We start from the raw sequence: 53734 nt of genomic DNA on the forward strand, positions 1-53734 counted from the left end.
TGCAGCGATCGGTCGTCGACGACCGCCTCGCGGGCGACGTCGCCCGTCCGGGGGGCACCCGCGGCGAGCGCGTCTCCGGCGGTGACGACGCCGACCGCCTCTCCCTCGTCGACCGCCACGACGCGGTCGACCCCCTCGGCGACGAGCCGCTCTTCGGCGGCGGCGAGCGAGTCGTCGGGGGACACCGTCGGGAGCGGCGACTTCATCACCGACCCGACCGTGAGCTCGTCGCGGTCTCCGTCGGCGTCGCCTCCTCCGTTCGTCCCCTCGGCGTCGAGCAGCGCGGCGAGCGCGTCGCGGCAGCCGAGCCGACCGACGGGCTCCCCCCCGCGGACGACGACGAGACAGTCGGTCCCCTCGTCGACCAGCAGCGCGGTCGCGTCCGACAGCCGGTCCGACTCGCTCACGCCGAGGAACTCGCGATGCATCACGTCGCGAACCGTGGTGTCTGTTCGCATGTGCCGTGGATCCGCCCCGAACGGCTAAAAGCTGCCCCCGGTACCGTTATACCGATTCCGATCCTACTTCACCGATCGGCAGAGCGGTCGGCGGTCCGACCGAGTTGGGCGACGGAACGGCACGCGGGGCCGGCGGAGGCGACCGTGGCCGATCCCGGCGCGGACGCGAGACGAAAAGGAGGCTTCAAACCCTCCGGCGTCCGAGCGAGCACATGGCCATACCCTCGTTCGTGATCGGGATCGCGGGGGGTACCGGCGCGGGGAAGACGACCGTCTCCCGGCTCGTCACCCGCGACCTCGGCGACAGCGTCACCCGCATCCCGCTCGACAACTACTACGAGGACCTCTCGCACCTCGACTTCGGAGAGCGACAGTCCGTCAACTACGACCATCCCTCGGCGTTCGAGTGGTCGCTCCTCCGCGAGCACCTCGAAACGCTGTTGGGGAGTCGGTCCGTCCAGATGCCCCAGTACGACTTCGAGATCCACAACCGGAAGGACGAGCGCGTCACGGTCCACCCCACCGACGTCATCGTGTTGGAGGGTATCCTCGCGCTGTACGACGAAGAGATAAACGACATGATGGACCTCCGGCTGTTCGTCGAGACCGACGCCGACGTGCGCATCTTGCGCCGGATCCGCCGGGACGTCATCGAGCGCGGCCGCGACCTGGAGGGCGTCATCGACCAGTACCTCTCCACGGTGAAGCCGATGCACGAGCAGTTCATCGAGCCCTCGAAGAAACACGCCGACGTGATCATCCCCGAGGGCGCCAACAGCGTCGCCGTGAACCTCTTAGAGGAGAAGCTCCGCGCCGAGGTCGAGGGCGACGCCGTTCGGAGCTGGGAGCGCGGGAGCTTGGAGGAGGAGCTCGGCGAGCAGCGCTCGCTCGACCTCGACGACGACTGAACCGGTTCGATGTTGATGGCGGATCGGTGGGGTACGCCTTCAACGCACCAGTCGTTCGGCTGTACATGTTTGTTTATAAACCGCTCACTGACACGAACACCGCCAAAGCCCCAGCCACGAGGCGATACGTGACCGACCGATCCACGGTGACAGCCTCCAAAGCCCCAGCCACGAGACGGGCGCACGTTCGCTGCGGTCCTCGGTCACTCGCTCCGCTCGTTCCCTGCGGTCCTTGGGTCACCTGCGCCCGTTTCGTGACTGCCCCTTTGAGTCCCACCCCGAACCGCCCCGCACCTCACGCCTCCCCAACCTCGTCACCGGACTACGTCCGGTTGCACGCGAGAGCTTCGCTCTCGCCCTGTCGCTGGCGGCGCTCGCCGCCAGCGACTCCCTCGCGCGGTGCTGCTCGGTCGCAAAGCGGCCTCGCAGGCACGCGCCACCACCCGTCTACTTATAAATAATCCGCCGTCATTTACCGTTATTTAAATACGGTGCCTCGATCGTCCCCGCTTACCGCCGCCGGCTCGCCACCCGCTCTTCGGCCGTCTCCGCGCTGACGACCTCGTAGAGGGTCGCCCGGCCGCCGTCCTCCTTGGGACGCAGCACCCGCCCGAGCCGCTGGGTGAACTCCCGCTCGCTCCCGGAGCCGGAGAGCACGACCGCCACGTTCGCGTCCGGCACGTCGACGCCCTCGTCGAGGACGTTCGCGGCGACGACCCGGCCGTAGGTCCCGTCGCGGAAGCGCGCTAAGATCTCGCGGCGCTCTTTTGCCCCCGTCTCGGCGGTGATCGCGGGCAACAGGAACCGCTCCGAGAGCCGGTAGACGAGGTCCGTGTGGGCGGTGAACACGATCACGCGGTCCCCGCGGTGGCGGTCGAGGATCGACTCCAGCCGGTCGACCTTCCGCCGCGCGTTCATCATGATCTCGCGGGCCGCCTGTTTCGCTAAGAGGGCCTCGCGGGCGGCCGGGTCGTTCCCGGAGCGCTTCACGAGCTCCCGGTAGTCGCTCCCGCTGGAGAACGTGATCCCCGCGTCCCGGACGTACTCGACGAAGGTCCCCTGCTTCTCGTCGTAGCGCTCGCGCTCCTCGGGGGTCAGCTCGACCTCGATCCGGCGGATGTCGTAGGGGGCGAGGTGGTCGCCCGCGAGGTCGTCCACGTCGAGCGCGTAGGCGCGCTCGCCGATCAGCTCCGCGACCGTCTCGTGGGCGCCGTCGGGACGCTCGAACGTCGCCGTCAGCCCGAGCCGCGCGGGCGCCGCGAGCAGCCGCGCGACGTCGCGGTACCCCTCGCCGCCGAGGTGGTGGACCTCGTCGAAGACGACGAGCTCGAAGGCGTCGCCGACGCCGTCGGCCTTCAGGTACGCCGAGTCGTACGTGGACACCGTGACCGCCTCGCGGCGCTGCTCGCCGCCGCCGAACCGCCCGATCGGGACGTCGAACTCCCGCTCCAGCTCCCGCTCCCACTGGTCGAGCAGGTCGACCGTGGGGACGACGACGAGCGTCGGGACGCCGAGCTCGACCATCGCGCGGATCGCGATCACGGTCTTGCCGGCCCCGGTCGGGAGCTCCAGCACGCCGCGGTCGCCCGCGTCGCGCCACGCGTCGAGCGCCTCGCGCTGGTACTCCCGCAGGTCGTAGTCGGTCGCGAGCGCGTCCGGGAGCCCCGCCTCGCTCGCGGCGCGGTCGCTCGCGTCCAGCACGCGGTCCTCGACGCTCGCGCCGGCGACCTCCAGGGCGCGCCGGATCGTGGCGTAGCGGTACGCCGGGGCCCGTCCGGTGCCGGTGCGGGGGTCGGCCTCCACGCCCGGAAGGGGCGGGAGCGACTCCAGGGGGTCGCCGTCGGCGGGGGCCGCGTCGCCCGGATCGACCCGGATCGTCCCGTTCTCGTAGGTCAGCCGGACGTTCATCGCCGGACGTTGCCGACCGACTCACAAAGGGGCACCGCTCCGCGGCGTGCGCACGGACGGACTCGACCCGGCCTGCGCCGGTCGTGGCGACGACGGGTCCAAGTACTTTCCCGAACGAGGAGGGCCATGACGCTCATCGGATCCGCCATTACGTTCGTCGTCGGACTGCTCGTCGGCGGACTGGCCATCTTCATCGCCGCCGCGGTCGTCACCGGCACGCGCGACTACGGGCACGCCGTGTTCACGGCGCTGTTCGGTGCGATCGTCTGGGCGCTCGCGGCGCTGTTCCTCTCGTGGCTCCCGCTGATCGGCGAGTTCATGCCGCTCGTCGCGTGGGTGTGGCTGATCCGCCGGCGATACGCCGCCTCGTGGGTACAGGCGGGGATCATCGGCTTCGTCGCTTGGGCCTCGGCGGTGTTCGTCCTCTCGGTGCTCCCGTTCGCCGGCCTCACCGACGCCGTGGGGGTCCCGTTCGTTCGGTCGATGAACGGGGTCTGAGTCGGGCCCCCTCGACCGTCGCCGCCGCCTACGCCGCGACGGCCGTCTTCACGATGCTGACGGGCGCCGTCGACCGGCGCGAGACGCGCTCGGTGACGGAGCCGAGCATCCGCCGGTAGTCGCCGGAGCGCGTCTTCGAGCCCATCACCGTCAGGTCGATCGCCGCCTCGTCGACGTAGCGGAGGATCTCTTCCTCGGGAACGCCGTAGGTCAGGTCCGTGACCGTCTCCACGCCGGCGTCGGCCGCGTGCGCCGCCACCGCGTCGAGCGCCTCGCGACCCCGTTCCTCGAGGGTCTCCTCGGCGCCCTCCGCGCCGTCGACGAACTCGTCGCCGGAGTATGCGTTTATCACGTCGCTGTCGACGACGTACAGCACGTGGAGGGTCGCGTCGTACCGCTGTGCGGCGTCGACGGCGTGTTCGATCGCGCGGTCGACGCCCTCGCTGCCGTCCGTGGGGAGCAGGATCCGGTCGTACATGTGCGGGACTTCTCGCGGTCGCCGAATAAATCGGTCGACGATTCTCGCGGGGTCGGTCGCGGGTTGCTGCGGGTCGGTCGCCGTTTCCCGAACGGTTAACATGCTTCCCTTCCCGGGTTCGGCCATGACAGAGGCCGCGGACCGACTGTTCGTGAACGGAGAGGTCCACACGCTCGCGACGCCGGACGAGACCCACGAGGCGGTCGCGGTCCGGGACGGGGCGATCGTCCGGATCGGCGGGAGCCGCGAGATTGCGTTCCTGGAGGGGGTCGACACCGACGTCGTCGACCTCGACGGGCGCGTCCTCCTCCCCGGCTTCGTCGACGCGCACACCCACCTGACGACGGTCGGGCGCTACCTCGTCCACGCGGACCTCTCGACCGCCGACTCCCCGGACGAGGCGGTCGAGCTGCTGGCGGAACGGGCGGCGGAGGTGGAGGCGGCCGGTGACGGGTCCGGCGACTCGGCCGACGCCGACGACCCCGTCCTCGGCTACGGCTACGACGAGTCGGCGTGGGAGGAGGAGCGCTACCTGACGCGGGCGGACCTCGACCGCGTCTCGGCTGAGCGGCCCGTCGCCGCGTTCCGCGAGGACATGCACGTCGCCGCGGTCAACGGGGTCGCCCTCGATCGGTTCGCCGAGGCGCTCGCCGCGGCGCCCGACGAGACGGTGCCGACCGACGACGACGGCGAGCCGACCGGCGTCCTGTTGGAGAGCGCCATAGACCCGATCTACGAGGCGTTCGAGTCCGGCCCGGCCGAGACCCGGGAGATCGTCGAGGCCGCGCTGGCCGACTGCGCCGCGAAGGGGATCACGGGGTTCCACGACATGGTGCGCAACTCCCACGCGCCGCGGGCCTACCGCGAGCTCGACGCCGCCGGGGAGCTGACGGCACGCGTCAGGGTCAACTACTGGAGCGACCACCTCGACGCGCTCCGCGAGGTCGGTCTCGGAACGAACGACGGGAGCGAGATGGTCCAGACGGGCGCGATCAAGTCGTACACGGACGGGAGCTTCGGCGGGCGGACCGCGAAGCTCTCCGAGCCGTACGCGGACGACCCCGAGGAGACCGGCCAGTGGGTCGTCGACCCCGACGAACTGGCGGAGACGGTGGCCGCGGCGACCGAGGCCGGCTACCAGTTCACCGCGCACGCCATCGGCGACGAGGCGGTCGACGCCGTCCTCGACGCCTACGAGGAGGCCTCCCGCACCGACCCCGGCGAGTCGCGCCACCGGGTCGAACACGTCGAACTCGCCGACGACGAGGCGATCGACCGGCTCGCCGCGTCGGGGGTCGTCGCCAGCGCCCAGCCGAACTTCCTCAAGTGGGCGGGCGAGGACGGGCTGTACGAGTCCCGACTCGGGCGGGAACGCACCGCCGCGACGAACCGCTACCGCGACATGCTCGACGCGGGCGTCGACCTCGCGTTCGGCTCCGACGGGATGCCGATGGACCCCCTCCTCGGCGTCCACCACGCGGTCAACGCCCGGGCGGAGGCGCAGCGGCTCACCGTGACCGAGGCGCTGCGCGCGTACACCCGCGGGGCGGCGTACGCGGGCTTCGACGAGGACCGGCTCGGCACGGTCGAGGTCGGCAAGCGCGCGGACCTCGTCGCCCTCGACGAGTCGCCGTGGGCGGACCCGACGGCGATCCGCGACGTCGACGTCGCGATGACCGTCGTCGACGGCGAGGTCGTGTACGACGCCCGCTGAGTCGACCGCACCGTCCCAGGCGACGCCTGCGGGCGCGCCGACCCAGACCGCCGCAAGCGCTGCCAGAAAACAGTAGTTATTAATCGTGTAGTTCGTAGCTCGGAGCATGGCAGAGATAGCCATCGAGTACGCTGCCGGCAGTCGCCTCCGACCGGAGGCGGAGACCGCCCGACGCCTGATCGACGCCTACCTCGGCGACCGGTCCGACGTCGACGGCGTCACCCTCTCGCCCTCCGCCGACTCCGTGTTCTGCGTCAGCGTCGAGGGCGACCGAATCTGGTGTACGGATCCGCGCGAGTGGATCGACGCGATGGAGGCCGTCAGCGCCGCGCGGCGACGCCTCTCCGAGCTGTCGTAGGCGGTCGGTCCCCCGACCGACGCGGTCACTCGTCTCGCGCCGCCGCGTGCGTCCGCACGAACTCACGGAGGAGCTTGCCCGCCAGCGCCGCGGCCTGCCCGTCGTCGCGGTCGTTCACCTCGACGACGTCGAAGCCGTCGGCGCGCGACGCGACCGCTCGGACGAGGTCGCGCGCCTCGCGCGGGTCGAGCCCGAACGGCTCCATCGTCCCCGTGCCCGGCGCGAAGCCGGGATCGAGCCCGTCGACGTCGACGGAGCAGTACACCGACTCGCCCGCGAAGGGGTCGGTGCCGTCGCCGCCGTCGAGTCCGTCCAGCCACGCACGGGCGTCCTCGGGGGGGACGACCTCGACGTCGGCGGCGGCGGCGCGCTCCCACTCCGCCTCGGAGCCCGTGCGCGCGCCGACGATGACGGCCCGGTCGACGCCGAGGTCGTCGAGACACCGACGGGTGACGCAGGCGTGGCTCCACGGGTTCCCGTCGTACGCGTCTCTGAGATCGAGGTGGGCGTCGCAGACGACGAGGACGTCGGGATCGGCCGCCTCGACGCCGGCGTAGGTGACGGTGTGCTCGCCGCCGAGGGCGAGCGGGACGGCGCCGTCGAGGGTGACGCTCCGGAGCTCGGCGGCGAGGTGGTCGAGGTACGCGGCCACGTCGTCCCACGGGTCGACGTCGCCGGCGTCGTGGACGCCGAGCGCGGAGAAGTCGCTGTCCGTTCTGCGGTCGTAGTCGTCGTACGTTTGAGAGAATCGCCGGACCCGGTCCGGTCCGAACCGGGTGCCCGGCTGAAACGTGGTCGTGGCGTCGAGGGGAGCGCCGACGACCACGTACGAAGCAGCCTCGCGGTCCGCCGTCGCTCCGGGGAACATCCCTCGATTACCCGACGACCTTGCGCTGGCCCTCGTACTCGAGGTACTCGATGGTGTCGTCGGAGGTGAAGTCCTCGCCCTCGGGGATGCGCATCGTGAACGTCTCGTAGGTGTCGAGGTCCATGACCTGCGCGTCGTTGCCGGAGACGGAGACGACCTGTCCCTGCTTCCGCTCGATGATCGGGACCCAGACCTTCGCGTCGACCGGCTGGGAGAGCGAGCGCTTCTTCTCGTCGAAGACGCCCTTGCCCTCGACGCGCGCCTTGGCGCTCCCGTGTTTCCCGGGCTTCGCCGTGCTGTAGTGGTTGATCTTACAGGGCGAATCGTCCATCATCACGTAGCTTCCCTCCTGAAGTTCGCGAACCTGCTTCTGCTCTCGAGGCATGCGCGCCTCTTTTTCCGGCGCGTGTATAAACGGTTTGGAACGGCGCCGACGACGGGGTTCGGTGCGCGTCCGCGCCGCCGAGCGAGCGGGCGAGCCGCCGCGTAGTCGCCCCCGGGTCAGGGGTCGAGCTCGTCGACGTACTCCTCGCCCTCGTCGGGGTTCTCGTCCGGCGGGACGAACTTCCCGGTGAGCAGGTAGCTGGCGACGAACAGCCCGATGAAGCCGACGCCGACGGCGGCGGTCGTCCGCACCACGAACGGGAACTCCACCCACCACAGCGCCCGGTCGGCGATCATCATGGCGACGACCGCGACGAACAGCGCCTTCTGCTCGTCGGTCGGATCCCGAACGAAGCCGACCACGTCCTCCCTGAGCTCGTCGAGGAGCCCCATCTCAGGCACCTCCCTCGATGACCCGACTCACGCGGTCGAGCCCCTCCTCCAGCTCCTCCGACGGGAGCCCGAAGCCGATCCGGAACCGGTCCGGGAAGCCGAACAGGGTGCCGGGCGCCAGCACGACGCTCTCCGTCTCGACGACGGTCCGGCAGAACGACTCGGCGTCGCCGAAGCCGTCCGGCACCGTCACGAACCCGTTGACGCCGACGGGATCGTGCCAGTCGAGACCGTGGCGGTCGATCCACTCCGCGACGGTCGCCCGGTTCGCCGCCGCCAGCTCGCGGTTCTCCTCCAAGATCCGGGGTTCGCGCCGACCGAGCGCCTGCTTCGCGACGTGCTGGCCGAACAGCGACGGCGAGATGGTGGTGTAGTCCTTCCACCGCCACGCGCGCTCGACGACCGCCTCCGGCCCGGCTATCCAGCCGAACCGGAGCCCGGCGAGCCCGTACGCCTTCGTGAGGCTCGTCGTCGAGATCCCGTGCGCCCCGAAGCTGGCGACCGGCGGCTGCGGCTCGTCCGACAGCAGCCGGTACACCTCGTCACAGAGCAGGTACGCGTCGCGGTCGACGGCGACGTCGTAGACCGCCCGCACCGCCGCCTCGTCGTGATATCGGCCGGTGGGGTTGTTCGGGTTGTTCACGACGATCACCGCGGTGTCGTCGCCGGCCGCGTCGGCGATCGCGTCCGGATCGAGCTCCCACTCCGGCGGCTCCAGCTCGACGCGAGTGACCTCGCCGAACGCCTCGGGGACCGCGTGGAGCGCCTGGTACGTCGGCGTGACCACGACGGCGTGGGTGCCGGAGCCGACGGGCGAGTCGGGTTCGGGCCCCTCGGAGTCTCCCAGGAGCGAGAGGAACGCGAGGAAGTTCGCCTCCTGGGTCCCGCAGGTGAACAGGACCTCGTCGGCGCTCCGGCCGTAGCGGTCGCCGACAGCCGCGCGGAAGTCGGGGTCGCCGTTCGTCGGGATGACGTAGTCGAGCCGTCCCGGGTCGAGGTCGAATCTGCTCGCGTCGAGCGAGCGGATCCCGCTCTCGGCCAGCATGATGTCGGCCTCGTGTTCGTACTCCGCGAACCAGCGTTCGAGGCCGAACGGGTCGATGCGCATACCGGACGTGCGGGGGGCGCGAGGTTAGGTGCTACGGTCTCTCGTGGCGGTACCGGACGAGACGCACCGCCGCGGCGAGCGGCCGGCGTCGGCGGTCGAACTCCACGGAACGACGCTACCGCAACGGCTTTTTGCCGCGGTTGCGACCCGATACCATGTTGCTCAACCGACGGCGACTGCTGGGCACGTTGCTCGTCGCGGTGGCGGCCCTCGCGGCGGTCGTTTTGGCGGAAGTGCTGCGGACCGTCGTCTTCGCGGTCACCGTCGCGTACGTCCTCTACCCGGTCCGCAGTCGGCTCGTCGGACGGGGGTTGTCTCGCCGGATCGCGTGCGCCGTCACCACCGTCGTCGCCTTCGCCGCCGCCGTGCTCCTCGTGGTCCCGCTGCTCTACGTGCTGTATCGTCGGCGGGCGGAGCTGATCGGGATTATCAGGCGGATCCCCGACGCCGTCCCGATCAGCGCGGGCGGATTCGAGCTGACCGTCGACATGGTGCCGTACGTGGCGGCCGCCGAAGCGTGGGTCCGACAGGCCGCCCTCGCGGTCGCGGCCGCGGCGCCACGGCTCGTGCTCGAACTCGTCGTGTTCACCTTCCTCGTGTACGGGATCCTCTACCGACCGGGGGCGGTCGGAGCCGCGGTCTTCGGCGTGGTCCCCGCCGAGTACCACGACATTCCGACGCGGCTCCACGAGCGGACGCGGGAGACCCTGTACTCGATCTACGTCCTCCAGGCGGCGACGGCGGCGGCGACGTTCGTGCTCGCGGTCGCGGTGTTCGCGCTCCTCGGGTACGGCTCCCCGGTCCTGCTGGCCGTCATCGCCGGCGCCCTCCAGTTCGTTCCCGTGGTCGGGCCCAGCGTACTCGTCGTCACGCTGGGGGCCGGCGACATCCTGATCGGCGAGACGACGCGGGCGGTCCTCGTGTTGGCGTTCGGACTCGGCGTCGTCTCCTTCGTCCCGGACGCGGTGATCCGGACGCAGCTCGCCGGGTGGACGGGAAAGATATCGCCCGGGCTCTACTTCGTCGGCTTCGTCGGCGGCATCCTCACCGTCGGCGCGGTCGGCATCATCGTCGGACCGGTCGTGGTGTCGCTCCTGCTGGAGCTCGTCGAGATGCTCTCCGAACACGAGGGGTCGTCGGAGCCGGTCGAGGCGGCGACGGACCAGTCGAGGTGAGCGTCGACGAGCACGACCCATCCTCGAGCAACCGGTGTTCGCCGGGGACGGACCCGCCCGTAACCTGCGAATTCAAGCCTGTCGAGCGCCACGTTAACGCATGGCTGGACCGGATCCCACCGAACTGCGGCGGGTCGTCGACGCGTTCCCCGCGGCTGCCGACGTCGACGGATCTGATCGCGGCGACGACCGTCTCGCCCGCGTCGACGACCTCCTCGACGGGACGTACGGCAGGCTGGTGCGCGAGTGGTACCCCGACCTCGCGGAGCTGACCGAATCGTACGCCGCGGGCGACGTTCTCCGCGAGGACGTGCTCGAACACGTCGAGGCGGTGCCGTCCTTCCGGCTCTCGGACGGGGCCGCGCCGCTCCCGGGAAAGCGGCGGGCGCTCGCGGCGGCCGACGAGGTGTCCGAGGAAGTCACCGATATCGCCGACTGGTACGCGACGCTGCGGTCGACCCTCGACGACGATCCGAACGACCTGACCCGTCTCGAGCGGCTGCTCCACGGCTTCGGCTACGTCCTCGCACACGGCCTCTTCCTCGGCGCGTCGTCGCCCGAGCGCGTCGTCCGACGGCTGCGGCTGGCGTACCGGTCGGTCGGGGTCGACATCGACGAGACGCGCGGCGAGGCCGGCGCCGAGCGGACGACGTTCACCTGTCCGTACCGCGAGGTGGGCACACGGTGGTACGGCGAGAAGTGGGTGTGTCACGAGAAGCTCGACCGCGTCGACGACGGCTACGTGACGTACCTCGCGGAACGGGGAATCGCCTACCAGCGGCCGCGGGACTGCGACGGCAGCGAGCAGTGCTACTCCACCGTCGCGCGCGACGGGCCGGAGCTGTGGTGGCCCAAGACCGCTCCCGCGACGGTTCGGACTCCCTCGTGACCCGACACCGTCGGCGGCCGCGGTCGCGGTCGGCACCGTCGCGGCCGCACTCGGGCGACGGGGTTCCCCCGGCGAACGCCGAGGAGTCGGCGACCCGTCGGATCCAGCGCGGCTACGGGGCGTGGGCGCGAACCTACGACTGGTTCGCGCGGGCGACCGCGTCGGTCGGGGGCGTGCGTTCGGGGTGCGTGCGGGCGCTCGACCTCGACCCGGGCGACACCGTCGTCGAGTTCGGCTGCGGCCCAGGCGTCAACGTTCCGGCGCTCCGGGCGGCCGTGGGACCGACGGGCCGCGTCGTCGGCGTCGACGTCACCGGCGCGATGCTTGACCGGGCGCGGCGGCTGGCCGACCGCCGAGGGTGGGAAAACGTCGAGTTCGTGCGGGGCGACGCCACCGACCCGCCGATCGGGGCGGCCGACGCCGTCCTCGCGACGTTCGTCACGTCGCTGTTCCCGGACCCGTACGCGGTCGTGAGCGACTGGTGCACGCTGGCCGACAGCGTCGCTGTCGCGGCGTTCGCGCCGCGCGGGAGTCGTCCCGCGAACGCCGCCCTCTCCGCGTTCGCCCGACTGAACGGACGGCTGTTCGACCTGGAGGCGGGCGATCCGCTCGGTCAGCTCGACGCGCGGACGGCGGCCGCGCGGCGGTCGCTCGCGGACAACGCGGAGACGGTGACGGAGGAGCGGTACCTGTTCGGGACGATCACGGTGTGTGCCGGGCACGGACGCGCCGGCGATCGCAACGAGTGACGGACGGTCGACGGGCCAATCTCGGTTCGTGAGTGACGAGGGCTCACGTCGGGCGCTTAAGGTAATTAGGGCCGCAGAGTTTACGCGCGACAGCCCGACGTGGGATATGGAATATCACGCGATCCGAAGCGACGCAACGCGCGCGCACGAACGGGCGGGCCCGCCCCCCGTCGTCGTCCAGTGCCCGCCGGCGGACGCGATCCGCCTCCGGCGGCGCGACCTCCGTCGCCAGCTGGGGCTCGTGGCGTGACTGAACTCCGGTGAAAGGGGACGTCGATAGCGACCGCCATCGCTCCCGCCGGTCGGCGATCGCGAGCCCGCGGCGGAACGCAACGTTTAGCGCGCCCGCGGACGCAGTGGCGGGCATGAGCTTCTTCGAGACGCTGGCGGCCCGGATCGAGTCGACGGACAGCGTCGTCTCCGTCGGGCTCGACCCGGACCCGAGCCGGCTCCCCGAGTTCGTCGCCGACGCCGACCTGCCGCGGTGGGCGTTCAACCGCCGGATCATCGACGCGACCCACGAGCACGCCGCCTGCTACAAGCCGAACGCCGCCTTCTACGAGGACGCCGACGGGTGGCCCGCGCTCCGGGAGACGATCGCCTACGCCCACGGCAAGGACGTCCCCGTCCTCCTCGACGCCAAGCGCGCCGACATCGGCAACACGACCCGGCGGTACGCCGCCGCGCTCGACGACGCGGACGCGATCACCGTGAACCCGTACCTCGGCCGCGACTCGCTCCAGCCGTTTCTCGACCGCGCGGAGAAGGGCGTGTTCGTCCTCTGTCGCACCTCGAACCCCGGTGGGAGCGACCTCCAAGACCTCGAACTCGCCTCGGGCGAGCCGCTCTACGAGCGCGTCGCGGCGCTCGCGGACGTGTGGAACGCAAACGACAACGTCGGGCTCGTGGTCGGGGCGACCGCGCCCGAGGAGCTGGCGGCGGTCCGCGAGATCGTCCCCGAGATCCCCTTCCTCGTCCCCGGCGTGGGCGCGCAGGGCGGCGACGCGGAGGCCGCGGTCGAGCACGGGCTCGCCGCCCGCCCAAACGCCGCGGTCGACGTCGGACTCGTCAACTCCTCGCGCGGGATCATCTTCGCCGGCGAGGAGTCGAGCCGTCCGGGCGAGGAGGCGACGTACTTCGGCGCCGCGGGCGACGCGGCGAAGCGACTCAAAAAGCGGCTGAATCGGCACCGATAGGGGACGCCCGCCGACTCACTGCTGGCGGCCCTGCACGCAGGTCGCGCAGGCGCCCCTGGCGTCGTTCCAGTGGTCGTCGCAGACGGCGTTCCCGCACCGCGGACAGCTGTGACGGGCAGGCGCCTCCTCGCACACCTGACAGAGTCCGGTGACGCTCATGCGGTGTCCTTCGGCCGCGTGCCTTATCAGGATCCGGATCGACCCGAGCGTATGCGCCAGTTCGTCGTCGTCGGTCACGAAACGCCGACCGATCCGGACGAGGTCTCGCTGTCGGATCTCCCCGGCGCGGGACGGCTCGACCTGCTCTGTCGGTGCGTCGCGACCGGCGTCTTCCTCTCGCACGGGATCCGCGAGGCCGTGCGGGTCCACCTCGTCGTCGCCGACGAGCTTACCGTTACCTTCGACTCCGATACCCTCCGGCACCTCCACCCGGACGAGCGCAACGTCGCCGCCCGGGTGCGCGACGCGCTCGACGCCAGGGCGGACGCCATCGGCCACATGCCCGCCGACGTCTCGCCGGGCGTCGAGATCCGCCGAATGGGACTGGAAGCGACGCTGGATCGACTGCTCGACGGCAGCGGCACGGGCGCGACCGCCGGCCCGACGCTCATTCAGCTCCACGAGGACGGCGACCCGCTCGCCGACGCCGCGCCGCCGCCGGAGCCCGTGTTCGTGCTCTCGGACCACCGTGACTTCACCGCCGCGGAGGAGTCGTTTCTCGCGGACCGCGCGGATCGCCGCGTGCGCGTCGGTCCCGAGCTGCTCCACGCCGACCACACTATCTCGGTCGTCCACAACTGGCTCGACACCGATGGCTACGAGTCCTACTGAGCGGCGGACCACGACCGCCCCCGCGACCGACGACCGGTTCGCGGTTCCACTCCGGGGCGTCGCCGTCGACCCCGAGACCCGCTGCGCCCACTGGGACGGCCCCGTCGACGTGGTCGCGCTCCGGTTCGGCTGCTGTGAGGCGTACTACCCCTGCGACGCCTGTCACGACGCCACGACCGATCACGAGACCGAGCCTTGGCCCCGCGACCGCTTCGACGAGCTGGCGGTTCTCTGTGGCGCCTGCCGGACTGTCCTGACCGCCCGCGAGTACCTCGACGGCGAGGCGCAACGCGCCGCTGGCAGCGAGGGACACAGTCCCTCGGGTAACCGGGCGTCGCCCGGTGACAGTCGGGAGACGCCGGACGACGACGCCTGCCCGCGCTGCGGGGCCGCGTTCAACCCCGGGTGTCGGGCGCATCGAGACCGGTACTTCGAGGCGTGAGGCGGACGCTGGGCGGGCGGCTCCGGTCGGAATCGATCCCCGAATCGCCCCGATTTTCGGAAAGGTTAAAAGAACGAGCGGCCTTCTCACGAGTGCGGGCCGGTGGGGTAGCTTGGTATCCTTCGGCCTTCGGGTGGCCGTAACCACGATTCAAATTCGTGCCGGCCCACTTTTCCCGCATTTCGGAACGACGAGCGCTAGCGAGGGGTCCGTAGCGGGCGTGAAACTGCCCCCGGGAGAGTTTCGACAGCGCTGCTTCACACCGACGCGGACAGTATCCGCTCAAACAGTTTCCGCTCGGCTTTCCGGAGGTGCAGGTGAAACGTAGGCGGAGACACGCCGAGCGATTCAGCGACTTCCTCGCCAGATCGGTCCCGTGGCCACTTGAAGTACCCCGCGTGGTAGGCTGCTTCCACCGCCGACCGCTGTCGGTCGGTCAGGTCTGCGACGAGCTGTCGGTTGAACGGGTGTGGCTCGTCCTCTACGCGGGTGAACTGCCGGCGGCGAACCATCTTGGCTCCGGGGTACACCTCTTTGACACTGTCGATGACTCGCCGGACCTCGACGGTCGGCGCGAGGTGGATCGTCATCCGAAAGTCCCCGTCCTCGATGACGGCGCTGTCGATATATCCGCCACGGGACGCCACGACAGAAAGCACCGATGAGTTGCTGATCCGGAGTTCGAAACGGGTGGGATCACCCGCCGATCGGACGGTAACCGACTCCCAGTACGGAATCGTTTCGACGAGCCCTCGGATCGATTCCATGGACTCCGGCGTGGCGGTCCCGTAGACGAGAGACTGTCCGTCGCCGATCGCAACCGTATGTTCGAACGTGACCGTCTCCTCCGTTTCGACCGGTGCATCCAGGACCGCGAAGAGGTCCTCGATCTGGAATTCCAGCTCGACGAGCTCGTCGCTCAGAAGCGCCTGTTTCTGCTCCGCAGCCGCAATGGCGTGACCGACGATCTCGCCGAGTTGGGTGAGCATCGTTCGCTCTTGGCCTGTGAACGCGTTCGGGCGGCCCGCGTAGATATTCAGCACGCCGTAGATGGTGTCGTCGTGGACGATCGGAACTGCAGCGGACGAGCGAAAGCCGTACTCCTCCATGGCATCGCGCCAGGGGTCGTAGCGGGAATCGTCCAGTTGGTCGTACGTGGCCTGGATCTCGCCCGTTCGGAGAGCGCGTCCCGTTGCTCCTTCGCTGCGTTCGTCAGTCGGGTCGACAGAGATCGTAATGTCGTCCAGGTATCCTTCGACGCCCGCTTCAGATCGCACGTTCACCGTCTGGGTGTTCGGGTCTACGTCACCGACCCAGGCGAACAGGTACGATTCCGTCCCTACGAGGCGTTCAGCGACCGTTTCTTCGATTTCTTCGCGCGTGGCTTGTTCGATGACCGCACTGGTGATATCTCGAATGACGTCGTTGAGGCTATTCAGCGCTGCCAGTTGCTCGCGCTGGTGAACCAGATCCTGCTCGTGCCGGTGACGGTCGATCGCGGCGGCAAGGATGTTTGCGACTGCCTGAACGAACGTGCCGTCGTGTTCGGAGAACTCTCTGCGGTCGGAATCGTGCGTGCCGAGGATGCCCCACGGGTCGTCGGCGGTACCGATGATCGAACTGATACCGCTCCGGATGTCGTGATCGCGGAGAAGGGCGGGGCCGCTAAACCTCGATTCGGTCGTCAGATCATCGACCAGGACCGGTTCCTCGGTCGTCAGTGTGTACGCCGCCTGCGAACCATCTTCGACGGCCGAGACCGTCGTGTCGCCGACGACGTCCTCGTCCCACCCGACGCCCTGACGCAACAGGAACTCTTCGGCGTCAGCGTCGAGGTCTAACACTTTGCAGTAATCGGTATCGAGCGTTTCTGCAACGAGGCGGGTGGTCTCGGCCAACAGCGCGTCCAGGTCCCAGTCTTCCAGCGCTCGTGTGCCGAGACCGGTGACCACTTGCTGCTGGCGGATTCGGTTCTGGAGTTCTTGTTCGCGTTGTTTCCGCTCCGTGATGTCTTGAGACATCGCCATAGCCAAGAACACGTCACCGCCCTCGTCCCGAACCGGGAGGAACTGGAACTGGTAGACTCGGTCGTCGACTGTGTCCACGAACCTGGAGGGAGTGCCCTCGAGTGCCTTCTCGTACCCGGGGATAACGACGTCCGCGAGTTCCGTCGGCAGTACCTCTCGAAGGAGCCCTCCTTCGAGGTCTCCTCTCGTCAGGTCCGTCTCTCCCTCTGGTGTGCCCCCGAAGGTGGTGTAGCGAACGTTCTCATCAACGAGGGCGACAGCCCCGTTGGGGAAGTTCTCGATGAGCGTCTGGAAGCGCCGTTCTTTTCGCTGGAGCGCTCGCTCGCGTTCCTTGCGCTCAGTAATGGTCCTGAAATGGACCGAGATCCCTGATTCGGAGGGATAGACGGTGTTCTCGAACCAGGTGTCGAGCGGTTCGTAGTACTCTTCGATACGAACCGGTGTCTGTTCTTCGAGGGCTCGCTGGAGCGCGGCATCGAACTGGGCAGTAGGGGAGAGTACCTCCTCGAGGCCCCGTCCGATCACCGACGACCCTTCCAGCCCCAGGAGTCGCTCTGCGTGGTCATTGACATAGGAAATTCGGAACTCGTGGTCGAGCGCGTAGAAGCCGTCCGAGATCCGCTCGAACATCTCGTCGAGTTCCTGCGTGAGTTCCTCGCGCTGGCGTTCCAAGCGGCGAGTCTGCTCTTTGAGCTGAGTGATGTCCTTTCCGGTCGTAACCACTCGTTCGATCTCGCCCTCGGCATCGAGAACGGGGGCAGCGTTGATGGTCAACCATCGGTGTCCGTTCTCGGGGAGCGCGACTCTGGCCTGCCAGTCGAACACGGCTTCGCCGGTGGCCAGCACCCGTGAGAAGGGGTGATCCTCAGGAGACACCCGTTCGCCATCGGCGTCGTACGTCGCTCGCTCTGCGGGTGCATAGGACTCCGCGTGGTCGTCGGGAATCTCGAGGATCTCCAGAGCGCGGTCGTTCATCCGCGTTATCTCCCCGTCCCGGTTCAGTACCTGAATTCCGATCGGGCTCACTGCGAGGATCTGGTCGGTGAGATCCCGTTCGTGTATCACCTCCTCCTCGATCTGCCTCCGAACGAGGAGCTCTCCGAGATCCGCCGCGATGGACGAGACGACTTCGATGAGGCGTTCGTCGGTGTCTCGGATCTCCCTCATGAGGAAGGTGAGCACGGCCACGACCTCGTCGCCCGCGACGATCGGAACTCCGAGCGAGGATTTCAGGTCGGCGTCGATGGCTCTCTCACGCCGTGGATACGCCTCGAACGAACCGCTCGGAAGGTCGGCCGCCCACTCGAACTCGCCGGTCGCCCAGACGCGCCCGGGGAGGCCCTCGTTCCTCTCGAACGTGTATCCCTCCGAGAACACCGCGAACTCGGCGAAACCGTCTTCGTAATACTCGATCTCCGTGCGACGTAGCTTCCCGTCGTCTGTCGGGACCCAGACCTCGGCGTACTCCCAGTCAGTCAGTTCGCAGACGTTCTGTAGCGCCGCCCGTAACCCGTCGTGGAAGGTCTCGGCCCGGGCGATGTCGCGCGTCGTCTCGTACTGCAGTTCGCGTTCGGCCTCCCTACGCTTGCGGTCGGACATGTCGCGCGTGACCGTCGCGTATCCGATGAGGTCGCCCTCGTCATCCCGGAGTGCGGTAAGGGTAACGTTCGCCCAAAAGCGCGAGCCGTCGTCGCGCACCCGCCACCCCGCACCTCGTATCGAGCCCTCGTGAGCGGCCGCTCGCAGGTTTCGTTCGGGGATCCCGCTCGCTCTATCTTCCTCCGTGTAGAACGTCGACACATGCGTGTCGAGGATCTCCTCTGCGTCGTACCCCGTGATACGTGCAGCACCGGGATTCCACGTCCGGACGTACCCATCGGGGTCGAGGAGACAGATCGCGTACTCGTCGGTCGCCTCGACGAGCAAGCGGAACTGTCGTTCCACGCGGGTGACCTGCGCTGATCGGCCGGCTCGGATGTTCCAGTCGTCGCCCGCTTCGGGCGGTGGCTGCGGCCGCCACCATATCCTGGCACTCGCTCCGACCTTCTTCGTTTTGAGGCGGCCGTGCTCGACGAGTCGCTCCAGCCTGTTGTACGCGGTCCGTCGGCCGAGGCCGAGGCGGTCTGCGACCTCCGGCGTCGTCAACGGTTCCGCTGTCTCATCGAAAATGCCACCGATCTCGTCCAGTTGCGCCGTGAGCGAATCGCGATCCATTGCGTGTCTACCGGCCTCTCGCTTCATCAACTTTCCGCCGACGGAAAGCCAGAGGAACGGATTGTGGGATATCCCGACACCTACGCTACACGTAAATCTCACCAAACCGCACTATACAGTTAGTATAACGATCGTTACAGTTGACGTCGGTCTAATCAGTTATGGACCGCGCTTACGATTGCGGGGGGCATTCACAGAAACAGCAGCGTCGCCCTACAAGACCACAATGTCCAGTAATACAGACGAATTCAGGAGCAAGCAGGTGAGCACGACCAGTCTAACCGAGAGCGAGCGACACGCGCTCTTGAGCTCCGAACGCCGCCGTGTGGTGCTCGATGTCCTCGAAGAACAGCCCGCGGAGGTGCAGCTCGCAGACTTGGCGTCCGACGTCGCTAAACGAGAAGTCGGTCTCGATGCAGTGGAGTCAGAGACGGTGAAACGCGTGAAAATCACGCTGCACCACAACCACCTGCCAAAGATGGACGAGCTCGGGATCCTCGCGTACTGCCCGAATTCGCATCAGATCAGTTGAATCGAACGCTCGGCCTCCCTCCTCAGCGAGCGCTGACCGACGGGAACACGGACGGGACGGGGATCCCGCGTTCACGAGGGCCTGCTCTCGTGGGCGACCGAGACGCTTCGCGTGCGCGTCGCCCCGGCTCGCTTCTCCCGCATCCGGTTTCGTCCTGACCAGCGGTGGCCTTCGGTAGGCCGCACTCCCGGTCGTGCGAGAGGGAGGGTTTGGGAGCGAGGAGGCAGGCGACACCGACTGCAACTTTGACAACCTTCAAGTCCGCCGCTGGCTGGATGTAACACGAATGAAGCTCTTCGCCTCGGCGTCGGACAGACGACGGGGGATCCTCGCGCTCGTCGGCGTCGCGGTCGCGTTCCTCGGCCTCTACCTCCTCGTCCGCGAGTACGCCGCGTTCCTCACGGACGCCGAGGCGCTGCGCCTGTGGCTCCGGCAGTTCGGGGTGCTCGCGCCGCTCGTGTTCGTCGCCATCCAGGCGCTCCAGGTGATCGTCGCACCGATCCCGGGACAGGTCGTCGCCCTCGTCGCGGGGTACCTCTTCGGTCCGCTCTGGGGCACCGTGTACAGCGTGGCGGGCGTGCTGATCGGGAGCGCTATCGCCTTCTCGCTGTCGAAGCGCTACGGCCGGTCGTTCGTCGAGGACGTGCTACACAAGGACGTCGTCGCCCGGTTCGACGGGTTCGTCGACACCGTCGGGCTCCCGGGCCTGTTCGCGTTCGTGATCATCCCCGGGCTCCCGGACGACGCCATCTGCTTTTTAAGCGGACTCACGAAGTGGCGGCTCCCCGCGTTCATGGCCGTCATCGCCGTCGGCCGACTCCCCGCGTACGTGCTCACGGTGTACGCCGGCGGCGAACTGGCGAGCGGGCGGTTCCTCTCCGGGATCGCGCTCGTCCTCGTCGTCGTCCTCGCGTCGGTGGTCGGCTACTACAAGCAGGAGGCGATCCGCGACGTCATCGCCCGAGTCGAGCCCCGACTCCCCTTCTGACCGGGAACCCGTCGGACCGCCGCGTCACCCCCACGTCCACTGCGAGTCGAGGGCGAAGCGGTAGAGCCCGCTGACGAAGATGGCGAACGCGTTCGCGACGAGGTACATGATCGCCGCCCACTCGACGAGTACGAACAGGACGCCGAGCTGGATCGGGATCGCGCTCCCGCGAACCACGTTCGTCTTGAGCATTCCGTAGAGGTACTGGCCGACGCCCGTGTGCTGGCTCGCCTCGAACGTCCAGGCGTTGTTGAACACGTACGACAGGAGGATCGTGATCTCGATGGCGATCGTCGCGCCGATCAGGTAGTTGATCCCGATGACGTCGACGAACGCCCACAGCAGGACCATCTGTACCCCCGCGGCGAACGCGCCCACGATCACGAACCGACGGAGTTGGACGGCGATCGGACCGCTCGCGAGGTCGCGGAGGATCGCCCGGACCATCACCGATAGCCGAGCGCCTCGAGCCGGGCCTCGAGGTCCTCGTCGACCTCGTCGTCGTCCGTCGCGTCCCCCTCTCGGTCGCGAAGCTCGGCGGCGTGGGACGCGGCGATCGGCGCGAATCGCTCGACGACGGCCAGCTCCTCCTCGGTCGGGTCCGCGGACAGGTCCTCCTGCTGGGTCGGGTCCGAGGGGCGGTGGTACAGCTCCGTCTCGCCCGTGTCCGTGTTCTCGATGTAGGTCCACTCCGCGTCGCGGACGCTCACGAGGAGGTCGCCGTCGGCCATCGACCGCGGGATCGGCTGTTCGGTCACCTCCTCGCCGCGGACCGTCACCGAGACGACGGGGTCCTGTTCCGGCTCGGCGTCGCTACGGACCGCGGGCGCCACCGACTCTCCGCGCCACTCCGGCGGCGACTCGACGCCGAGTAAGTCCGCCACGGTCGGCGGGATCGCGTCGAGTCCGACGTGTTCGGACACGCGGCCGCCGTTCTCGCCGGGGACGTTCACGATGAGCGGAACGTGGATCAGCTCGTCGTACAGCTTCGGATAGTGCGCGAGGTGGCCGTGCTCTTGGAACTCCTCGCCGTGGTCGCCCGCGATCACGATCGCTGTCTCGTCGGCGACGCCCGCCGCCTCCAGCGCGTCGAGCAGGCGTCCGACGCTGGCGTCGACCTGCCTGACGGTCGCCTGGTACAGCGTCCGCAGCTCGCGGAGGGTCCGCTCGCCCACCTCCAGCCCGAGGCTCGTGCGGGTGTGCGCGTGGAGCATCCGGTGGGTCCCGATGAGCCCGTCCGACACCTCGCGAATGTACCGCGGCGCCGGGACGTACGGCGTGTGGGTGTCCATGTAGTGGGTCCACAGGAAGAAGGGCCCGTCGGCGTCGTCGATGAAGTCCGTGGCCGCGTCCTCGACGTCGAACATTCGCGAGGCGTCGAGGAACGGGCGCTCGTCGCTCTGTCCGCGGAGCTTCGAGCCGAGCCGCCTGACCGGCGAGGTGAGAAGCTGGATCCACGCCTCCACCGTCGGGTGCGCCGCGAGGTACCGGCTGTACCGGCTGGACCCGACGCTGGTGACGAACGGCTCGAACTCGTCGAACCCCTCGGGGTACCCCCAGTGAGACGTGAGGAAGCCGTTCGCGGCGTTGAAGCCGCCGGTCGCGATCCCCGCCTCCGACAGCACCGAGGCGAGCGTCCGCGAGTCGGCCACGCCGATGTTCCCGTTCCTGGCGAACACGGGCTCGGAGGCGAGGATCGACGGGAACGAGAACGGCGTCCAGTTGCCGGTCGCGAACGCCCGGTCGAAGACGGCCCCGTCGCCGGCGAGGTCCGCGATCACCGGCGAGATCCGGTCGGCGTCGTAGGGCGCGATCGCGTCCGCGCGAAGCGAGTCGATCGTGACGAGGACGACGTTGGACACGGTGCCCGCCGAGTCCGCCGCCGTCGAGGGGGCCGCAGCGCTCTCCGTCTCGTTCGGCGCGGGCTCGGTCGGTGCGTGTTCGGTCGTCGAGTTCTCGCCCGATCCGGAAGCGGTCGATACGGTCCCGTCCGATTGTGACGTGTCCGGTGCCATGTTATGCGGTGAGTGTCTCCGACGCCGCAGCGCCGCGGATCCGTCCGAACGGCCGCGACGCGCTGACCCGTCGCGACACGTCCCGTCCGCGCGCGGAACGGGAGGCGGGCGTCCGTCGAGGAATCGGGTCCGAGAGGGTCCCTCGCCTCGTCGAGCCGCGCGTCAGAAACACGAGTATGTCACAGAGGCGGCCTGCCAGCGGCTTGAGGATTTCGATCCCGGTGTGCGGCCGCGAGCGTAGCTATTTGCCGCCGGCGCCCGACGATCGGGTATGAGCGACGCGTCGGCCGAAGCGGTCTGCGGTCCGGACGCCCTCGACGCGACGGTCCCGTCGGACGAGATCCCCGAGGGGGTGCCGGGCGAGTCGCGGGCGGTCGCGACCAACGGCGTCCGGCTCCACGTCGTCGAGGCGGGACCCGAGGACGGGAAGCTGCTGGTGCTGCTCCACGGCTTCCCCGAGTTCTGGTACGGCTGGCACGAGACGATCGCGGCGCTTGCCAACGCCGGGTACCGGGTCGTCGTCCCCGACCAGCGCGGGTACAACCTCTCTGAGAAGCCGCCGTCGGTGAGCGACTACCGGATCGACGAGCTCGCCAGCGACGTCGTCGGGCTGATCGACGCGTACGGGCGCGAGACCGCCGCCGTCGCGGGCCACGACTGGGGGGCCGCGGTGGGGTGGTGGCTCGCGCTGCACCGCGCCGACCGGCTCTCGGAGCTCGTCGCCGTCAACGTGCCGCACCCGACGGTGTTCGAGGAGACCCTCCGCAGATCGTGGGACCAGCGGCTCAAGAGCTGGTACGTGCTCGCGTTCCAGCTCCCGACGCTCCCCGAGGCCGTCGCGAGCGCCGGAAACTGGCGGCTGGCCGTCCGGGGGCTCCGCGAGTCGAGCAACCCCGGTACCTTCGACGACGAGGACTTCAGACGCTACCGACGCGCGTGGAGCCGCGAGGGCGCCTTCGAGGCGATGGTGAACTGGTACCGCGCGGTCGTGCGGGACCGTCCCGAGCCCGAGCGGACCCGCGTCGAGGTCCCGACACTGGTGATCTGGGGCGCGAGGGACCGCTTCCTCGCCAAGCGGATGGCCGGCCGGAGCGTCGACCGCTGCGCTGACGGCCGACTGCTGACGGTCGACACCGCGACCCACTGGATCGTTCACGAGGAGCCGCACCGCGTCGCCGAGGCGATAGCCGACCACGCCGACCCGCTCCCGCCCGGTGCGCGCGAGTAGCACCGGCGCCACACTTTATACCGACGGCGACGACCGTCGGGCATGACCCTCGACAGGTACGCGGACGCCGTCGACGGCCTCGAACCCGCGGCGGGCGAGGTCGAGACCGCCGAACTCGTCGTCACCGACGACGTGCTCGTCAAGGCGTTCGTCCTCGGTCCGGGCGGCGCCGTCGACCCGCACGAGCACGCCGACGCGACCAACGTCTTCCACGTGATCGCGGGCGAGCCGACGGTGATTCGGGACGGGGCCGAGGAGACGCTCGCCGCGCCCGCGGTGGTCCCGAACGAGCGCGGCGCGGTCCACGGCGCCCGGAACGACACCGACGAGCGCGCGGTGCTCACGGCGAGCCTCTGTCCGCTCCCCTGACCGACGGACGGGGCGCCCCCGGCGTTCAGCGGTCGCGCCGGCCGCCGCGCCCACGACGACCGAGCAGCGCGCCGGTCGCCAGCAGCGCCGTCACCGCGACGGCGGGACCGAACCCGGGTACGCCGTCGTCCGTCGCTCTGTCGAGCGGCCCCTCGCCCTCGACGGTCACGGTCGTCGAGGCCTCGTCGACGGGCCCCGCGACGGTCACGGTCACCTCGCGGTCGTCCTCGATCGGTCCGCCCGCGCCACCTGACTCGCCGAGCGTCACGTTCCGGGCCACGGTCGCCTCCTCGTCCGCGTCGAGGCGCACGGGCGCGGTGGCGACCGTCTCGCCGTCGACGCGGAACTCGACGTCTCCGCCCGCGGGGAGGTTCGCGTCGTTGGCGACCGCCGCGGTCACGCGGACCGACTCGCCCGCGGTCACGCGGTCCGCGTCGGTCGAGACGTTCCCGACGCGCGGGGGTGCGGGCTCGGAGACGTCGACGGTCAGCGTCTCGCCCGCGATCCGGACCTCGTACTCGCCCGGCTCCGCGAACGCGTGCTCGAAGCGCGCGGTCGTCTCTTCCCCGGCGTCCACCGATCCGGTCCGGTTCGCGACCGGCTCGCCGTCGACGGTCAACGCGAGGTCGTACTCGCCGGCGACGCCGCCCGTGTTCGTGACGAGTACCGAGAGCTCGAGCGCCTCGCCCGCGACGAGCTCGACCGGGTCGCGGTCGACGGAGCGGTTCCGGTACTCCCCCGTCGCCCGTATCTCCTCGTCGTCGAGCGCGTAGCCGACCTGCGCCGGCGTCTCGCCGAAGGCCTCGGCGTGGGCCGTCCGGTCCCACGTCTCGGCCGTCTCCCGCGTGGTCGTCAGGCGTTCGGCCTCGTCGCGGACGTCGGCCGCGGTCTCGTCGTCGGCGCCCTCGGCGGCGGCCGACTCGACGGCGTCGAGGACGTCTTCGTTCGTGATCCGTCCCTCGGCCGCGTTCAGCTCGCGGAGGACCGTCGCGAGCGAGGCGCCGCCGTCGGTCGCGACGCGGATCCGGCGGTCGATCGCTCCGGCGACGAGCGCGCCCTTGGTGTAGTCGGCGTTCCCCTCCCACGTCCCGGGGTCGGCGAGCACCGCGGAGGCGTCGGGGCCGCGCTCGCCGCGCGCCAGCGTCCGCTCGAAGTCGTCGAAGTCGGCGGCGCCGCGGTCGAGCGCGAACAGGGCGGCGTAGTACGTCGCGCTCCCCTCGGTGAACCACCGACCGCTCGGCTCGGCCCGGTACGCCTGCCGCGTGTGGACGTACTCGTGGGTCCAGACGTCGGCCGCCGTGCCCGCCGGCTCCGTGTCGCGGACCCACAGGTCGGCGTCGCCGGTCTGGAGCCCGCGGACCCCCCACGTGACGCCGTCGGTGGGCGCGGCGACCGCGAACACCTCGTCGTCGCGCGCGCCGACCGGGAGGGCGGTCGCGGACGACTCGAAGGCGCCGAACACCTCGTCGGGCGAGGCCTCCATGTCGGCCGCCTCGGGGACGATCAGCCGGTAGCGCTGACCGGCGGCCTCGCGGACGCGCTCCTCGTAGGGGCCGAGAAAGGCCATCGCCTGGGAGGCGACCCCCTCGCCGTCGACGGCGTTCTCGCGGATCAGCCGGACCTGGCCCTGGTACTCGCCGGTGTACGACCAGCCCGCGCTCGTCCGCGGCGTGCGGACCAGCGACCACTCGCCGGCGTCGACGAACCGGTAGGAGCCGCGGGCGCCGAGCGGCCCGTCGTCGTCGACGGTGTCGTTCGCGTCCATCGCGTACGTGAGCGAGGGGTCCTCGGTCTCGCCGTCCCACTCCCAGGCCGACGCGTCCGAGTCGGCGTCGTCGTCGGGCTCGAACCCGTCGGCCTCGACCGCGTCGTCGTTCGCGCTCAGCAGCCTCAGGCGAAACGCCGTGACGCGGTCGGGGAGCCGCACGCGGGTGGTAACGCCGACGGTCCCTGCCTCGTCGGTCGTCGACAGCTCGTTCCGCAGGCGGATCGCGTCCTCGTCGTCGACCTGGCTCCTGTCGGCGCTTCCGGCCGCCCCGGGCGAGATGGGACCGACCGACCCGTGGAACGCGGTCCCGCCGAGCGCGGCGTCGTCGGCCGCGTCGCCGGCCGCGACGACGGGGCTCGCGCCCGCAGTCGAGACCTCCCCGCCCGGTGCGGTGGGGTCGTCGACCGCCGCACCCCCGGCGACGGAGAGCGCACCGACGAGCAGAACGGCGGCGATCGAGGCCGCGACGACGGACCAGATAGCGGGGCCCGGATCCGACCGCGTCATGGCAACTCCGACCGTGTCATGGTTCCCTTACCGGGCGTCGCCGACATAGGCCTGTTCCTCCGCGGGCGCGCCCGACCCGAAAACGCGGCGGAGACGCAAAAAATCCGAGCGGCGGGGGAGGGAGCGAGTGACGGCCCCCCGAGAACGAATATGGTAGCGTGACACATAGGTATTGATCGCCTACTACCGGAAACGGCGGTCTCGGCCGCTGACCGCGCGGACGGTGCGCGTCAGATCGCGTGGATACGTGCGGTCCAGAAGTCGCGGAAGGCGTCCTCGAGGGCGGGCTTCGGCTTCCCCGTGGCGTCGGAGACGTCGGTGACGTCAGCGTGCTCGCGGACCTCCCCGAGGACGCTCCGCTCGCCGACGACGATCACGCGGTCGACGTCGTCCGCGTCGGCGACGGCGGCCAGTTCGCGGCTCGCCTTCTTCAGGTGGTCGTCGATCTGGCCCTCTCGGCGGCGCTCGAAGCGCCCCTGCGAGAAGCCCCCCTTCGAGTGAGCCTCCTTCACGTCGGAGGTGAACCCCTCGAAGGCGACGCGCTCGTCGCCCTCGTAGGTGCCGAGCGCGAACGTGTCGGCGCGGACGAGCGCGAACGCGACCCGCCCGGTCGGGCGGAACCACGCCTCTTCCAAGCGAAACTCGTCTCCCCACCGGTCGAACGGTTCGGGCTCGATCGGCGGCGAGACCGCCGCGCTCACCGCGTCCGAGTCGTCGGCGAGGACGACTGCGGGCGCGGCCCGCCGGACCAGCCGGGTGCGGTCGCCGAACCAGTCGGAGACCGTCGCCGGGACCGCGTCGTCGTCGGGAACGAACGCCGTGAGCAGCCCTTCCGGGTCGTCGCTCTCGACCCCTCGAAACCGGTCGAGGACGTCGGCCAGCCGCGCCCCGCGGGCGTCGGTCACGCGGCGGAACTCCACGGACGCCTCCTCGCCGTCCGCCCGACCGAGTCGCTCCTCTAACGACTCGATCCGGTGTTCGAGCTCGTTGACGCGCTCCTCGGCGCGCTGGCGGTCGGCGACCGCGTCCGAGCGGCGCTCCTCCTCGGCCTCCGTGCGGCGTTCGAGGTGGCGCTTCTCCTCTTCCAGCTCTGCGATCCGCTCTTTCAGCTCGGCGCGCCCGAGCAGCCTGTCGATCATATCCGAACGGCGACCCCCTGCGACCTAAAAGGTGCGTCTGCGGCGAGGTAATCGCGAACGAATGGATGCCGTACTACGCGTTCGCGAACGGTTCCCAGCCCTCCCAGCGCAGCAGCGCCTCGGCGCGGTCGGCGTCCGCCAACAGGACGTTCCGCCGGTCCGGGAGGGTCTCGTCCGCGAACGTCTGGGGGACCGCGAGCGTCCCGCTCGGCACGTCGTCGTCGCCGGCGACGGGGATGTGACCGGCGCCGACCTTCATCACGAGGGGCGCGTCGAGCCGCTCTATCCCCTCGCCGTCCGCGTACAGCTGCTCGTTGACGTGCTCGTGGTCGACCCGCTGGATGACGGCGCGGTCGCCGTCGTGGGGCTCGACGTACAGTTCCCCCAGGTAGTATCCGCTCGAAAATCGCTCGAACATGCTGTGCGTGGTATCCTCTGACACGGTGATACATAAGCGTTACTCGGAGCGCGATCGAATACGAGAATCCACATTTCCGTGAACCGCGTGGCCTCCGCGACGACGCTACTGCCCGTCGGCCCGCCGCGCGACCTCGTGGCGCCCGAAGCCGTACCGAAGCCGGTTGGCGAGCCGTCGCGAGAACCGGCCCTCGTTCCGCGAGTCGAACCGCTCCGCTAGCGCCTGGTAGATGAGCGGCACGGGGACCTCCTGTTCGAGCGCCTCCTCCACCGTCCAGGTGCCGGTGGATCCGCCGGCGACGTGATCGGCGACGTCGCCCAGGTCGGAGCCCTCCTCGCGGAACGCCTCCTCGCACAGTTCGAGGAGCCACGACCGGATCACGGCGCCGTTGTTCCACGTGCGCGCGACCGACTCCATGTCGAGGTCGTACCGGCCCTCGGCCAGCAGCTCGAACCCCTCGCCGTACGCCTGCATCAGCGCGTACTCCACGCCGTTGTGGACCATCTTCACGTAGTGGCCCGCCCCGGACTCGCCCATCCGGTCGTGGCCGTTCGGCCCGGTCGCGACCGCGTCGAGGACGGGCACCAGCTCCTCGTAGGCCCACTCCGGGCCGCCGACCATCAGCGAGAAGCCCTCCTCGGCGCTGGCCGGGCCGCCGGACGTGCCGCAGTCGAGGTAGGCGGCGTCCGTCTCCGCGGCGCGCCGGACCGACTCGCGGAACCGGGAGTTGCCGCCGTCGACGACCACGTCGTCGCCGTCGAGGTGCGGCTCTAAGTCCGCCAGCGTCGCGTCCACCGCGTCGCCCGCGGGCACCATGCGCCAGATCCGCTTGCCTCCCTCCTCGTCCCGTCCGGCACCGTCGGACCCCTCCAGCCGATCGCAGAGGTCCGCGACCGAGTCCGCCGGCTCCGCGCCCGCCTCCGCCGCTGTCGCCGTCGCCTCCGCGGAGAGGTCGAACGCGACCACGTCGTGGCCGGCCTCCGTCGCCCGGTTCGCGACGATCTGTCCCATCCGTCCGAGTCCGATGACGCCGAGTTCCATGCGCGAGGGGTGGCGACCGCCCGCCGTAGTGGTTCCGATTCGGACGGGCGCCGCGTCGAGCGACGCGCCGAGGTCGATCCACCGATCCCGTCGAGGCGGCCGCATACGCCGGCTGCCCACTTAATCCCTAAACGCATGAAGGGACAGCGAAAGGGAACGAGGAGTCGTAGCATCGGCACAAATGTCTCGAGACGCCGGCGCGATGGTGGCCGCGAGGTGGTACCGATGAGCCGGACGCGACTGCGCCTCGACCTCCCGGCCGGCTCGTGGCTCGGCGACGCCTCGCGCGCTCGTCCCGGCGCGACGCTTCGCGTGAAGGGGGCCGTCGCCGCGGACGGCGGAGACGTGGTCGCGCTCTCGGTGGGCGGCGTCGGCCGCGCCGAGGCGATCGAGGCGATCCGCGACCACGAGGCCGTACAGCGGGTCGACGTCGTCGAGCGGCGGGGGGGCGGAACGGTCACCCGAGTCGTCGGGCGACCGCCCGCACACGTCGCGGCCGCCCGCCGAGTCGGCCTCGTGATCCCGTCGACCGTCGACGTCGCCGACGGCGCGGCGACGCTGACGCTCGTCGACGACCGCGCGCGCCTCTCGGCGTTCGCTCGCCGGCTCGCCGCCGAGGGGGTCGCCGTCGCCGTCGAGGCGGCCGGCGACGACCCGGAGCCGACGCTCACCGACGCCCAGCGCGAACTCCTCCTCGCGGCGGTCGAGGCGGGCTACTACGACACGCCGCGGGGCTGTACGCTCACGGACCTCGCCGCCGACCGCGACATCGCGAAGTCGACCTGCAGCGAGACGCTCCACCGCGCCGAGGGGCGGGTGTTGCGGCGGTTCGTCGACGGCGACCTCCGGTTCGACGCCGCCGACGCCTCGGAGCGCGCCGACCGTCGGCGCGCGGCTTCCGACGCCGGCGAGGCGTTCGAGGCCTCCGTGACCGAGCCGTAGCCAGCGGAGGCGCAGCCAGAGAGGGCGTAGCCGTAACCGGCGGGACGCACGGCCGAAGAAGCGGAGGCGACGGTCGCGAGGAGCGCGTCCGGCTCACTCCCCGTCGAGCGCCTGCCACGAGAGCCGGGGGTTCCGCGCGGCGCTCACCTGGTCGATCCGGCCCGCGGCGGTGCGGCTCGGCGCGGTGTCGAGCGCCGCGTCGGTGTCCGCGTACGCGAGGTTGAACGCCTCCGCGAGGTCGTCGAGGGAGGACTGTCCCTCTATCTCCGTCGGCTCCGTCAGCATCGCCTCGGGCACCATCTCGGGCCACTTCGTCGTCGGCGGGTGGACGCCGAAATCGAGCATGCGCTTGGCGACGTCGGCGGCGTCGCGGTCGCCCGCCGTCGCCGCGAACTCGTGGTGGAAGGGGCCGTACGGCACGTCGAGATCGATCCGCTCGGCGAGGTAGTTCGCGTTGAGCACGGCCTTCGCGGCCGCGTCGGCGAGCCCCGCGTCCCCGAGGCGGGCGACGTACGCGTACGCCTTGATCAACACGAGCCAGTTGCCGGTGAACCCGTGGACCTTCCCGATCGTGTGTTCGGGGTCGAACCGCTCGTATCCGCTCGCGCTCGGGTTCTCGCGGACCCGCGGAGCGGGGAGGAACTCGGCCAGTTCGTCGACGACGCCGACCGGCCCCGCTCCCGGACCGCCGCCGCCGTGGGGGGTCGCGAACGTCTTGTGGACGTTGTAGTGCATCACGTCGAACCCCATGTCGCCCGGGCGAGCGCGACCGAGCAGCGCGTTGAGGTTCGCGCCGTCGTAGTAGAGCAGCCCGCCGGCGTCGTGGACGATCTCGGCGATCTCCGTGATGTCGCGCTCGAAGAGCCCGACCGTGTTCGGGTTGGTGAGCATGAGCGCGGCCGTGTCGTCGCCGACGGCCGCCTCCAGCGCCTCGACGTCGACCCGACCGTCCTCGTCTGAGGGGAGCTCGACCACGTCGTAGCCCGCGGTCGCGGCGGTCGCGAAGTTCGTCCCGTGCGCCGAGGCCGGGATCACGACCTCCGACCGGTCGTTGCCGTGGTGCTCGTGGTACGCTTTCGCGACGAGGATGCCCGTGAGCTCGCCGGCGGCGCCAGCGGGGGGCTGGAGCGTGACCGCGTCCATGCCGCCGATCTCGGCGAGGAACTCCTGGAGCCGGTACTGCAGTTCGAGGTTCCCCTGCACGGAGCGCTCGGAGCGGTCCGGATGGACGGCCGCGTTCGGGTCGGCGGCGACGTCCTCGGTGAACTTCGGGTTGTACTTCATCGTGCAGCTCCCGAGCGGGTACGGTCCCGAGTCGATCGACCAGTTCATCTGCGAGAGCCGGGTGTAGTGGCGGGCGATCTCCGGCTCCGAAGGCGCGGGCAGGGTGAGTTCGTCGCGCGTCAACTCGTCCGGCAGCGGCGAGTCCGCGGTCACGTCGACCGTCTCCTGCCCCTTCTCCGAGAGCAGCGGCTCCCGCACGTCCTCGGCCTCGCGCTCGTAGCTGGCCTGGTCGTGGATCACTCAGATCACCTCCTCGAACGCCGCGACGAGGTCGTCGGCTCGGCCGGCGTTCAGGTCCGTCACGCACACCTGCAGGAGGTGCTCATCGATCACGTGGACCGCGAACCCCTCGGCCTCCAGGTCCTCGGCGATCGGGGCGGCCGGCTGATCGACGCGCACGGCGAACTCCCGGAGGTGGTGGCGGTCGTGGACCGGCGCGACGGCGCCCTTCAGCCCGTCGATCCGCTCGGCGAGCGCGGCCGCCTCGCGGACGCAGTCGTTCGCGAGGTCGGCGAGGCCGTCCGGCCCCAGCGTCGCCGCGTGGATCGCCGCGCGGAGCGCGACCCACGCCTGGTTCGTGCAGATGTTGGAGGTCGCTCGCTCCTTGCGGATGTGCTGTTCGCGCGTCTGGAGGGTGAGCGTGAACGCGCGGTCGCCGTCGGCGTCCTCGCTCGCGCCGACGAGCCGCCCCGGAACCTGCCGGAGGAACTCGTCGCTGCAGGCGAAGATCCCGAGCCCCATCCCGTAGGCGGTCGGGAGCCCGAGCGCGCCGGCCTCGCCGACGACGACGTCGGCGCCGACGCTCGCCGGCTCTTCGAGGACCGCGAGCGAGACGACGTCGGAGCCGAGGGCGAACAGCGCGTCGCCGTCGGCCGCGATGTCGCCGATCGCCGCGAGCCGCTCCTCGACGCAGCCCCGGACCGTCGGAGTCTCTGCGTACACCATGACGACGTCGTCGCCGACGCGGCTGGAGAGCGCGTCGACGTCGGCGTTGCCGTCGGCCATCGGGTACGCCTCGACGGTCAGGTCGGCGCCCGCACAGTAGTTCTCCAGCACCTCGCGTTTCCCCTCCCGGAGGTGCTCGGGGACCAGGACGACGTCGCCCGAGGCGGACCGGACCCGGTCGGCGAGCGTCGCCGCCTCGCCGAGCGCGGTCGCGGCGTCGTACATCGAGCAGTTCGCGACCGGGAGCCCCGTCAGCTCGACCAGCATCGACTGGTACTCGAACAGCGCCTGGAGGAACCCCTGCGCGATCTCCGGCTGGTACTGTGTGTAGCTCGTGAGGAATTCCGCGCGGTCCGAGAGGTGGTCGACGACGCTCGGCACGTAGTGGCCGTAGTGGCCCCGGCCGAGGAACTCGACGAGGTCGTCGTTGCGCGCGAAGATCCGCGAACACTCCGCGCGGATCTCCCGCTCCGTGCGCGGCTCGATCCCGAACGCGCCGTCGAAGGCGACGTCGTCGGGGATGTCGAACAGCGCCTCCTCGTCGTCGGCGCCGATCGCCGAGAGCATCGCCGCGGTCTCGTCGTCCGTGTGGGGCGCGTACGGGCTGCCGCTCGCCCCGCTCATCGGTCCGCTCCCGCGCGTCGGCTCGGTCCCGCGCGTCCGCCGTCGCTCTGTCGTTCGGTGCCGGATCGTCCGTCGAAGGGTGGCGTGGTCATTGGCGTGTGTCCGCTGGTGAGTCCCGCTCCGGAGAGCGGTCCGCTCCGTGGTGCGCGTCCGCTACGCGATCTGCGCGTCGTACTCGTCGGCGTCGAGGAGGCCGTCGGCGTCGCCGCCGTCGACCGGGTCGACCTCGAGCAGCCAGCCGTCGCCGTACGGGTCCTCGTTGACGAGCTCCGGCCGGTCGAACAGCTCCTCGTTGACGGCGACGACCTCGCCCGAGACCGGCGCGTACAGGTCGGAGACGGCCTTTATCGACTCGACGACCCCGAACGGCTCGCCGGCGGCGATCTCGTCGCCGACCTCGGGGAGCTCGACGAAGACGACGTCGCCGAGCTCGTCCTGCGCGAAGTCGGAGACGCCGATCCGGACGGCGTCGCCGCCGGTCGTGACCCACTCGTGCGATTCCAGGTACCGTAGCTCGTCGGGAACTTCGAAGCTCATTGGTGAGAGGTGACGTCGCGGATCTCCCGGTGCGGCGTGCGAGACTGCGCCGTGCCGGCGCGGCGAAACCGCCACCGCGAGGCGGTGCCGACCGGCCGCAGCCGCGGCCGAGAGGTGGTCCACGACACGTGTGTCTCCCCCTTCAGACGACGAGGAGATAAAAGGTGTGTTCGCGGAGTCGACGCGGTCGCGCCCGGTTAGGTCACGTCCACCGGTCGAGCCCGGTCTGCACCTGCGACTCGGCGATGCGCTCGAAGCCGCGCTCCACCTCGTCGGCCGCGACGCCCCACTCGTCGACGACGTAGGCGCGGGCGGCCTCCACGTCGGGGTTCACGGCGGCGTCGACGTCGACGTCGACCGCCGGCGGGTTCATGAACAGCTCGCGGATCTCGGCGGCGTTCGGGATCTCGGCGCCGCGCGCGTCGAGGACGCCCCAGAGGTCGCCGTGCTCTCTGACCGCTTTCACCGCGGTCTTCGGCCCGACGCCGCGGACGCCCTCGTTGAAGTCGGTGCCACACAGCATGGCGACGTCGACGAGCCCCTGCCGGTCCAGTCCCAGTTCGTCGAGCGTCGCCGCGAGGTCCATCAGCTCCGGGTCCCCCTTGCTCGTCAGCTGGCGGAGCGTCGTCGGAGCGCCGAAGAGCAGGGTGTCGTAGTCCTCGCTGCCGGCGTGGTCGACCGTCCCGCGCGCCGCCATGTGCGCGCACTGCGCCTCCCCCTCGGCCGGCGCCTCGACGACCGGCACGTCGAGCAGGCGGAGCAGCTCGCGGGTCGTCTCCTGAATGGTGTCGGTGAGCCGCTGCGTCCGGGCCTCCAGCCGGGCCGCCTCCACGGCGTCGCCGCGCTCCGCGGCGGCCGCTCGTCGCTCCTCGGCCCGCTCGCGCTTCTCGCGGCGGTCAGCGACCTCGTCGGCCTTCAGGTCGGTCACGGCACCGTCGAACACCATCACCGGGACCAGGTCGTGCTCGAAGAACTTCGGGAGCCCCTGGACGACGCCGATCAGGTTCGCGACCTCGACCCCGTCGGCGGTCGTGTACGCCCCCTCGGCGGTCCACTTCACCGTCGTCGTGAGGTACCGGTACAGCCAGTTGTGCGCGTCGACGGCGACGACGCTCCCCTCGATCTCCTCGAAGGCGACGTCTCGGATCGCCGCGAGGTCGCGTAGGTCCGCGTTTCCCATTAGGCGATCCCTCGGCGTCGCGGCTCTTAAACCATCGATTCGGATCGGGCGACGACCGCCTTCCCGCGCTGCCGGCTTGTGGAGCGTTTATGTGCGTCAGCCGACTAGGACCCGACAGCGAATGGTCTCGCCGTTCGAGGTGTTGAGAGTCGACGAGGACGCCGACGAGGCCGCGATCGAGCGCGCCTACCGCGACCGCGTGAAGGAGGCGCACCCGGACCAGGGAGGGACCGTCGAGGAGTTCCAGCTCGTCAGGCGCGCCTACCGCGAGCTGGACGCGCGGGCGGCAAACGGGAACGGCGGCGACGTCACCGCCGCTGCCGACGTCGATCTGACCGACGACGCGGGCGATGTCGCCGAGGTGGAGCCGGTGAGCGTCGAGTTCCTCGACTACGAGGCGCTCGTCGACTACGGCTGGTCGCTCGACGACGACGACCTGTTCCGGAAGGCGTCACACGCGACCCTCGACGAGATCGAGCACGGGCGCCTGCTCGTCGAGCCCGACGAGAGCCTGCTGGAGGCGGCCGAAAATCGCGGGTTCGGGTGGCCGTTCTCCTGTCGCGGCGGCGCCTGCGCGAACTGCGCGGTGTACCTCGTGGCGGGCGAGCTCTCGCAGCCGGCCAATCACGTCATGCCGGAGGAGCTCGCGGAGCGGGGGTTCAGGCTGTCGTGTAGCGGCTATCCGGTGAGCGACGAGCTGAAGGTCGTGTTCAACGTGAAACACCTCCCCGAACTCGACGACCTCATCCTTCCACCGGGGCCGTTCACGAGGCGGTGACCGACCGGGACGGCAGCGTCTCCGTCGATCTCGCGCGCGTCCGGAGAGTCGTATCAAAAAGTATATATGTAAAATGAAATAGCTAAGCGAACATATATATGTGATTGTCGGGTTGGTCCCTCTCATGAGTTCGAGTGAGGTGCATTTACGGAGCACGATCGGCGGCGTCTCGGTCGAAGGACAGCTCCACACGCTCAGCGTGTGGTTCATCCTCGCGCTCCGGCTGATGATGGGACTGGCGTTCCTCCAGGCCGGTCTCAGCAAGCTGTTGGGCGGCGAGTTCAACGCCGCGGGCTACCTCGCGAACCAGCCCGCCTCGAACGGCAGTCCGCTGGCCGACCTGTTCGTCGCGATGTCCGAGATGCCGCTGTTCATGGAGTTCGTGAACGTCGCCGTTCCGTGGGGACAGCTCTGTATCGGGCTCGGCCTTCTCGTGGGGTGTCTCACTCGACTGGCCGCGTTCTGGGGTGCGTTCATGATGGTGCTGTTCTACTTCGGCAACTGGGACGTCGCGCACGGCTACATCAACGGCGACTTCGCGTACATGCTCGTGTTCCTCTCGGTCGCCGCCTTCGGCGCGGGCCGAATCCTCGGGCTGGACGCCACGATCGAACAGTACGACGTCGGCGGGCAGCCGCTCGTCGAGCGGTACCCGTGGACGAGGTACCTGCTCGGCTGACCGGCCGAAGCGTTCCGCAGAAAGCACGCGGGTGAAACCCCCGTCTCCGAAGAGGCGAATCCGCGCGCTCGTCTGTCCTCCCTCAGAACGCCTCGGCGACGGCGGCGACGACGGCGTCCTCGACGGCGTCGCGCTCGCCCGAGAGGAACTCGATCTTGCCCTCGCGGAGCCCGGCGGTCGCGATGTCTGCGGCGGGCGCGAGCTCGGCCGCGCGCTCGGCCACGTCGCGGACGGAGACGTCCGCGCTCGTCCGGACGTACAGCTCGTCGGTGCCGATGCCGACGGTCGCGTGCGCCTCGCCGTTCGCGCGGCGGCGGTGGAGGTCGTCGAGCAGGAGCGGCGTCGGCGGGAAGTCGTAGCGGTGGGTGTAGCCGTCCGTGTCGAGCACGTCGAACTCGACGCCGTCGACGGCCTCGGTGACGACGTTCGCCGTCGCCGTCCCGATCTCGGTCTCCAGCTTCTCGCGGAACTGCTCGGAGACGTGTGCGGCGAGGTCGCCCCCGTCCGAAAAGAGGAGGTCGGCGACGAGCTCGCGTTTGTCCTGGTACGACTGGTAGTACGCCTCTAAGGCGATCGCCTCGCGGAGCTCCGCGACTCGCTCGACGTCGTAGCCCGCGTCGCGTGCGAGGTCGACGTAGCGGTCGGGTGCGTCCGCCCAGTAGCTCACGGCCGGGAGGTGCCGCAGGTCGTCGCGGACATCGTCGTTGACCGCGGAGGCCAGCGAGGCGACGAGCGCGCCCGTCGAGAGGTCTCCGTCGATGTCCGCGATCTCCGGGGAGACGAGCGTGTCGACGGCCTCGCGGGTCTCGGGGTCGGCGACCTCGGCGTCGACGACGACCGCGTCGACGCCGTAGACGGACAGCAGGTCGATCCCGTCGGCGGACTCCACGGTGGAGCCCGTGCCGACGAGCAGAAACAGCGGAAGCTGCTCGTCGTGGCGGTCGCGGTCCTGCAGCATGCGGGTCGCGTCGTTCGTCGCCGCGTCCATCCCGTACACCGGGTCGTCGAGCGGGCGTCGGGTGAAGTAGTGGTACTCCGCGTCGCTCTTGGAGTGCTCGTCGCGGATCAGCGGGAGGACCGCGCGCTCGACCGCCGCGCCGGCGACGTAGCCGTCGGCGGTGGCGGGATGTCGCACGACGATGGGGCGCGATTCGAGGACCGCGCGGCGGACTGCCTCGGCGGCGTCGAGCAGGCCGTCGGCGAGCTGCGCGATCGTCTCGTCGCCCGCGAGCGGCTGGAGCCCCTCGGGACGCGCCTCGTCGGTGAGCGCCTCGGCGAGCCGGCGGCGGACCGCCTCGGCCTCCTCGCCGTCGAGGAGGACGAGCGCCTCCGACTCGACCTGCACGTCGCCTCGGTGACTCTCGACGTCGCCGTCGATCCGCACGGCGTCGCCGACCTCCACCTCGGGGTACGCGCGGACGCCCGGCTCGACGAACGCGGCGACGTCGACGACGCCGGTCTCGTCGCGTACCTCGAAGACGGTGGGGCCGCCGGTCTGTCGGACGCCGACCACCTCGCCGTCGATCCGCACGGCGTCGCCGACGGCCTCGGAGAGGGTCCCGATGTCGACGCGCTCGCGGTCCTCGTCGAGGTCGTCGGCCTCGTCAGAGTCGTCAGATTCGACGGTCCCGGAGTCGTTCGTCTCGAAGTCGTCCGTCGCGCCGGTCGCCCCCTCGCTGGCGGTCCCGCCGTCGACCGGCTCGGCGTCGCCCGCGCCGTCGCCGTGGGCCGCCCCGGACTCGGTCGCGCCGTCGTCCGCGTCTTCGCCGTCCGCTCCCCCGTCGCTCTCGGACGCGTCGGCGTCGTCGCTCTCGTCGTCGCCGCTCTCGTCGTCGCCGTCTTCCTGCGGCAGGCTCTCGGTCTCGCCGTCCTGCACGAGGACGCCGCGGAACTCGCGGTCGGCCTGTCGGATCGACCACGCGAGGTCGATGTTGCCGTTGTCGCGGACGCCTTTCACCTGGACGAACACCTCGTCGCCCGGCTCCCAGTCGAGGCTGTCGAGTCGGCGGTCGAGTTCGGAACGGTGGAGCAGCCCGGTCACGCCCGGTGCGAGGTCGACGAACACGCCGAACTCGGCGTAGCCGTCGACGACGCCGCGGTAGAATCGGTCGGAGACGAGCTGGTGCGGCGAGTCGCCCTGAAAGTCGAACACGACGTCCTCCTGGTGCGGATCGCAGATTCGACCGCCACCGTCGACGTCGGCGCCACAGATGATACAGGATCCCATTTGAGTACACCGAACATCTCGGGCCTAAAACGGTTGTCGAAAGCCTCGCGGGAGCCGACGCTCCGCGATCTGGGCGCCCGACCGGCGGACGTGATCACCCGAAGAGCGCCCGCACCGACGCGATCACGCGATAGCCGACGCCGTAGCCGAGGAGGGCCGGGGGGAGTCCGGCGACGAGCGTGCGCAGCGGCGTGGTCCGGTGGACCGTCCGGAAGCCGATCAACAGCAGCGCCGTCGCGTACGCGCCGCAGGCGACCCGCAGCGCCGGAACCGGCGGCCCGGCGAGCGCCATCGGCGAACTGGCGTACGCGACGACCTGGACGGTCTCGCTCACCCCGCCGCGGTCGCGAAGCGAGAGCCCGCCGTCGAGCTCGACGCTGGCGAGGATCACGCTCACCGTCGCGACCGCCGCGGTCAGGTGGAGGCCGACCGGCGCCGCGAGCGCGGCCACGACGAGCAACACCACGAGCGCGGAGACGGGCACCGACGCGACGACGCCGGGCACGACGGACGGATCCGCGACCAGCCAGCCGAGCGTGAAGGCGGCGGCGACCGCGACCGCGAACGTCAGCGCCGGCGCCTGGTTCCCTGGGGCGACGCCGTTCGCAAAGAGGCGACGCGGTCGAACGAGCGCCTCCACCCAGGCGCGAGCGAGACCGCGGGGGCCGCGCGCTCGCCCGCCCGCCGGATCTTCGATCCAGGAGGTCACAGCCCGCCTTCGGGCGGGTGAAATAACGGGGTTCCGGTTCGCCCCGGCGACGCGTCGGACCGTTCTCGCGGCTGATAAGCGGCGGGTAAACGCTTATACCCCGCCTCGCGGAGGTCAGTCCGAATGTGCGCGTTCCGGAGCGACGAACGAGGGTTCACCCCGATAGCCGGGACGGGGGTCCTGGTCGGCGTCGTCGTGCTGCTGTTGGCCGTCGTCGGCGCCGCGGTGTTCGGCCTGATCGACGGGGTCGCCCCGCCGGACGCGGAGTTCGAGGCCGAGCGGGAGGACGGCGAGGTCGTCGTCGTCGCCGCCGGCCCCGATCCGGTCCCGGCCGAGGAGCTGTACGTCCGCGGCGAGGACCCGGACGGGAACGTCGAGTTCGGGGGCTGGCCCGACGACGGGGTCGTCGAGCCCGGCGACAGCGTGACGGTCCCGAACGCGACCGGCAACGAGCGGTTCGAGGTCGTCTGGGAGCCCGTCGCGTTCGACACCCACGAGACGCTCGGGGAGTACGACGGCGAGGAGTCGGAGATCGACGAGTGGTCCGAGGATGACGGGTCCGGCGGCGACCCGCTCGGCGAGGGCGGCGGCTTCTAGCCGGCACGACGCCCGTGACCGGTCCGGTCGACGCGGCGTCCGGCCGCGAGCGACGAGGGCGGGGCGCGGGCCGCGAGCTACTCCACCGACACCCACTCGCCCCGGTCGTCGGACCGCTCGATCGCGTCCAGCGCTCGCTGGACCGCGTACCCCTCCGCGAACGACGGCGAGAACTCGGTACCCTCGGCGACCGCGGAGAGGAACTCGTAGCTCTCGTGGACGAAGGTGTGCTCCCACCCGATCACGTGTCCCGGGGGCCACCAGCGGTCGACGTACGGGTCGGTCTCGTCGGTGACGAGAACCGTCTCGTAGCCGCGGTTCCCCTCGCGGAGCACCTCCAGCTCGTTGAGCCGCTCCAGGGAGAACCGCAGGCTCCCCTTCGAGCCGTGGACGGCGATCGTGTGGTCGTTCTTGTGACCGGCCGCGAACCGGCTCGCCTCGAAGCTCCCCATCGCCCCGGAGTCGTAGGCGACCTGCGCGGTGTAGGCGTCGTCGACGGTCACGTCGCGGTACTCCTCGACGTCGCCGTCGTCGTCGAGGACGGGACGCTCGTCGACGAACGTCTTCAGGTGTCCGGAGACGCGGTCGACCCCGCCGACCTCGTCGCCGACGAGGAAGTTCGCGAGGTCGATCGTGTGCGCGCCGAGGTCGCCGAGCGCGCCGGACCCCGCCAGGTCGGCGTCCATCCGCCACGCCCACGGCGCCTCGGGGTCGACGAGCCAGTCCTGGAGGTACCGCCCCCGGACCTGTCGGATCTCGCCGAGCGCGCCGTCCTCGATCAGCCCCTTCGCGTGCCGGATCGCGGGGACGAACCGGTAGTTGAACGCGGTGCCGGCGGGGACGTCGGCGTCGGCGGCGGCGTCGCGCATCGCCGCGGCCTCGTCGAGGGTCGGCGCGAGCGGCTTCTCACAGAGGACGGGGACGCCGGACTCGAGCGCCGCGATCGACGGCTCGGCGTGGACGTGGTTCGGGCCGAGGTTGTAGAAGATGTCCACCTCGTCGAGCGCGTCCTCCCAGTCGGTCGCGGTGTGCGCGAAGCCGAACCGCTCGGCCGCCTCCGCGAGCGCCTCCTCGTCGCGCCCGACGAGCGTGTGGCGCTCGACCGCGGGCGCGTCCGGGAAGAACATCGGGAGCCGCGCCAGCGCGTTCGCGTGCGCCTTGCCCATGAACCGGTACCCCAGCACGCCGATCGTCAGTGGCTGCTGTGTCATGCGTGTGTCCCCCGTCTCACTCCGCCCAGTAGGCATCGCCCGGTTCCGTCTCGAAGACTGCCCGGTCGAGCACGTCGACCGCCTTCTCTAATCCCTCGCGCGAGGAGGTGAGCGAGTCCTCGTGTTCGATGGAGAGCGCGCCCTCGTAGCCGACCATCCGGAGCGTCGAGACCACGTCCTTCCAGTGGGCCTCGCCGTGGCCGTAGCCGATCGAGCGGAACAGCCACGAGCGCTCCGCCTCCTCCGTGTACGGCGTCGTGTCGAGCACGCCCTTCACGCGACTCTGAGACTCGTACACCTTGGTGTCCTTCGCGTGCACGTGATGGATCGCGTCGCGCTCGCCGAGGAAGCGGATCGCCTCGGTCACGTCGATCCCCTGCCAGTAGAGGTGCGAGGGGTCGAAGTTGGCGCCGATCCGCTCGTTCGTGGCCTCCCGCAGCGCGAGCATCCCGGTCGGCTCGTACACGAGCATGTTCGGGTGCATCTCGATGGCGACGTCGACGCCGTGGCCCGCGGCGTGGCTCGCGAGGTCCCCCCAGTACGGGATCGCGACCTCGTCCCACTGGTACTCGTGGGCCTCGGCGTGTTCTCCCGGCCACGGCGCCGTGACCCAGTTCGGCGTCGAGTCGCCGGGGGCCCCCGCCGGAAGCCCGGAGAAGCAGGTGACGGTGCCCACGTCGAGCAGGTCGGCCAGCTCGATCGCCTCGCGGAGCTCGCGGTCGGCCCTCTCGGCGCGCTCCTCGTCCGGATGGAGCGGGTTGTTGTGGGTCGCCAGCGCCGAGATCCGGAGCCCGCGCTCGTCGAGGAGGTCGAGGAGGTCCTCGCGCGCGGCCTCGTCTTCGAGGTGCGTCTCGCGGTCGACGTGGTCCTCGCCCGGCCACCCGCCGACGCCGAGCTCGACCGCGTCGACCCCGATGGAGTCGAGGTACGAGACCGCATCCTCGATCGATTCGCCGCCCAGGGGAACAGTGAGCACACCGATGTCCATGTGCGTGAATAGTACAATGTCCCGAATAAATCTTCAGGAACGACGGCGCGGCCCCGGTGGTGCTCCGGGGCGGGAGGTCTCGGGCGTCCGGCGTGTTTCGCGGGCGTCCGACCCGTCTCGCGGTGCGCGAACCACATGAGGTTTTAACGGGTGGAGCGTGTATGGCGCACTATGGGAATCCTCTCGCGCGCCTCCTACGTCATCCGCTCGAAGCTGAACGCCCTCCTCAACCGGGCCGAGGACCCGACGGAGACGCTCGACTACTCGTACGAACAGATGCGCGACGAACTTCAGGACGTGAAACAGGGGATCGCCGACCTGACGACCCAGAAGAAGCGGCTGGAGATTCAAAAGCGCAAGCTCGAAGAGAACGTCGAGAAGCACAACCGACAGGCCCGCGAGGCGGTCCAGCAGGACCGCGACGACCTCGCGCGGAAGGCCCTCGAGAAGAAGAAGTCGAAGATGACGCAGATCGAGGAGCTCGAGGGACAGATCGCGAAACTGAACGACACGCAAGACGACCTCGTCGAGAAGAAGAACAAGCTCCAGAGCCGCATCGAGGAGTTCCGCACCAAGAAGGAGTCGATGAAGGCCCGCTACCAGGCCGCGGAGGCCTCCTCGCGCGTCTCGGAGGCGATGACCGGCGTCGGCGACGAGATGGAGGACGTGAGCCGGTCGATCGAGCGCGCCGAGGAGCGGACCGAGGAGATGGAGGCGCGCGCGGAGGCGATGGACGAGCTGGAGGACTCCGGCGCCTTCGAGGACGCGCTCTCCGACAAGGACAGCATCGACCGCGAACTGGAGGGCCTCTCGACGAACAGCGAGGTCGACGCCGAGCTGGAGACGCTGAAAGGCGAGCTCGGGAAGGGCGAGCCCGCGAGCGACGACGGGGAGGCGAGCACCGACGAGGAGATCGACGACGAGCTGGCGGAGATCGAGTCGGAGATCGACGGCGACGATCTCGAAGCCGACCTCGACGACGGGGAGGCCGACGCGGAGTTGGAGGAGTCCGAAGTCGACGCCGACGAACAGCGCAACTGACGGCGACGCGCGAGCGATCCCCCCCTTTTCGTCCCGCTTATCGCCGGGTTTCCGTTCCCCCGCTACTCCGACCGCAGCCGCGCCCCCGTCCCCGCGCGGTCGCGGTCGCCGAGGCGGATCGCGCCGCCTGACAGATCCACGCCGTCGTACGGGTCCTCGGCGAGCAGCAGCGACCCGTCGAGGTCGGCGTAATCGAGCAGCGGCGCCAGCTGCGCGGCCGCCGCGATCGACGCGTTGGACTCGATCATGCAGCCGCACATCACCTCCAGCCCATGGGCCCGCGCGGCCGCGATCATCCGGCGCGCCTCCGGCAGGCCGCCGGTCTTCATCAGCTTCAGGTTCGCGATGTCACAGCGGTCGGCGATCGCGGGAACGTCCGAGAGCGTGACGCACGACTCGTCGGCGGCGATCGGGAGCGCGGCCCGCTCGTAGACGAACCGGAGCCCCTCGGGGTCCTCGGCGGGCACCGGCTGCTCGACAAACTCCACGTCGCGGTCGGCGAGCCACTCGCTTTTTTCGACCGCCTCCCGCGGCGTCCACGCCTCGTTGGCGTCGACGCGGAGCCGGGCGTCCGGCGCGGCCTCCCGCACCGCCTCCACGAGCTCGCGGTCGCGGTCGGTGCCGAGCTTGAGCTTGAGGACCGGGTAGCCGGCCTCGACCGCGGCGGCGGCCTTCTCGCGGACGCGCTCCGTCTCGTCGAGCCCGACCGTGTAGGAGGTGACCGGCGCGGTCGACGGGTCGAGCCCCCACAGGCGGTGGAGGGGGACGCCGAGACGCTTCGCCGCTAGGTCGTGCACCGCGATCGAGACGGCGGCGCGGGCGGCGGGGTTGTCGCCCACCACCGCGGCCGTCCGGGACTCGATCTCGTGGATCGCGTGCGGGTCGCCGACGTCTTCGACGACCGCGAGCAGGTCGGGGAGCACCGCCTCGACGGTGGCGGCGGTCTCGCCGTAGTGTCCCGAGGGAGCCGCCCCGCCGACGCCGGTCATGCCGCCGTCGTCGACGATCCGGACGATCACGTTCTCGGCCGTCGTCTGCGTGCCCCGCGAGATGGTGAACGGGTTCTCGAGCGGGAGCGAGACCCGCTCGAACTCAGTCTCGAGGCTCATTCGCCGCCGAGCCCCGCGTCGACGATCCCGTCGACGATCGCTTCGGCGCCGTGTCGGACCGGGTCGGCGGCCGGAACGCCCGTCTCGGCGGCGAACGCGGCGACCGCGTCGGCGGCCGCGTCGTCGTCGCTGACGCCCCTGGTGTTGATCGCGCCGGCGACGACGTCGGCCTCGTGGACCGGGGCCGCGAGTCGCTCGTAGAGGTCGACGTACTCGGGGACCGGCGGGAGGTCGAACGACTCGTAGCCGTGGACGACCTCGCGGCCCGCGGCGTGACAGAGGACGAGCCCGTCGGCCATCGAGCCGTGGAGGATGCCGCAGGTGACCGCCGAGTAGGCGGGGTGGATGATGCTCCCCTGCCCCTCGACGACGAGGAGGTCGTGGTCGTCGCCGATCGAGACGAGCATCTCCTCGACCGCACCGGCCGTGAAGTCGGAGATCACGCGGTCGATCGGGTTCCCCCACCCGGCGATCATGATCCCGGTCTGGCCGGTCGGGACGAACGCGGCGTCGATCCCGCGCTCGCGGGCCGCGGCGACGATCTCCAGCGAGGCGGTCATCTTCCCGACCGAGCAGTCGGTGCCGACCGTGCACACCACGTCGGCGTCGACGTCGCCGGAGGCGCCCGTCGCGACCGTCAGGTCGTCGTCGGGCTCGCGCACGTCGACGAGGTCGACGCCGTGCTCGCCGGCCAGCGCGGCGAGGTCCTCGTCATCGTTGAGAAAGTAGTGGAGGCCGCTCACCACGTCGCAGCCGGCCTCGATCGCGGACTCGACGTCGCCGCGCCAGGAGTCGTCGAAGCCGCCGCCGATCGGGGCGATCCCGATGTACAGGGCGTCGACGTCGCCGTCCGCCGCCGCGACCGCCTCGTCGAACGACTCGACGATCGGCGCGTCCGGAACGTCCGGCACGTGGTCGCGGACGCGGTCGCCCGCGCGATCGCGGTCGAGGACGGCCAGAACCTCCTGATCGCCGTAGCGCATCACCCCGAGCGCGGTCTTCGCGTGGTCGGGGAACTTCTCGTGGGCAAGGATGACGATCCGTTCGTCGCTCATGTTCGGGCGCTCGCCCCGGGCGGGCTTAAAAGAGTCGGGGTCGGTCGGCGCCCCGAAGTGTTCGGCTCAGGCGCTGCCGTCGACGAACTGCGCTGCGCCCTCGTAGAACCAGTAGCTGTTCTCGCGCATCGCGCGGCCGAGCTCCTGGTGGAACTCGACGAAGTTCGCGAACTCCTCCTTCTCGACGCTCTCGAAGATCTCCTCGACGGGGACGACCGTCTCGTAGTCGATCCGCACCGGGTGGTCGCCGTACTGCTCCACGTAGTCGGCGGCCGACAGCGGGAAGTCCTCCTCCTCGTCGATCTTCTTCGCGAGCACGGCGTGGCCGTACTTCCGCCTGCCCTCGCTCCCCTGTTCGCCGTCGGGGTCGTGTGGCCAGTCCATGCGCGCCGGTTTGCCGGGCCCGGGGATAGTCATTTCGGAACGCGCGGTGATGGCCGCCGCGGGCGCGGCGGTGACGGGACCGCTCCCCCCACGGAACCAGCGACCGCCGCCGCGCGAACCGCTGGTTGTGTCGTACCTCGATTTGCTAAGTGCATCTATCGCGAAAACACACTTAGAACGTGTCATCCCTTCTGATCGTACGGGACACAACATGAGAGCAGTAGTGTATCAAGGCCCGTACGACGTGGCCGTAGAAGACGTGGATGACCCGGAGATCGAACACCCGAACGACGTCGTCGTCGACATCACGACCTCGTGTATCTGCGGGTCCGACCTGCACATGTACGAGGGGCGGACCGCCGCCGAGGAGGGGATCGTGTTCGGTCACGAGAACATGGGGGTCGTCTCGGAGGTGGGCGAGGCCGTCTCGACGCTGGAGGAGGGCGACCGCGTGGTCATGCCGTTCAACGTCTCCTGCGGGTTCTGCCAGAACTGCGAGGAGGGATACACCGGCTTCTGTACCAACGTCAACCCCGGCTTCGCGGGCGGCGCGTACGGATACGTCGCGATGGGGCCGTATCCGGGCGGACAGGCGGAGAAGCTGCGGGTCCCGTACGCCGACCACAACGCCCTGAAGCTTCCCGAGGGGCGCGAACACGAGGACGCGTTCGCGCTGCTCGCGGACATCTTCCCCACCGGCTGGCACGGGACGGAGCTGGCGGACCTCCAGCCCGGCGAGTCCGTCGCCGTCTTCGGCGCCGGCCCGGTCGGGCTGATGGCCGCGTACAGCGCGAAGATCAAGGGCGCCGCCGACATCTACGTCGTAGACCAGGTGCCCAGCCGACTGGAACTGGCCGAGGACCACTGCGACGCCACCGCTATCGACTTCTCCGAGGGCGACCCGGTCGAGCAGATCATCGAAGCGCACGGCGGGATGGTCGACAAGGGCGTGGACGCCGTCGGCTATCAGGCGACCGACCCGGACGACGTCGACACCGAGACCGAGGACTACTCCTACCAGCCGGCCAAGGAGAATCCGGCGGTCGTGCTCAACAGCCTCATCCGCGTCGTCCGCCCGACCGGTCAACTCGGCGTGCCGGGCCTGTACGTCCCCGAGGACCCGGGCGCGCCCGACGACATGGCCGCGCAGGGACGGCTTGGCATCGACTTCGGGAAGTTCTTCGAGAAGGGGCTCAAGTGCGGCACCGGCCAGTGTAACGTGAAGGCGTACAACCGGTACCTCCGCGACATGATCATCGAGGGGCGCGCCGACCCGACCTGGGTCGTCTCCCACCGGGTCGACCTCGACGAGGCGCCCGAGATGTACGAGGCGTTCGACGCCCGCGAGGAGGGCGTCACGAAGGTCCTGCTGGAGCCCTGAACCGCCGAGGCGCCGACTCGCCGTCGCCGTGCCGATTTTTCACGCGACCGTCAGGCCCGGAGCCACGCCTTCGGGTGCTCGTCTCGGAGGTGCGACTGGTACCGCGAGACCAGTTCCGGATACCCGTCGGCGACGCAGTGCCAGTCGCAGTGCTCGCAGCCCCGCTCGACCGCCTCGTCGCCGCTCTGGACGTGTCCGCCCCGCTTGTACGTGACCATGGATGTCTCGTCGCGGTCGAGCCGCGTCGATAGGTGCTGTACGTCACGTGCGAGGTTCACTCTGTCGGCGGCACCGAGACGTCCGTCGGCCCGAACCGACGAACCGGGTCCTCGTTCGCGCCGACGGAACCGTTCTGTCGCTCGCGCCGACGAAACCGGTATGTCGCTCCTCCGCGTGGTCACCCGTATGTGTAAGTACTGTAACTGGGCGTTCCACGACGGGTGGGGCGAACTGCTGACGTACGACGACGTCTATCAGTCGGCGGTCGGCGCCGACACCGAGTCCACCCACGGGTTCCACGAGGACTGGGACGACCTGCAGGCCGAGCTGGGGATCTGATTCGGGGCCCTCAGATCGGAAACGCGTCCGCGCTCTCGACCGCCGCGGGGTCCGACGCCGCCAGCTCGTCGAGCTCCCGCCGGATCCGCGCTTCGTCCATCTCGCTGCCGATGAACACGAGCCGCGTGCGCCGGTCGTCGTCGGGCCCCCACTCGCCGATCGGTCCCGCCTGCACCGAGGGGCCGGCCTGGCTCACGCCGATGACCTCGTCCGTGCCCGCGACGTTCGCGACGCCCTTCGCCCGCACGATCGCGCCGTCCCAGTCGTCGAGCCAGTCGGCGAACGGCCCCGGGTCGAGCGCCGCCGCCGAGCGGTAGACGAACGAGTCGACGCCGTGGGCCGCGGCGGCGCCCTCGGCGCGGTCGTGGCCGTGACCGTCCTCCCCGTGGTCGTGACGGTCGCCCTCGCGTTCCGCGATCGCTTGCTTCCACCCCGGCGACCGCTTCGCCGTCTCGAAGTCGAACCGCCCCGTGTCGAGCACGTCGCCCGGGTCCACCTCGGAGTAGCTCGTCCGGATCCGCTTCGCGCGCGGGCCGAGGCGGTCGGCGACCGACTCGATCTCGTCGAGCACGTCGTCGGGGACCATGTCCGTCTTGTTCATGACGAGCACGTCACAGAACTCGATTCCCTCGACGAGCACGTCCGCGAGGGGACGGTCGGCCGCCGGCTCCCCGCCGCCCGGCAGGCTCTCGCCCGCGTCGAACTCCTTCCAGAACCCGTAGGTGTCGAGGACAGTGACCATGGTGTCGAGCCGGAAGCGCTCGGTCGGGTCGACCTCGGAGCCCTCGGTCCCCTCCGTGAACGCCTGCGCGACCGGGACCGGCTCGGAGATGCCCGACGACTCGACGAGGAGGTAGTCGAACTCCCGGGACTCCGCGAGCGCGGCCGACTCGCTCAGCAGGTCGTCCTGCAGACGACAGCAGATGCAGCCGTTCGAGAGGTCGACGATCCCCTCCTCGTCGTTCTCGCGCGCGACGAGCTCGGCGTCGACGTTCACCTCGCCCATGTCGTTTACGATGACGGCGATCCGCCTGTCGCCGGGGTTCGCGAGCAGGCGGTTCACCAACGTCGTCTTCCCGGCGCCGAGGTACCCGCTGAGGACGGTCACGGGGATCCGGTCGTCGTCGCTCATGTGTCAACGAGTGGCGCGCTAGCGGTATCAACCGATCGGTGAGGGCCGCCGCCACAAAGTATTCCCCGACGGTCGGACCGTTACCACGCATGCGCCGCAGGGCCCTCCTCTTGACCGCGGCCGCCGTCGCGACCGCCTCGCTCGCCGGATGTCCCACGCCGCCGTGGGGCGAGATCCCCGAAACCGCCAACGGTGCCGAGGTGACGCTCCGCCGCGAGCACACCGGCGAGTTCGAGTCCGACGAGCCGAGTCCGCACGACGACGCCGTCTTGGTCCGCGCGCTCGACACCGATCCGCCGCGCCTCACCGTCAGGGGACGGTTGCTCGCCGGGTCCCGGGACTGCTACCGCGTCGACCTGATCGAGGTCGACCTGACGCCCGACCGGCTCCTGCTCCGGCTGACCGCCGAGGACGACCCCGACTGGGACGAGGAGGTGTGCTCGGACGTCGCCGAAGCGCATCCCTACGAGGTCGACGTCGCGTTCACCGAGGCGCCGGTCCCCGAGCGCGTCGAAGTCCGCCACGGCGACGAGCCGGTGCTCGACGAGCCGGTGCTCGACGAGGCGGTGTGAGCCGACCGCAGGTCAGCGCTCGATCCCGCCCTGCGCTTTGATCTGCATGATGTGCCGGACGTTCAGGTAGATCTCCTCCGGCGAGGTCCGCTCGTCGGGGTCGTACAGGTCCGACACGCGGTAGAGGATCGCCGAGAGCTGCTTGCTCTCGGAGCTCTCGCCGCGCACGTCGGCGGCGATCTCACGGAGGAACGCGCGGACCTCGTCGTCCTCGGCGAACGCCTCGTCCGCCGCGTCCGCGACCGATTCCGGGACGACCGGGTCGACGCCGGCCGCGTCGAGGGGGTCTGTCTCCTCCCCCTCGCCGCCTGCTCCGTCTCCGTCCTCTCCGCTCATCGCCCCTCGCTCACCCCCCGACGGCGCACGACCCCGGCGTTGTTCGCGACGTTCTCGACTATCACCCGGAACGCGTCGGCGGTCTCGCCCTCCTCCAGGACGACCGGCTCGCCGTCGTCGCCGCCTGTCCGGACCGCGGGGTCGAGCGGGACGCCCCCCAGGAAGGGGAGGTCGTGCTCCTGTGCCAGCCCCTTCCCGCCGCCGGAGCCGAATATCTCGTGGAAGCCGCCGCAGTCCGGACACCGGAAGCCGGCCATGTTCTCCGCGATCCCGAGCACGTTCGTGTCGTGTTTCCCGAACATCCGGAGCCCCTTCACCGCGTCGTCGAGCGCGACCCCCTGCGGCGTCGTGACGATCACGGCGCCCGTCAGCGGCAGCGTCTGGAGGATCGTGAGCTGGGTGTCGCCGGTCCCCGGCGGCAGGTCCATGATCAGGTAGTCCAGCTCTCCCCACTCGACGTCCTCGACGAGCTGGGTGATGATCTTGTGGACCATCGGGCCGCGCCAGATGACCGGGTCGCCCTCGCCGGTGAGGAAGTCCATGCTCATCAGCTTCACGCCGAAGCGCTCGGGCGGGACGATCGTCTCGCCGTCGGTCTGCGGGCGCTCGTCTGCCGACACCATCCGCGGGACGTTCGGCCCGTACACGTCCGCGTCGAACAGCCCCACGCGCGCGCCGAGCTCCGAGAGCCCCGCCGCGACGTTCACGGCCATCGTCGACTTGCCGACGCCGCCCTTCCCGGAGGCGACCGCGATCACGTTCTTCACGCCCGGTAACACCTGTTCGTCCGGGTCCAGGGCGTCCGGGATCGACGCCGAGAGCGACACGTCGAGGTCAGCGTCCGCGAGCGCCGCCCGGACCTCCTCGGCGATCGCGGACTCGTGCGGCGAGAAGGGCGCGCCGAGCGCGAGCGACACGCGGACCTCTCCGGCGCCGTCTCCCTCCTCGTCGACCGTGACGTCGGTCACGAGGCCGAGCGAGACGATGTCGTCCCCGAGCGCGGGGTCCTGCACGTCCGCGAGTCGCTCCCGCACCTCCGCTTCGTTCATGCCCGGAGGGAGGGCGGTGGGGCGAATAAGGGTTCTGTCACCCGATCAGTCTATCCGGGTTCCGGCCTCCTCGCCGCGCAGGAAGGGCGCGAGCCCCTCCGCGCCGAACACGTACGCCGGCGCGTCGAGCGCCAGCAGCTCCCGCACTTTCGCCGCCATTCCCCCGGAGACGTCGGTCGCATCGCTGGCGCCCAGCGCGTCGGCGACCGCGTCGAAGGAGCCGATGGCCGGAATCACCCCGTCGTCGGCGTCGAGGACGCCGGGGACGGTCGAGCAGACCCCGACCCGGCGCGCCCCGAGGCCGGCCGCGAGCTCGACGACCAGCTCGTCGCCGGAGACGACGGTGACTCCCTCGCCCGCGGTCGCGACGCCGTCGCCGTGTAGCACCGGGACGAACCCCTCGCCGAGCAGCGTCGACGTCGAGCCGAGCGGCAGGTCGAGGCCGCCGCCGGCGCCCCCGGGACGCGCGGACAGCGACAGCGGGTGGACCGGCACCGCCGGCACGCCCCGATCCCGGAGCCGGTCGAGGACGTGCGCGTTGAGCCGCTTCATCGCGCCGTGGATGCCGGCGACCGCACCGATGTCGGTCGTGCCCGCCGTCGTCGAGACGTCGTGCTCGCTGGCGTGGTGGTGGCCGAAGCTCCCGCCCCCGTGGACGACGACGAGCCGCTCGACCGCGCCGTCGGCGAGCGCGCTCGCGACCGCGTCGCAGGCCGCGGCGAGGGCGTCGGCGTCGAGCGTCTCTGGCCGGTCCTTCTCGGTGATCAGGCTCCCCCCGAGCTTGAGGACGACCGGCGGCGCCGAGCCGTCGGAGTCGCGGGCGGCGCGGTCGCCCGCACCGACCGCCTCGCGGTCCGCGCTCACGGCTCCACCACCCGGACGCCCTCGGTCGCCAGCTCCGCGCGGAACGCCTCCTCGCAGCCCTGCGTGAACGACAGCGCCGTCTCGCTCGCGTCGCTCGCGTCGAGCGCGACGATGCAGCCGCCGCCGCCCGCGCCGGTGAGCTTCGCGCCGTGCGCGCCCGCGTCCCGGGCGGCCCACACCATCGCGTCGAGCGAGCGCGCCGAGACGCCGAGCGCGGCGAGCAGTCCGTGGTTGAAGTCCATCAGCTCGCCGAGCTCCGAGATCAGCTCTGCCGAGGGCTCTTCTTCCGGAACGGCATCGGCCAACAGCGCCTCGCCGGTGCGGACGACGTCGCCGATCGACTCGACCGTGTCCGCGGCGAACCCGTACTCCTCGCGCAGCTCGCCGACGCCGGCCACCAGCTCCCCGGTGTCGCCGGCGCCGCCGTCGAAGCCGACGACGAACGGGAGGTTCGGCGCCTCGATCGGGGCGCAGTCGTCGCCCTCGACGCGGACCGCGCCGCCCATCGTCGAGCAGAACGTGTCGGCGCGGGAGGCCTGGCCGTCCTGCACCTCGTACTCGGCGCGGTACGCGCGGTCGGCCAGCTCGCGCCGGTCGAGCGGCCGGCCGAGCGCCCGGGTCGCGGCGTCGATCCCCGCGACGACGACGGCCGCAGAGGAGCCGAGCCCCGCGCCGAGCGGGATGTCGCTCTCGACGGCGATGTCGAAGCCGGCGTCCGGCGCGTCGGCCGCGTCCCGGGCCTGTCGCACCGCGGCGTCGACGTAGCCCATCGCGGCCTCGACCAGCGGCGTCGGCACGTCCACGTCGGGGCGGTCGTCGGTGCCGCCGGAGTACTCGACGGTGAACCCGTCCAGAGAGAGGTCCTCGGCCTCGACGCGCACGTGGTCGTCCGCCCGCGGCTCGGCGGTCACCGTGGCGCGTCGCTCGATCGCGGCTGGCACGGCCGGCTCGCCGTAGACGACGGCGTGTTCGCCGAAGAGGTACACCTTCCCCGGCGCGTCACAGACGGTCATACGAACTCCCTCTCTCCGGGGGCTTACAGGCGTTGCGCTTGTCGGATCGTCGCGGACGGGAGACGGTCGCCGGACGGCAAGACCCACCGAGCCCGCCAGCTTTTCACCGCCGGCCGCCGTCGCGTTCGCCATGACGACGCTCCCGCCGCTTTTGACGCGGTCGCTCGCGAACTTCGTCGAGGGGCTGGCGGTCGCGATACCGCGGCTGCTCTCGGGGGTGATATTCCTCGCGCTGGCGTACGCGACGGTCCGGATCGTCCTCTCGCTCGTCCGGACCTCCATCGGCAGGCTCTACGTCGACGACCGCGAGCTCGTGGGCGATCTCCTCGTCGCGCTCGTGGCGATCTTCCTGTGGTTCGGCGTCGCGCTCACGTTCCTCAAGATACTCGGCATGGGCGACATCGCCGCGAGCCTCGGCACCGCCGTCGGCTTCATCGCGCTCGGCGTCTCTTACGCGCTCTCCGAGATGATCGAGGACACGGTCGCCGGGGTGTACCTCCTGCGCGACCCCGACTTCAATCCGGGCTACCGCGTCGAGGCGAAGGGCGTGACCGGAACCGTCGCCGCGATCGAGCTCCGGAAGACCCGGATCGACACGGACACGGGCGATCGGGTGGTCATGGCGAATCGGGAGATCGAGCCCCGGTGGACCCACGACGTGCCGGAGGCCGCGGCCGAGGACGCGCCGCCGTCGCCGGTTGACGCCGAGACGGCCGCGGACGTCGACGAGTCGGCCGGGGCCGAGTAGCGCGGGGCGCTGATCGCGACCGAGACAACAGTTAACTACCGGGGCGCGGATATCGGTTCCATGTCCTCCACACCGGAGACGGCAGACGCCGCTACCACCGACGGCAACACCTCGATGGCGGCCATCACGCACCTCCTCGCCCTGTTCACGTGGGTGATCGGCCCGCTCGTCGTCCTCCTCGTGACCGACGACGAGTTCGTGAAGGCGAACGCGCGGACGGCGATAAACTGGCAGATCTGGCTCACGATCTACTCGCTCGTCGCGGTGGTCCTCATCCTCGTCGGCATCGGGCTCCTGATACTCCCGCTGCTCGGACTCATCGACACCGTGTTCGTCATCGTCGCCGCGGTGAAGGCGGCCGACGGCGAGACGTGGAGCTACCCGCTCACGATCGACATCCTGTAGCGCGGCGCTCGCGTCGCCGCCCCTCGGCCGAGACGCGGTGACCCGCGGATCCCGTCGCGGTCGCTCTGCGGGCGGGGCGTCCACGAAAAGTCGAACTCGACGTCGAACGGCCTTACAGCTCGTCCTCGAAGTCGTCGAGGGCGAACACGGTGTCGGCGCCGCGGCGGTCGAGCGTCTCGTTGGCGAGCAGCCAGTAGACGACCGACAGCGCGCGTCGACCCTTGTTGTTCGTCGGGATGACGAGGTCGACGTTCGACAGCTGGTTGTTGGAGTCGCACATCGCGATGACCGGGATGCCGACGGTGATGGCCTCCTTGACGGCCTGCGCGTCGCCGATCGGGTCGGTCACCACGACGACGTCCGGCTCGATGTAGCCGGCGTAGTCGGGGTTCGTCAGCGTGCCGGGGATGAAGCGTCCCGTGCGGGCGCGGGCGCCGATGGCGTCCGCGAACTTCTCGGCCGGGAACCGACCGTACTGCCGCGAGGACGTGACGAGGATCTGCTCGGGGTCGTAGTTGGAGAGGAAGTCCGCCGCGGTGCGGATCCGCCGGTCCGTCGTGCTCACGTCGAGCACGTACAGGCCGTCGTCGCGGACGCGGTGGATGAACCGCTCCATGTCCTTCGTCTTCTGCTGGGTCCCGATGTGGACGCCGGCGGAGAGGTAGTCCTCGACGGGGATCAGCAGGTCGACGTCGTCGTCGGGCATGACGTCGTCGTCGAACGGGGAGGCCTCCTCCTCGTCCGCGGCGTCGTCGTCCGCGCCTTCCGTCGCGTCGGCGTCGG

Annotated in this window: 58 protein-coding genes and 1 tRNA gene (1 of these 59 cut by a window edge); 26 read left to right on the top strand and 33 right to left on the bottom strand. The window is 70.3% G+C overall.

Going from position 1 to position 53734, the window contains the following annotated elements:
- Window positions 1-458: CBS domain-containing protein (locus tag U4E84_RS05655; protein WP_322531121.1), on the bottom strand; the 458-nt coding region annotated here is incomplete at its 3' end.
- Between the two features lie 212 nt (window positions 459-670).
- Between U4E84_RS05655 and udk the strand changes: the two genes are divergently transcribed.
- Entirely contained in the window at window positions 671-1366 is a 696-nt protein-coding gene (udk, locus tag U4E84_RS05660) for a uridine kinase (protein ID WP_322531122.1), read from the top strand.
- Window positions 1367-1876: 510 nt separating this feature from the next.
- Here the strand turns inward: udk and U4E84_RS05665 are convergent.
- On the bottom strand, window positions 1877-3274 hold the full coding sequence (locus tag U4E84_RS05665; RefSeq protein WP_322531123.1) for a DEAD/DEAH box helicase family protein: 1398 nt from the start codon (window positions 3272-3274) through the stop codon (window positions 1877-1879).
- A gap of 126 nt (window positions 3275-3400) precedes the next feature.
- On the opposite strand from U4E84_RS05665, the gene U4E84_RS05670 reads away from it, so the two are divergent.
- On the top strand, window positions 3401-3772 hold the full coding sequence (locus U4E84_RS05670; RefSeq protein WP_322531124.1) for a hypothetical protein: 372 nt from the start codon (window positions 3401-3403) through the stop codon (window positions 3770-3772).
- A gap of 28 nt (window positions 3773-3800) precedes the next feature.
- Here U4E84_RS05670 and U4E84_RS05675 read toward each other — a convergent pair whose 3' ends face one another.
- Window positions 3801-4250, bottom strand: a complete 450-nt coding sequence (locus U4E84_RS05675) for a universal stress protein (RefSeq protein WP_322531125.1) — start codon at window positions 4248-4250, stop codon at window positions 3801-3803.
- A gap of 124 nt (window positions 4251-4374) precedes the next feature.
- On the opposite strand from U4E84_RS05675, the gene U4E84_RS05680 reads away from it, so the two are divergent.
- Complete coding sequence (locus tag U4E84_RS05680; RefSeq protein WP_322531126.1) at window positions 4375-5964, top strand: amidohydrolase; 1590 nt, start codon at window positions 4375-4377, stop codon at window positions 5962-5964.
- Window positions 5965-6070: 106 nt separating this feature from the next.
- The gene (locus tag U4E84_RS05685) at window positions 6071-6322 is read left to right on the top strand and encodes a hypothetical protein (protein WP_322531127.1); all 252 of its coding nucleotides are present in this window, start codon (window positions 6071-6073) and stop codon (window positions 6320-6322) included.
- A 25-nt stretch (window positions 6323-6347) separates the two neighbouring features.
- On the opposite strand, the gene speB is transcribed toward U4E84_RS05685, so the two are convergent.
- From speB to U4E84_RS05705, 4 genes are all read right to left on the bottom strand, one after another.
- The gene (speB, locus tag U4E84_RS05690; RefSeq protein WP_322531128.1) at window positions 6348-7190 is read right to left on the bottom strand and encodes an agmatinase; all 843 of its coding nucleotides are present in this window, start codon (window positions 7188-7190) and stop codon (window positions 6348-6350) included.
- Between the two features lie 7 nt (window positions 7191-7197).
- Window positions 7198-7575 (bottom strand): translation initiation factor IF-5A, encoded by a 378-nt coding sequence (locus U4E84_RS05695; protein WP_322531129.1) that lies wholly within the window; start codon window positions 7573-7575, stop codon window positions 7198-7200.
- Between the two features lie 116 nt (window positions 7576-7691).
- Window positions 7692-7967 carry a hypothetical protein gene (locus U4E84_RS05700; RefSeq protein WP_322531130.1) on the bottom strand — a complete coding sequence of 92 codons (276 nt, stop codon included), beginning with the start codon at window positions 7965-7967 and terminating at the stop codon, window positions 7692-7694.
- Window position 7968: 1 nt separating this feature from the next.
- Window positions 7969-9075, bottom strand: a complete 1107-nt coding sequence (locus U4E84_RS05705; protein WP_322531131.1) for an aminotransferase class I/II-fold pyridoxal phosphate-dependent enzyme — start codon at window positions 9073-9075, stop codon at window positions 7969-7971.
- A 155-nt stretch (window positions 9076-9230) separates the two neighbouring features.
- Here U4E84_RS05705 and U4E84_RS05710 point away from each other — a divergent pair, with 155 nt between their 5' ends.
- The 5 genes from U4E84_RS05710 to pyrF all read left to right on the top strand — a co-directional run bounded on the left by U4E84_RS05710 (window position 9231) and on the right by pyrF (window position 13084).
- Entirely contained in the window at window positions 9231-10250 is a 1020-nt protein-coding gene (locus U4E84_RS05710; protein ID WP_322531132.1) for an AI-2E family transporter, read from the top strand.
- Window positions 10251-10350: 100 nt separating this feature from the next.
- The gene (locus tag U4E84_RS05715; RefSeq protein WP_322531133.1) at window positions 10351-11139 is read left to right on the top strand and encodes a hypothetical protein; all 789 of its coding nucleotides are present in this window, start codon (window positions 10351-10353) and stop codon (window positions 11137-11139) included.
- On the top strand, window positions 11136-11888 hold the full coding sequence (locus U4E84_RS05720; protein ID WP_322531134.1) for a methyltransferase domain-containing protein: 753 nt from the start codon (window positions 11136-11138) through the stop codon (window positions 11886-11888). The genes U4E84_RS05715 and U4E84_RS05720 overlap by 4 nt, the downstream gene beginning before the upstream one ends.
- A gap of 106 nt (window positions 11889-11994) precedes the next feature.
- The gene (locus U4E84_RS05725; RefSeq protein ID WP_322531135.1) at window positions 11995-12138 is read left to right on the top strand and encodes a hypothetical protein; all 144 of its coding nucleotides are present in this window, start codon (window positions 11995-11997) and stop codon (window positions 12136-12138) included.
- 115 nt (window positions 12139-12253) lie between these two features.
- A complete protein-coding gene (pyrF, locus tag U4E84_RS05730) occupies window positions 12254-13084 on the top strand; it encodes an orotidine-5'-phosphate decarboxylase (RefSeq protein ID WP_322531136.1) in 831 nt (276 codons plus the stop codon).
- Between the two features lie 15 nt (window positions 13085-13099).
- Here pyrF and U4E84_RS05735 read toward each other — a convergent pair whose 3' ends face one another.
- Window positions 13100-13243, bottom strand: coding sequence for a zinc finger HIT domain-containing protein (locus tag U4E84_RS05735; RefSeq protein WP_322531137.1), 144 nt, complete (start codon window positions 13241-13243; stop codon window positions 13100-13102).
- Between the two features lie 51 nt (window positions 13244-13294).
- Between U4E84_RS05735 and trmY the strand changes: the two genes are divergently transcribed.
- The 3 genes from trmY (at window position 13295) to U4E84_RS05750 (ending at window position 14526) form a co-directional block, all read left to right on the top strand.
- The gene (gene trmY, locus U4E84_RS05740; protein ID WP_322531138.1) at window positions 13295-13915 is read left to right on the top strand and encodes a tRNA (pseudouridine(54)-N(1))-methyltransferase TrmY; all 621 of its coding nucleotides are present in this window, start codon (window positions 13295-13297) and stop codon (window positions 13913-13915) included.
- A complete protein-coding gene (locus U4E84_RS05745) occupies window positions 13896-14357 on the top strand; it encodes a CHY zinc finger protein (protein ID WP_322531139.1) in 462 nt (153 codons plus the stop codon). Before trmY ends, U4E84_RS05745 begins: the two co-directional genes overlap by 20 nt.
- A 96-nt stretch (window positions 14358-14453) precedes the next feature.
- Window positions 14454-14526 (top strand) — tRNA-Pro (locus U4E84_RS05750).
- An 88-nt stretch (window positions 14527-14614) separates the two neighbouring features.
- On the opposite strand, the gene U4E84_RS05755 is transcribed toward U4E84_RS05750, so the two are convergent.
- Window positions 14615-18598, bottom strand: a complete 3984-nt coding sequence (locus U4E84_RS05755) for a PAS domain-containing protein (protein WP_322531140.1) — start codon at window positions 18596-18598, stop codon at window positions 14615-14617.
- Between the two features lie 262 nt (window positions 18599-18860).
- Between U4E84_RS05755 and U4E84_RS05760 the strand changes: the two genes are divergently transcribed.
- Together U4E84_RS05760 and U4E84_RS05765 are read left to right on the top strand one after the other, a co-directional pair.
- On the top strand, window positions 18861-19130 hold the full coding sequence (locus U4E84_RS05760) for a hypothetical protein (RefSeq protein WP_322531141.1): 270 nt from the start codon (window positions 18861-18863) through the stop codon (window positions 19128-19130).
- A gap of 286 nt (window positions 19131-19416) precedes the next feature.
- On the top strand, window positions 19417-20118 hold the full coding sequence (locus tag U4E84_RS05765) for a TVP38/TMEM64 family protein (RefSeq protein ID WP_322531142.1): 702 nt from the start codon (window positions 19417-19419) through the stop codon (window positions 20116-20118).
- Window positions 20119-20142: 24 nt separating this feature from the next.
- On the opposite strand, the gene U4E84_RS05770 is transcribed toward U4E84_RS05765, so the two are convergent.
- Both U4E84_RS05770 and U4E84_RS05775 read right to left on the bottom strand, forming a co-directional pair.
- Window positions 20143-20565, bottom strand: coding sequence for a GtrA family protein (locus tag U4E84_RS05770; RefSeq protein WP_322531143.1), 423 nt, complete (start codon window positions 20563-20565; stop codon window positions 20143-20145).
- Window positions 20565-22133, bottom strand: coding sequence for a sulfatase (locus U4E84_RS05775; RefSeq protein WP_322531144.1), 1569 nt, complete (start codon window positions 22131-22133; stop codon window positions 20565-20567). Before U4E84_RS05775 ends, U4E84_RS05770 begins: the two co-directional genes overlap by 1 nt.
- Window positions 22134-22404: 271 nt before the next feature.
- On the opposite strand from U4E84_RS05775, the gene U4E84_RS05780 reads away from it, so the two are divergent.
- On the top strand, window positions 22405-23361 hold the full coding sequence (locus tag U4E84_RS05780) for an alpha/beta hydrolase (RefSeq protein ID WP_322531145.1): 957 nt from the start codon (window positions 22405-22407) through the stop codon (window positions 23359-23361).
- Between the two features lie 42 nt (window positions 23362-23403).
- Window positions 23404-23730 (top strand): cupin domain-containing protein, encoded by a 327-nt coding sequence (locus tag U4E84_RS05785; protein WP_322531146.1) that lies wholly within the window; start codon window positions 23404-23406, stop codon window positions 23728-23730.
- Window positions 23731-23755: 25 nt separating this feature from the next.
- Here the strand turns inward: U4E84_RS05785 and U4E84_RS05795 are convergent, their stop codons facing one another.
- The 4 genes from U4E84_RS05795 to U4E84_RS05810 form a co-directional block, all read right to left on the bottom strand.
- Entirely contained in the window at window positions 23756-26005 is a 2250-nt protein-coding gene (locus U4E84_RS05795; RefSeq protein ID WP_369698423.1) for a PGF-CTERM sorting domain-containing protein, read from the bottom strand.
- 230 nt (window positions 26006-26235) lie between these two features.
- Window positions 26236-27144, bottom strand: a complete 909-nt coding sequence (locus tag U4E84_RS05800) for a Vms1/Ankzf1 family peptidyl-tRNA hydrolase (RefSeq protein ID WP_322531147.1) — start codon at window positions 27142-27144, stop codon at window positions 26236-26238.
- A 73-nt stretch (window positions 27145-27217) separates the two neighbouring features.
- The gene (locus U4E84_RS05805) at window positions 27218-27562 is read right to left on the bottom strand and encodes a DUF5802 family protein (protein WP_322531179.1); all 345 of its coding nucleotides are present in this window, start codon (window positions 27560-27562) and stop codon (window positions 27218-27220) included.
- A gap of 105 nt (window positions 27563-27667) precedes the next feature.
- Window positions 27668-28708, bottom strand: a complete 1041-nt coding sequence (locus U4E84_RS05810; protein WP_322531148.1) for an NADP-dependent phosphogluconate dehydrogenase — start codon at window positions 28706-28708, stop codon at window positions 27668-27670.
- Between the two features lie 120 nt (window positions 28709-28828).
- Between U4E84_RS05810 and U4E84_RS05815 the strand changes: the two genes are divergently transcribed.
- Window positions 28829-29545 (top strand): helix-turn-helix domain-containing protein, encoded by a 717-nt coding sequence (locus tag U4E84_RS05815; RefSeq protein WP_322531149.1) that lies wholly within the window; start codon window positions 28829-28831, stop codon window positions 29543-29545.
- Window positions 29546-29638: 93 nt separating this feature from the next.
- Here the strand turns inward: U4E84_RS05815 and gcvPB are convergent, their stop codons facing one another.
- The 4 genes from gcvPB to fen form a co-directional block, all read right to left on the bottom strand.
- A complete protein-coding gene (gcvPB, locus tag U4E84_RS05820; protein ID WP_322531150.1) occupies window positions 29639-31069 on the bottom strand; it encodes an aminomethyl-transferring glycine dehydrogenase subunit GcvPB in 1431 nt (476 codons plus the stop codon).
- The gene (gene gcvPA / locus U4E84_RS05825; RefSeq protein WP_322531151.1) at window positions 31070-32398 is read right to left on the bottom strand and encodes an aminomethyl-transferring glycine dehydrogenase subunit GcvPA; all 1329 of its coding nucleotides are present in this window, start codon (window positions 32396-32398) and stop codon (window positions 31070-31072) included.
- A gap of 153 nt (window positions 32399-32551) precedes the next feature.
- Window positions 32552-32935, bottom strand: coding sequence for a glycine cleavage system protein GcvH (gene gcvH, locus U4E84_RS05830; RefSeq protein WP_322531152.1), 384 nt, complete (start codon window positions 32933-32935; stop codon window positions 32552-32554).
- A gap of 202 nt (window positions 32936-33137) precedes the next feature.
- Complete coding sequence (gene fen / locus U4E84_RS05835) at window positions 33138-34115, bottom strand: flap endonuclease-1 (protein WP_322531153.1); 978 nt, start codon at window positions 34113-34115, stop codon at window positions 33138-33140.
- Window positions 34116-34236: 121 nt separating this feature from the next.
- Here fen and fer point away from each other — a divergent pair, with 121 nt between their 5' ends.
- Together fer and U4E84_RS05845 are read left to right on the top strand one after the other, a co-directional pair.
- A complete protein-coding gene (gene fer, locus U4E84_RS05840; RefSeq protein ID WP_322531154.1) occupies window positions 34237-34893 on the top strand; it encodes a ferredoxin Fer in 657 nt (218 codons plus the stop codon).
- A gap of 124 nt (window positions 34894-35017) precedes the next feature.
- Complete coding sequence (locus U4E84_RS05845) at window positions 35018-35572, top strand: DoxX family protein (RefSeq protein WP_322531155.1); 555 nt, start codon at window positions 35018-35020, stop codon at window positions 35570-35572.
- Window positions 35573-35654: 82 nt separating this feature from the next.
- On the opposite strand, the gene U4E84_RS05850 is transcribed toward U4E84_RS05845, so the two are convergent.
- Window positions 35655-37799: an OB-fold nucleic acid binding domain-containing protein gene (locus U4E84_RS05850; RefSeq protein ID WP_322531156.1), complete on the bottom strand. Its 2145-nt coding sequence runs from the start codon at window positions 37797-37799 to the stop codon at window positions 35655-35657.
- A gap of 94 nt (window positions 37800-37893) precedes the next feature.
- Window positions 37894-38508 carry a YIP1 family protein gene (locus U4E84_RS05855; RefSeq protein WP_322531157.1) on the bottom strand — a complete coding sequence of 205 codons (615 nt, stop codon included), beginning with the start codon at window positions 38506-38508 and terminating at the stop codon, window positions 37894-37896.
- 123 nt (window positions 38509-38631) lie between these two features.
- Here U4E84_RS05855 and U4E84_RS05860 point away from each other — a divergent pair, with 123 nt between their 5' ends.
- Window positions 38632-39105, top strand: coding sequence for a type IV pilin (locus U4E84_RS05860; RefSeq protein ID WP_322531158.1), 474 nt, complete (start codon window positions 38632-38634; stop codon window positions 39103-39105).
- A gap of 77 nt (window positions 39106-39182) precedes the next feature.
- Here U4E84_RS05860 and U4E84_RS05865 read toward each other — a convergent pair whose 3' ends face one another.
- Window positions 39183-40316 carry a Gfo/Idh/MocA family oxidoreductase gene (locus U4E84_RS05865; protein WP_322531159.1) on the bottom strand — a complete coding sequence of 378 codons (1134 nt, stop codon included), beginning with the start codon at window positions 40314-40316 and terminating at the stop codon, window positions 39183-39185.
- A gap of 16 nt (window positions 40317-40332) precedes the next feature.
- Window positions 40333-41304, bottom strand: a complete 972-nt coding sequence (locus U4E84_RS05870) for a sugar phosphate isomerase/epimerase (protein ID WP_322531160.1) — start codon at window positions 41302-41304, stop codon at window positions 40333-40335.
- A gap of 171 nt (window positions 41305-41475) precedes the next feature.
- Here U4E84_RS05870 and U4E84_RS05875 point away from each other — a divergent pair, with 171 nt between their 5' ends.
- On the top strand, window positions 41476-42345 hold the full coding sequence (locus tag U4E84_RS05875; protein ID WP_322531161.1) for a PspA/IM30 family protein: 870 nt from the start codon (window positions 41476-41478) through the stop codon (window positions 42343-42345).
- Window positions 42346-42407: 62 nt separating this feature from the next.
- Here U4E84_RS05875 and U4E84_RS05880 read toward each other — a convergent pair whose 3' ends face one another.
- The 3 genes from U4E84_RS05880 to U4E84_RS05890 form a co-directional block, all read right to left on the bottom strand.
- On the bottom strand, window positions 42408-43454 hold the full coding sequence (locus U4E84_RS05880; RefSeq protein ID WP_322531162.1) for a dipeptide epimerase: 1047 nt from the start codon (window positions 43452-43454) through the stop codon (window positions 42408-42410).
- Window positions 43451-44509, bottom strand: a complete 1059-nt coding sequence (locus U4E84_RS05885) for a DUF1611 domain-containing protein (protein ID WP_322531163.1) — start codon at window positions 44507-44509, stop codon at window positions 43451-43453. Before U4E84_RS05885 ends, U4E84_RS05880 begins: the two co-directional genes overlap by 4 nt.
- Window positions 44510-44575: 66 nt before the next feature.
- Window positions 44576-44893 (bottom strand): DUF5785 family protein, encoded by a 318-nt coding sequence (locus U4E84_RS05890; RefSeq protein WP_322531164.1) that lies wholly within the window; start codon window positions 44891-44893, stop codon window positions 44576-44578.
- 211 nt (window positions 44894-45104) lie between these two features.
- Between U4E84_RS05890 and U4E84_RS05895 the strand changes: the two genes are divergently transcribed.
- Window positions 45105-46274 (top strand): glutathione-independent formaldehyde dehydrogenase, encoded by a 1170-nt coding sequence (locus tag U4E84_RS05895; protein WP_322531165.1) that lies wholly within the window; start codon window positions 45105-45107, stop codon window positions 46272-46274.
- Window positions 46275-46324: 50 nt separating this feature from the next.
- Here the strand turns inward: U4E84_RS05895 and U4E84_RS05900 are convergent, their stop codons facing one another.
- Window positions 46325-46492 (bottom strand): hypothetical protein, encoded by a 168-nt coding sequence (locus U4E84_RS05900; protein ID WP_322531166.1) that lies wholly within the window; start codon window positions 46490-46492, stop codon window positions 46325-46327.
- Window positions 46493-46679: 187 nt separating this feature from the next.
- Here U4E84_RS05900 and U4E84_RS05905 point away from each other — a divergent pair, with 187 nt between their 5' ends.
- Window positions 46680-46832 (top strand): hypothetical protein, encoded by a 153-nt coding sequence (locus tag U4E84_RS05905; RefSeq protein WP_322531167.1) that lies wholly within the window; start codon window positions 46680-46682, stop codon window positions 46830-46832.
- Between the two features lie 10 nt (window positions 46833-46842).
- Here the strand turns inward: U4E84_RS05905 and U4E84_RS05910 are convergent, their stop codons facing one another.
- The gene (locus U4E84_RS05910) at window positions 46843-47964 is read right to left on the bottom strand and encodes a GTP-binding protein (protein ID WP_322531168.1); all 1122 of its coding nucleotides are present in this window, start codon (window positions 47962-47964) and stop codon (window positions 46843-46845) included.
- A gap of 89 nt (window positions 47965-48053) precedes the next feature.
- Here U4E84_RS05910 and U4E84_RS05915 point away from each other — a divergent pair, with 89 nt between their 5' ends.
- Complete coding sequence (locus tag U4E84_RS05915) at window positions 48054-48536, top strand: hypothetical protein (RefSeq protein ID WP_322531169.1); 483 nt, start codon at window positions 48054-48056, stop codon at window positions 48534-48536.
- Window positions 48537-48548: 12 nt separating this feature from the next.
- Here U4E84_RS05915 and U4E84_RS05920 read toward each other — a convergent pair whose 3' ends face one another.
- From U4E84_RS05920 to mvk, 4 genes are read right to left on the bottom strand one after another with little or no spacing between them, the layout of a single operon-like run.
- On the bottom strand, window positions 48549-48872 hold the full coding sequence (locus tag U4E84_RS05920; RefSeq protein ID WP_322531170.1) for a hypothetical protein: 324 nt from the start codon (window positions 48870-48872) through the stop codon (window positions 48549-48551).
- Complete coding sequence (locus U4E84_RS05925; protein ID WP_322531171.1) at window positions 48869-49921, bottom strand: Mrp/NBP35 family ATP-binding protein; 1053 nt, start codon at window positions 49919-49921, stop codon at window positions 48869-48871. The genes U4E84_RS05920 and U4E84_RS05925 overlap by 4 nt, the downstream gene beginning before the upstream one ends.
- 45 nt (window positions 49922-49966) lie before the next feature.
- A complete protein-coding gene (locus U4E84_RS05930) occupies window positions 49967-50785 on the bottom strand; it encodes an isopentenyl phosphate kinase (RefSeq protein ID WP_322531172.1) in 819 nt (272 codons plus the stop codon).
- Window positions 50782-51798, bottom strand: coding sequence for a mevalonate kinase (gene mvk / locus U4E84_RS05935; RefSeq protein ID WP_322531173.1), 1017 nt, complete (start codon window positions 51796-51798; stop codon window positions 50782-50784). Before mvk ends, U4E84_RS05930 begins: the two co-directional genes overlap by 4 nt.
- A gap of 130 nt (window positions 51799-51928) precedes the next feature.
- On the opposite strand from mvk, the gene U4E84_RS05940 reads away from it, so the two are divergent.
- Window positions 51929-52546 carry a mechanosensitive ion channel domain-containing protein gene (locus U4E84_RS05940; RefSeq protein WP_322531174.1) on the top strand — a complete coding sequence of 206 codons (618 nt, stop codon included), beginning with the start codon at window positions 51929-51931 and terminating at the stop codon, window positions 52544-52546.
- Between the two features lie 60 nt (window positions 52547-52606).
- Window positions 52607-52951, top strand: a complete 345-nt coding sequence (locus U4E84_RS05945) for a DUF4870 domain-containing protein (RefSeq protein ID WP_322531175.1) — start codon at window positions 52607-52609, stop codon at window positions 52949-52951.
- Between the two features lie 112 nt (window positions 52952-53063).
- Here the strand turns inward: U4E84_RS05945 and rpsB are convergent, their stop codons facing one another.
- Window positions 53064-53734 carry the 3' portion of a 30S ribosomal protein S2 gene (rpsB, locus tag U4E84_RS05950; protein WP_322531176.1) on the bottom strand. Its footprint extends 172 nt past the window's final position, so 671 of the gene's 843 nt are visible here — the last part of the coding sequence; its start codon lies beyond the right edge, outside the window; it ends in the stop codon at window positions 53064-53066.

Source organism: Halorubrum sp. AD140, from assembly GCF_034497445.1.
GTDB lineage: Archaea > Halobacteriota > Halobacteria > Halobacteriales > Haloferacaceae > Halorubrum.

Excerpts from the sequence above, each read along its gene's own strand:
- speB (WP_322531128.1), bottom strand. The coding sequence starts at position 7,190 with ATGTTCCCCGGAGCGACGGCGGACCGCGAGGCTGCTTCGTACGTGGTC.
- U4E84_RS05770 (WP_322531143.1), bottom strand. The coding sequence starts at position 20,565 with ATGGTCCGGGCGATCCTCCGCGACCTCGCGAGCGGTCCGATCGCCGTC.
- U4E84_RS05785 (WP_322531146.1), top strand. The coding sequence starts at position 23,404 with ATGACCCTCGACAGGTACGCGGACGCCGTCGACGGCCTCGAACCCGCG.
- U4E84_RS05905 (WP_322531167.1), top strand. The coding sequence starts at position 46,680 with ATGTGTAAGTACTGTAACTGGGCGTTCCACGACGGGTGGGGCGAACTG.
- U4E84_RS05685 (WP_322531127.1), top strand. The coding sequence starts at position 6,071 with ATGGCAGAGATAGCCATCGAGTACGCTGCCGGCAGTCGCCTCCGACCG.
- gcvH (WP_322531152.1), bottom strand. The coding sequence starts at position 32,935 with ATGAGCTTCGAAGTTCCCGACGAGCTACGGTACCTGGAATCGCACGAG.
- fen (WP_322531153.1), bottom strand. The coding sequence starts at position 34,115 with ATGGGAAACGCGGACCTACGCGACCTCGCGGCGATCCGAGACGTCGCC.
- U4E84_RS05915 (WP_322531169.1), top strand. The coding sequence starts at position 48,054 with ATGCGCCGCAGGGCCCTCCTCTTGACCGCGGCCGCCGTCGCGACCGCC.
- U4E84_RS05850 (WP_322531156.1), bottom strand. The coding sequence starts at position 37,799 with ATGGGATCCTGTATCATCTGTGGCGCCGACGTCGACGGTGGCGGTCGA.
- fer (WP_322531154.1), top strand. The coding sequence starts at position 34,237 with ATGGTCTCGCCGTTCGAGGTGTTGAGAGTCGACGAGGACGCCGACGAG.
- U4E84_RS05945 (WP_322531175.1), top strand. The coding sequence starts at position 52,607 with ATGTCCTCCACACCGGAGACGGCAGACGCCGCTACCACCGACGGCAAC.
- U4E84_RS05700 (WP_322531130.1), bottom strand. The coding sequence starts at position 7,967 with ATGGGGCTCCTCGACGAGCTCAGGGAGGACGTGGTCGGCTTCGTTCGG.
- U4E84_RS05705 (WP_322531131.1), bottom strand. The coding sequence starts at position 9,075 with ATGCGCATCGACCCGTTCGGCCTCGAACGCTGGTTCGCGGAGTACGAA.
- U4E84_RS05735 (WP_322531137.1), bottom strand. The coding sequence starts at position 13,243 with ATGAGCGTCACCGGACTCTGTCAGGTGTGCGAGGAGGCGCCTGCCCGT.
- U4E84_RS05910 (WP_322531168.1), bottom strand. The coding sequence starts at position 47,964 with ATGAGCGACGACGACCGGATCCCCGTGACCGTCCTCAGCGGGTACCTC.
- U4E84_RS05860 (WP_322531158.1), top strand. The coding sequence starts at position 38,632 with ATGTGCGCGTTCCGGAGCGACGAACGAGGGTTCACCCCGATAGCCGGG.
- U4E84_RS05765 (WP_322531142.1), top strand. The coding sequence starts at position 19,417 with ATGAAGCTCTTCGCCTCGGCGTCGGACAGACGACGGGGGATCCTCGCG.
- U4E84_RS05940 (WP_322531174.1), top strand. The coding sequence starts at position 51,929 with ATGACGACGCTCCCGCCGCTTTTGACGCGGTCGCTCGCGAACTTCGTC.
- U4E84_RS05755 (WP_322531140.1), bottom strand. The coding sequence starts at position 18,598 with ATGGATCGCGATTCGCTCACGGCGCAACTGGACGAGATCGGTGGCATT.
- U4E84_RS05695 (WP_322531129.1), bottom strand. The coding sequence starts at position 7,575 with ATGCCTCGAGAGCAGAAGCAGGTTCGCGAACTTCAGGAGGGAAGCTAC.
- U4E84_RS05815 (WP_322531149.1), top strand. The coding sequence starts at position 28,829 with ATGAGCCGGACGCGACTGCGCCTCGACCTCCCGGCCGGCTCGTGGCTC.
- U4E84_RS05670 (WP_322531124.1), top strand. The coding sequence starts at position 3,401 with ATGACGCTCATCGGATCCGCCATTACGTTCGTCGTCGGACTGCTCGTC.
- U4E84_RS05665 (WP_322531123.1), bottom strand. The coding sequence starts at position 3,274 with ATGAACGTCCGGCTGACCTACGAGAACGGGACGATCCGGGTCGATCCG.
- U4E84_RS05900 (WP_322531166.1), bottom strand. The coding sequence starts at position 46,492 with ATGGTCACGTACAAGCGGGGCGGACACGTCCAGAGCGGCGACGAGGCG.
- U4E84_RS05875 (WP_322531161.1), top strand. The coding sequence starts at position 41,476 with ATGGGAATCCTCTCGCGCGCCTCCTACGTCATCCGCTCGAAGCTGAAC.
- U4E84_RS05725 (WP_322531135.1), top strand. The coding sequence starts at position 11,995 with ATGGAATATCACGCGATCCGAAGCGACGCAACGCGCGCGCACGAACGG.
- U4E84_RS05805 (WP_322531179.1), bottom strand. The coding sequence starts at position 27,562 with ATGTTCGAGCGATTTTCGAGCGGATACTACCTGGGGGAACTGTACGTC.
- U4E84_RS05845 (WP_322531155.1), top strand. The coding sequence starts at position 35,018 with ATGAGTTCGAGTGAGGTGCATTTACGGAGCACGATCGGCGGCGTCTCG.
- U4E84_RS05810 (WP_322531148.1), bottom strand. The coding sequence starts at position 28,708 with ATGCGGCCGCCTCGACGGGATCGGTGGATCGACCTCGGCGCGTCGCTC.
- trmY (WP_322531138.1), top strand. The coding sequence starts at position 13,295 with ATGCGCCAGTTCGTCGTCGTCGGTCACGAAACGCCGACCGATCCGGAC.
- U4E84_RS05895 (WP_322531165.1), top strand. The coding sequence starts at position 45,105 with ATGAGAGCAGTAGTGTATCAAGGCCCGTACGACGTGGCCGTAGAAGAC.
- pyrF (WP_322531136.1), top strand. The coding sequence starts at position 12,254 with ATGAGCTTCTTCGAGACGCTGGCGGCCCGGATCGAGTCGACGGACAGC.
- U4E84_RS05710 (WP_322531132.1), top strand. The coding sequence starts at position 9,231 with ATGTTGCTCAACCGACGGCGACTGCTGGGCACGTTGCTCGTCGCGGTG.
- U4E84_RS05675 (WP_322531125.1), bottom strand. The coding sequence starts at position 4,250 with ATGTACGACCGGATCCTGCTCCCCACGGACGGCAGCGAGGGCGTCGAC.
- udk (WP_322531122.1), top strand. The coding sequence starts at position 671 with ATGGCCATACCCTCGTTCGTGATCGGGATCGCGGGGGGTACCGGCGCG.
- U4E84_RS05780 (WP_322531145.1), top strand. The coding sequence starts at position 22,405 with ATGAGCGACGCGTCGGCCGAAGCGGTCTGCGGTCCGGACGCCCTCGAC.
- U4E84_RS05885 (WP_322531163.1), bottom strand. The coding sequence starts at position 44,509 with ATGAGCGACGAACGGATCGTCATCCTTGCCCACGAGAAGTTCCCCGAC.
- U4E84_RS05870 (WP_322531160.1), bottom strand. The coding sequence starts at position 41,304 with ATGGACATCGGTGTGCTCACTGTTCCCCTGGGCGGCGAATCGATCGAG.
- U4E84_RS05680 (WP_322531126.1), top strand. The coding sequence starts at position 4,375 with ATGACAGAGGCCGCGGACCGACTGTTCGTGAACGGAGAGGTCCACACG.
- mvk (WP_322531173.1), bottom strand. The coding sequence starts at position 51,798 with ATGACCGTCTGTGACGCGCCGGGGAAGGTGTACCTCTTCGGCGAACAC.
- U4E84_RS05865 (WP_322531159.1), bottom strand. The coding sequence starts at position 40,316 with ATGACACAGCAGCCACTGACGATCGGCGTGCTGGGGTACCGGTTCATG.
- U4E84_RS05800 (WP_322531147.1), bottom strand. The coding sequence starts at position 27,144 with ATGATCGACAGGCTGCTCGGGCGCGCCGAGCTGAAAGAGCGGATCGCA.
- U4E84_RS05925 (WP_322531171.1), bottom strand. The coding sequence starts at position 49,921 with ATGAACGAAGCGGAGGTGCGGGAGCGACTCGCGGACGTGCAGGACCCC.
- U4E84_RS05880 (WP_322531162.1), bottom strand. The coding sequence starts at position 43,454 with ATGAGCCTCGAGACTGAGTTCGAGCGGGTCTCGCTCCCGCTCGAGAAC.
- U4E84_RS05745 (WP_322531139.1), top strand. The coding sequence starts at position 13,896 with ATGGCTACGAGTCCTACTGAGCGGCGGACCACGACCGCCCCCGCGACC.
- U4E84_RS05795 (WP_369698423.1), bottom strand. The coding sequence starts at position 26,005 with ATGACGCGGTCGGATCCGGGCCCCGCTATCTGGTCCGTCGTCGCGGCC.
- U4E84_RS05715 (WP_322531133.1), top strand. The coding sequence starts at position 10,351 with ATGGCTGGACCGGATCCCACCGAACTGCGGCGGGTCGTCGACGCGTTC.
- gcvPA (WP_322531151.1), bottom strand. The coding sequence starts at position 32,398 with ATGAGCGGGGCGAGCGGCAGCCCGTACGCGCCCCACACGGACGACGAG.
- U4E84_RS05775 (WP_322531144.1), bottom strand. The coding sequence starts at position 22,133 with ATGGCACCGGACACGTCACAATCGGACGGGACCGTATCGACCGCTTCC.
- U4E84_RS05920 (WP_322531170.1), bottom strand. The coding sequence starts at position 48,872 with ATGAGCGGAGAGGACGGAGACGGAGCAGGCGGCGAGGGGGAGGAGACA.
- U4E84_RS05890 (WP_322531164.1), bottom strand. The coding sequence starts at position 44,893 with ATGGACTGGCCACACGACCCCGACGGCGAACAGGGGAGCGAGGGCAGG.